Origin of the sequence: Fusibacter paucivorans (assembly GCF_018390735.1) — a bacterium.
Classification (GTDB): domain Bacteria; phylum Bacillota; class Clostridia; order Peptostreptococcales; family Acidaminobacteraceae; genus Fusibacter; species Fusibacter paucivorans.
Map to the genome: position 1 here is coordinate 230,685 of NZ_JAHBCL010000001.1, position 57,671 is coordinate 288,355.

Sequence of the window (57,671 nt, forward strand, 5' to 3'; positions counted from 1 at the left end):
TTATTACCTGTCATTTGTCAACTTTTTTCATCTGACGTATTCACTTGTTTCACAATCGCATTATAGGCCGCGGTTTCGCCTTCTTGCAGCTTTAAAAGCCGAATGTTCATCTCCTTGTCGGCTTTGAGCCACGACGACTGGTCATTGGGAATCGGCGATGTAAACATATGCCTTGGAATGTCTACCTCAATGAACGAATGATCTAGTTTTATGGTTATTGAATCGCCGGTACTGGCGAAAAGCTCCCCAATATCACTCCCTACGATCTGACTCGTATTGCTAGCCTTCATCACAGCGGCAAGTGCGGCGGCCGAACTGCTCGTGTTTTCTGAAATACAGACAAAGACCTTCCCATAATAAATGGGTTCTTGATGATAATTCTCTATCCACAGATTTTCCTGCTGCATCGCCGCATAGCTTTGTGTTTGATAGGTATCAACGGGAAAGTACATCATCAGCTGTCTGATAAAACCACTGTCGCCCCCACTGCACTCAGAAATATCGATCAACAGTACTTCATCCTTTTGGATCACATTGAAGCAGTCTTGAAGAATCATGCTGAGATGATCGGTTGTCATCGATTTAATTTTGAGAACATGGTAGCCATCACCTTCAATCAGTGATACCGGAGCGTCACCATGATATTTCCTTATATAAGCATCCAGTCCTGCATTTGTACAACTTACTGTCTGTTCAACCAATTGCCCGTCCTGCTTTTGGAAAACGAGCTTAAAAGAATCGTACACGCCAAAGTAAAGGTTGAGAAACACATCACTTAAAGCGTAGCGTTCAATAAAGGCTGCTCTGCCCCGCGAACTCGGAAAAATACCGCTTTCAAAATAGGTTTTGATGGGTGTATCGTTAATCGTCATTAATTTATCACCTATGGCGAGCGCCAGTTCATCATTTGGCTGATCAATATAGGCAATACCATCTATGTAGGCAACCGTAAATGGCAGCGCTTTATTGTAAAATTGGTAATAACTCTTAAAATGCGAATCACCTCCACCATGAACCAATTCACAGATCATTTGGTAGAATGTAAGCGCCTCTATTGTCGTTTCACTTTGTCCAGTTTCAGCACTCCTTTCACTGATTCTCGCTTCACTTGCTGCATGATTCTCTGTCTCAAATACGGCCTTGTTAAGTTCGGCAATTGATGCGGCAATATGGTAATGCACCGATTCGACATCGCCGACATAATAGTCGGTGATCGCCTGATCCAACTGCTTTAGATCCTCGATTGCGTCCATCTTATTTATACGGTAATCAATCACATTTAGGATATCGTCTTGCCATCTTCCCGCTAACTGCCTGCCATTCGGCAATGTCATCTCTCGCACGGCTGTCGGTACGCCATTATCCCACACAGCATCAATGGAGACTCCATTTTCCGCTGTAAAAACACCTTGGCCATTGGGGGTGAAAAAGGCCAAATCACCTTGATAACTGCCTGAGAGCGCTTCGTCCTGATAGTCAATGGTGTATGACATATCCGTCGTACTGCTTTTATGTATTTTCGTCCATGTATATGCACTCAGTAGCAAGATCAGTATCAGTAAGCTCGCCAGTACTCTTCGCTTCAATTGTTTCTCCATTCTATCTTTATATGGTATTCACAAATTTAGTGCTATTCTTTTATATCATACACTTTCTGTCATAAGCTTCCAAATATTATCTTAAATACCTGATTACTGATGCAGCTTATGATTTCGGCTCAAAATTCTTAAAATCAGGTTAAAACATCAAATTTTATGATGATGACCTCTGCAAAAAATTAAAGAGTGGGAATTGACAGAATTCCCACTCCAAAGAATTGCATTCATTTTTATAAATAAAGCTCTACATGCCGTATCCTGTACTATACCTATAGATTACGTGCTACTTCGTAAGCATCCCAAATGGCGTACATGATATTTTTCACTTTATTCGCATCACCAATCACATTTACATCCATTGATTCAAATGCCAGCGCTTGTGCCAACGTATTTTCAGAATTATAGCCAATGGCGATAATAACAGAATCTGCTTTGATGCTTTCTTCCTGATGGCTTGCGGTTTGAACAACAATACTGTCAGCTTCACCACGAATGACACTTGCGCTGCATTTGACATTGATCGCATTGAAAGCAATAAGATCATGCAACATATCGTGGTTGGCATGGCAAAGTGGCCCTCCTACACTGAGTATATCAGGCTGCATCTCAACAATGGTAACTTCTTTTCCCTGTTCTTTCAACCAAAGTGCCGTTTCACAGCCCACGAGACCGCCACCAATGATAACCACTGAATCTCCGGCATCTTTCTTTTGCAGCAATACATCTTCAGCACTGTATACTCTTTTGAAGCCATCCACAGTCAGTTGCTTAGGTGTTGATCCCGTCGCTACAATTACGGTTTCTGCCTCAAAATCGCGGATCGTCTCAATTGTAGCTTCCGTTTGACAGCGCACATCGACATTAAGTGCTTCAAGTTCCCTCACATACCATTTTACCAGTGCGTGATCATCTTCCTTAAATTCTGGTACACCCCCGGGCAACAAATTCCCGCCCAATTGTGCGTCTTTTTCAAGAAGTGTTACTTTGTGTCCACGAATCGCGGCAACCCTAGCTGCTTCGCACCCTGCAACACCACCGCCGACTATAAGAATGTGCTTTGCCGCCTCTGCTTTGCCAATACCGTAGTCATTTTCACGAGCACAGGCTGGATTTACGGCGCAAGAAACCGTTGCAAAGGTCTGAAGCCGGCCCATACAGCCTTCTTGACATGAGAGACACGGCCTTACGGAATCGAATGCGCCTGCTTTAATTTTATTTGGGATCGCCGCATCTGCCAACAATGGCCTCGCAAGACCAATCATGTCTGTTTTGCCTTCTATGATAGCGTCGGAAGCTAAATCAGGATTTTCCATTCTCCCCGCACTAATAATCGGAACATCTACGACACCTTTTAAAATCTCATTGTACGGCAGATACAAGCCTTTTTCCTGATACATAGGCGGATGACTCCAATACCACGAATCATAGGAACCTACATCGGCATTGAGTGCGTCATAACCAGCTGCTACCAACATTTTCGCCGCTTCGATTCCCTCTGGGATATCTCGTCCCACTTCTTCAAATACTTCGTTCGGAAGACCACCTTTGCACCAATCCTTAATAAAGCTCTTGATACTGTAGCGGAGGGAAACAGGGAAATCTTCACCGCAAGCTGCTTTAATTCCCTGAACAATTTCACAGGCAAAGCGCAGACGATTTTCTAGTGAACCGCCGTATTCGTCTGTACGCTGATTAAAAAATGAAATGGCAAATTGATCCAAAAGGTAACCTTCGTGAACAGCGTGTATCTCCACACCGTCAAAACCACCTTTTTTTGCAATCACTGCAGACTCAACAAATTTCTGTACATAAGTTTTTACTTCTTCCGTCGTCAGTGCGCGACAGGTAACACCTTTTAAAAAGCGATGAGGAATTTCAGAGGGTGCGACAGCTGTCTTCCCTACAATAGATGGAATACTAACACGACCAAAGCCTGAAGAAAGCTGCAGAAAAATTTTAGCCCCATAAGCGTGAATCCGCTCGTTCATCTCATTGGCTGTTGTGATGAAGTTAAGCGGATTCAGTGTTGGGCATGGCATTGATGGTAAGGCGCATTTTTCGATATCGTTTTCTACCATGGTAACACCTGTCATCAAGAGCCCGGTACCGCCCTTTGCGCGTTCTACGTAAAAATCCATACCGCGCTTGTTAAAACTGCCATCTGCATTACACATACCACCGGGGCCCATTGGTGCCAACACAAAACGATTTTTAATTTCAAGCGACCCAATTTTGATTGGATCAAACAGTATCTTGTGCCGATTGTTCATTTGTTCTCTCCTTTATCCTTATCATTTTGATGATACCTTTGATTCCATGATAAATCATAAAGTAACTTTACAAGCAAGCACAATGTTAAATTTTTATCGATATCCAAAGTTCAATAAATATTTTCAGCTCATCCTCTTCGCCTACTTCTACAAGCAAGATCTTGCCCCAAGCCATATCGCCAACGGTCAATCGCTTTTCTTTTGCGTAGGCGATCGCCTCTTCAAAAATCGTCTGAGACTCCCGTAATGTCGCCTTATCAACGGCGACAATTGTATGAAGACAAGATTTTGACGGCAGCAATCTCGTCATAAGCCCAACGGGAAGTTCCAATACTTTACGGCTGCTGTCGTCAATGAGATAGCCAAAATCACTCATACCTAGACTCCGGTGAAGCACTGCCAACTGTACTTTTGGCATGGCCTTAATCCAACTTTGCAACAGCTGTTGAGAAGTCCTATTCTTTGAGAGCCAACCTGAATCTTCATCGCAAATAACAAACATTTCCGGTGACATCGCAAGCTCACAGCTTCCAAATAAGTCATCTATTCTGCGAATACTGCTTAAATGTGACTCAATGGCATCTGCAAGCGATTGATAATAAGCCGCCATTTCCAACGCTTTATTTTTATAATGCGCCTCGCGCTCTTCAATCATAGCACGGCTGTTCTCCTTGCCAGCAAATTGCTTGACGACTGTCTTCATCGGGAAACCCATTGATCGGTATTTTTCATAAGAAATGAGCCGAAAGACGTCGACAATATCGTAAACTCGGTGCCCTTTGCTGTCTTTTTCCACTGAAATAAGATTCTCTTTTTCAAAATATCGAATGGCACTGGTCGTACAACCAATAAGCGCTGCCAAATCTGTAATACTATACAGGTACATGACGCCTCCTCTTGAACCTAAAGTAGCTTTAGCAATTCACACTATTGCGGCGTGAAATATTTCCATGTCAACAGCACGGATGTTCTTCTCAATAGATAATGTCCTCGACTTGCATATCACGTTAGCTTATACTGCTTTAATTCAAAGTGTTATTCAGAGAGAACTTTGCTGTCTGTTCAAAGCCTCTATATTCGTAATAAAAATGGCTCTCTACAATAAACAACTTAGAATGTCACCATAATAACCAAAAAATCAAATGGTTACAAGCGTATCTATTCTTCATGGCAGACTAAAGTTTGCTTATATTTCTTAACATTTATAAAACTATTTTATATCCTTTCTCTTTTACACCATGAAAGCGTATAATAACATTGCACTGTTTGAGTCTGTGATTTTGGCAGACGTAGGGGCGTCTAGGGATCATTTCACATACCACTTAAGCAGAAATTTCAAAGACAAAGAATCATGGAGGAAACATGAAAAGAAAATTATTGCTGGTCGTTTTAGCGATTTCAGCCTTTTTAATGATTGCGTGCGGTTCAAGCAACACACCTGCTGAGCAAAATGCCGACAATACGCCGGCAAATGCAACTGAGACGCCAGCAAATACAAACGAAACTGCTCAAAACGGCAGTAACATTACTGAACCTACCGATACATCACAGAATACCATTGATAACACATCTACAGATACAGCTCCGGAAGCGGCTGTAGAAACAACGCAGGAAACAGTTGTCGAAACAGACGCTGGCTGGCATTCTGATTACTACGATGCAGAAGCAATGAAAGACGTTACGCTGAACATGTATGGCGTTACGGACACAATTATCCCCGTTCTGGAACAATTTACAGCTGATACGGGTATCAAAGTTGAAAATCTCACCATGCAAAACGGCGAAATCCTTCAGCGATTAATCAACGAAAACACTGCCGGAACACCGATTGCTGACATTTGGTTTACCGGCGGCGCCGATACCTTTATCAGTGCGGCACAGCAAGGCCTCCTGCACGCCTATGATGCACCGGAAGGCGCTGTTCTTGACGACATCATGAAAGACCCCGACGGCTACTGGTACGGGACTTCTTTAACACTCGTCAACTGGGTCGTCAATACGGCACTTATTGACGAATACGGCATAAGAATGCCCGAAACATGGGACGACCTCATTCAAAGCGGATTAGAAGGCGAAATCTCCATGTCCGATCCCGCTTCATCGGGAACCGCTTATAATACGGTCAGTGCCATTTTACAAGTACGCGGCGAAAAAGAAGGCTGGATGTATCTCGACCAGTTAATCGGTCAGGTACCATACTTTACAGCACGCGGCAGCGACCCTGCCAATAACGTCCTCTCCGGTGAGGCCATCGTTGGGATCAATGCCAGCAACGGCGACCGAGAACTCGAAGAAAATAACGCCAATATCAAAATCGTCTATCCAAAAGACGGTACCGGCTGGTGGCCACAGCCCGTTGCCATCGTCGAAGGCACCAAAAAACTTGATGCTGCAAAAGTCTTTATTGACTGGATGATTTCAAAAAAAGGCATGCAAACACTAGCAGATGTACGCTATGCAGCCGTTGCCAGAGATGACATTTCCATTCCAGACGGCATCGTCGATATTAAAGATATTCAACTATTCCCTGTAGACTTTCAGGCAAATGCTGCCAACCGAGAATCTATTCTACTCGAATGGCAAAATCATCTGCCGCAATAATCTTTAGAATTTGAGGCGCCTATGCATTTTAGAACCCCTTCACCGCACAAGCTGATTTACGGGATCATCTTCCTCTTTCTGGTGTATTTTATATTACTGCCGGTCATCAGCATTGTGTTTTATGGGATTTCTTCCTCGGACAGCCTTTTCTTTACCACGAAAGGGTTCCAAAACAGCTTCATATATTTACGGCACAGCCTCAGCGTAGCCATAATCGTCACGATTATGGCTACTGTTTTAGGCCTGACCCTGTCGTTTACACTGCACCGCATGGCCTTCCCTGGCAAGGGTTTCCTCAGAGCGCTCGTTATGCTGCCGTTTATCAATCCGCCTTTTGTTGGCAGCATTGCCTACATCATGCTATTTGGCAAGCGCGGCCTCATTACACATAGGCTGCTGGGGCTTACGATTTCGCCTTTTGGCATGCGCGGCATTGCCACTGTTCAGGTTCTTGGTCTCACGGCGCTTGCCTATCTCCTGATTAGCAGTGCCATTCAGAAGACCAATGTTTCTCTGGAAGAAGCAGCGCGCACCATGGGTGCATCGGAAGGCAAAGTCCTGCTGACTGTGACACTGCCGCTGATGGCGCCTGAAATCGCCGGAACAGCCCTGCTCGTCTTTCTGGCCTCCATGTCTGACTTTAGTACACCGCTTATTATCGGCGGCAGCTATCAGACACTGGCATCAAACCTTTATATTCAGATCACGGGGCTCTACGACATGCAGTCTGCCGCATTGTCGGGCATCATTTTACTGCTGCCGTGTTTTATGGCCTTTTGGCTTCACAAATACCATCTGTCAAAACGATCGTACTTTTCAGATGATACGGCTTCTGATGCCATTGTCAGTAAAGCACTGCCAAAGAGCATGAAAGCCATTATGATTGGGCTCAGTGCACTTTATCTCATATTATTACTGGGACAGTACCTCTTTATCGTCCTCGGCGCTTTAACCAAACAATGGGGCTATGATTACACCTTTACGTTAGCACATTTTCAAAGCTTAAAGGGCACGCAGGTTAAACCTTTTATCAACTCGTTCAAGCTCGCGTCCGTCACCGCGCTTTTTGCTTCGGGCACAGGTGTTTTTCTCGCTTATCTGTTAAAGCTGCATCGTCCGAAATTTGCAACCGCAGCCGATCTATTCGCAACACTGCCTGCCGCTGTCCCCGGCATTCTCTTTGGCATCGGTTATCTCGTCACATTCCGATATCCGATTCTCGGCGTCGGCAAGTTTTGGCTGACACCTCTGCCAAGCATTGTTCTGCTTGGGACAAAAGCCATCGTCTATCTCATATGTATTGCACGTTTTATGAATATCGGTTTAAGAGCTGGCTATGCACTCTTGGAGCACGTTCATCCAGACATTGAGAACGCTTCGTATAATCTTGGCGCAGGACAGGCGCGTACTTTTTTCAGTATTATGATGCCGCAAATGAAAAGCGCTTTCTTTGCATCCTTTTTACGCAGTTTTTCTGACGGCATGGTCACACTGGGCGCGATTATATTACTTATTATCCCATCCAACAAAGTGGCTGTTCAACAGATTTTCACTGTTGTCAAGAGCAATGCCTCCGGCGATGCTGCGGCGATTGCACTGCTCTTATCCTTTATGACACTTATTTTTCTGGGATTTTACTATCTGCTTTTCAATTTTCGGGATGTCATTAAGCGATTAAAGGCGCCCTATAAAAAGGAAGTGAACCTATGAGCATCGACATCAAAGCCGTCACAAAAGACTATAACGGATTTAGCGCCTTAAAGGCCGTCGACATACACATTCAGAACGGTGAACTGCTTGCACTTTTGGGCCCTTCCGGCTGCGGTAAGACGACGCTGCTCAGAATCATTTCCGGCTTGCTGGAACCCTCCAGCGGTGAAATCTGGTTTGACGGTGTTGACGTGACAAAATGGGAAACGCAAAAGCGCCAAACGGCCATGGTCTTTCAAAACTATGCCCTCTTCCCGCATATGAGCGTCGAAGAAAATGTCGGCTACGGCCTTAAAATCAAACGTATGCCCAAAGCCGATATTCAAAAACGCATTGATGAAGTTTTAGAAATGGTCGAACTCAGCGGTATGAACGATCGAAGTATTCAGTCCCTCAGCGGCGGGCAGAAACAGCGTGCCGCTTTGGCAAGAGCGCTGATTACAGAACCAAAAATTCTGCTGTTTGATGAACCGCTCAGCAATCTGGATGAAAAGCTGCGGGTTGCCATGCGACAGGAAATACGCCGCATTCAGCAGCGTATCGGCATTACTTCTATCTACGTCACGCATGACCAAAGAGAAGCCATGGCTATCGCCGATAAAATCGCCGTCATGAACCACGGTGAAATTTTGCAGTATGATCGGCCTGAAACGGTTTACCACACGCCATCTAATGCCTTTACCGCTGATTTTATGGGACACGTGAATATTTTACAGCTATCACATTTATCACCGGCAACTGCTTTCTATCGTAAACTGATGCAGGCGCACGCATTCAGCGGAAAATCACATCTGCTGCTGCCGCCAAATGAGATTCTATTAACAGATGCCAGCACCGCCGCCGATATTACCAACACCATCTTTGCCACCGTGTCCAGTCGGGAACTGCTCGGGAATGTCGTTCGCTACCGCCTATCACTTGGTGAAACCGTCCTATACGCTGACTGTCTTTACCGAGTATCACTTTCACTTTATGAACTTGGGCAAACCGTTGCCATAGACTTTAGCCCAAATGGCATACATCTTTTTTAATGGAGATTTTTATGATTATCGATTTACACTTTCACACCAAACAGCATTCTCCTTGCAGTCAGATCGACTATGAGGAAGGGATTAAATACGCAAAGGCCATCGGTCTCGACGGAATCTGCATCACCGATCACGATACTTTTGCCAACCGAGATTTTGCAAAGGCGATGCAGGCGAAGTATGGTATTCTCGTTTTCGTCGGCACTGAAATTTTAACGCTGGAAGGCGATATTCTCTGTTTCGGCCTTGACGAAATACCTGCGGGCATGGTGTCAGCACAAGCCTTGATCGATCACGTCAATGCCGTTGGCGGCGCTTGCATTGCCGCACATCCATACCGCGAAAACATGCGCGGACTCGGCGATCACCTTTTCGAAGTTCACGGTCTTCACGCCGTCGAAACCCTTAATGGCAATACCAAAGATGCCAATAACCTCAAGGCATCCGCAACAGCGGATCAGATTAATTGTCCGCACTGCGGTGGCAGCGATGCCCATCGCATAAATCGTATTGGCATTTATGCCACGCAATTTCCCGATACAGTTGTAAGTGAGCAAGATCTCATCCGATGTATTAAAGAAGGTCAAATATCACCCGTCACCTATATCTCAGGAACATACCGTTAGGAACCTGAACCTATCCAAATAAATATCTATTCCCCCAAAAAAATAAAGCCGGCTGTCCGATGACACGCTTCCTGACTGTGTTGACCAGTATAGACCATTTCTTCTATCAACTGGCTAACATTTGGAATGCCTGTCATTCAGAACAGGTCGGCTCTTTATTTTATGTGTAAGCATCTAATCATTCTCATGCCTTTAAGTCTGTCGCCGCATAGAAATTTTGATTTATTCCACACAGAGATATCGCGCGCAGGCGACATCTTCAACCGCCAGCCCCAAAGCATCAAACAGCGTTACCTCTTCATCACTGGTTCTGCCCTCAATGCGTCCCAGCAAAAGCGCGCCAATCGAACCTCTAATATGTGTTTCATCAATAAGCCCTTCCGCTTTGGGAATAAGGTATTCACCGCATTCACGTTTCATCGCCTCAACTTGGTCTGCATAAAACTTCGATCTGGCGACGAGCTCACTGGTCACTTCCCGTGTCGTCGGACTGAACGTTCCCACGGCGTTAATATGTGTTCCCGGTTTCACCCATTGCGATTCTAAAAAAGGTGCCTGACTCGGCGTCAGTGTACAAATGATATCTGCATCTGCAACAGCTTCCTTTGCCGTCTTAGCAACATGAAATTCCAGCTGCGGATATTCTGAAGTCATTTCATCTATAAATGTCTTGGATCGCGCTTCTGAAAGATCATAGACATAAACCGTTTTGATCGACCTCACCTCACAAACTGCTCTAAGGTGTGACCGCGCCTGAGCACCGGCACCGATCAAAGCCAAAGTGTTGGCATCTTTCCTTGCAAGCAAGTCAGTTGCAACACCGGAAACAGCGCCCGTTCGAACTTCAGTAATTACTGTAGCATCAGCCATACCGACAAAAGCGCCGTGAACGGATTCAAATAGCATGACATAACCCATATGACTTGGGTAATTCGTTCCCATATTGGCATGAAATGCCGTCAGTATTTTCGCACCAAAATAATCCGTATTCCCCAGATAAGCGGGCATAAAACCAAAAGCCTCGCCATTTGGAAGTATTTCAACCGTTCTCAGCGGCTGCTGTGCCTCGCCAGTTTCTAATTGGCACAGTGCGTCGCGCATAATCGCCATGCACTTAGGGATGGTTAATTTTTCACGTACTGCTTCTGCGGTTACAATTTTCATCTCGCTTCTCCAATTCTTTTTCAAAGCCGTTATTGGACAATTAGATGCCCAAATCCTCATCAATTAAAAGCACTTCTGCTGCCGAGCCCATCATTGGCCCCCAAAGCGTCACCATGCCGTGGCACACTTTGTCAGGGCTGTTGCATTCGTAACACTTATCTGCTTTAATGGCGCATGGCGTCTTCATATTCATCTGCTGTGCCCGAATTGGCGCTGCGATATTTTTAGCACGCCAAACAGCTTCTTCATAGGTTGGCACAAGTTTATTGCGCCCGATGATAAAATAAACTTTTTTGTGCCCGAACAGCATTGATGCCACGCGGTTGCCCTTGCCGTCAATATTGACGATTTCTCCTGTTTCAGCCAGCGCATTTGCAGACGCCAAGTAAACATCCGTTGTCATTGCATTTTGGCGCGCTTCATCAGCGTCCTGCTCCCAGTGCCAATAAACCGTATTGTGTGCCTTTAACGCCGTATATGCATTAAGCGTTTTCACCGTTGCCGACCCGCCAATACCAACAGTTACACCATCAACCACACGGTTTAAATAGTCGACGGCCTCTGCACCGCTTGAAAATGTCTGCACGGCATAGCCCCTAACTTTAAGCTGTTTCTCCACTTCTGTAAAAATACCCATACTGCACTTCCTCACTTTCCTGCCCAATATGTCTAATAATCGAATATCATATACGCCTTTATTATATCAGTAAAACGAGACAATCTTGACAAAAAATCGCATCTAACCGCTGTCTTTACGGATGCAGTTCGAGTCCTTTGACAATTCTGTCAATCTGATTTTTCTTACCGTACAAACCGACACCCACAAGATTGAGCGCTTCTGTTTTGAACTCGGCCACCTTTGCACGGTTCGCCATGTCATTTTTTGTTTCAAAAAGTTCTTCCGTATAAATCACAGACTGAATTTCCTTTGTGAATGATTTTATCAAGATTTCTTTCATTTTTCCCGCAGTTGCTGTGTACAGAATAATTGGCTGCCTGCACATCGGCAAATAGGTGATGCCGTCACCGTCTTGATAAGGCTCGCCAATGATAGGCTGTGTGCCGCCAATCCCCGTTGCTAAAAACGCCGTAACATTTAACTTTTGCCACATTGCCAAATTTTCTTCAATAATCATAACCACTTTTGTATCGTATTTCATTGCCGCCTCCTCAAGTCCTATTAATGCTGTTCAAGTCATTAAAAGCGCTGTGTTTTTATGGCTAATTATAACCGCCTGACAGCGGCTGTCTAGTAAAATATTGCGCCACTGCGGCATTTACACGTTTTTGAATTGTTAACTTACTGGTTTATTAACTTACTAGTTTATTGACTTATTGACTTATTGGTTTATTGGCTTATTGGCTTATTGTTTTTAGGCATTTGGTTTTTTAGACAAACATTAAGTTTACATTAAGCACCTTACACATCACCATCGCATCCGCAATAATGTACTAGCATTTTAACTAACAAATAGTATACAATAGTGCCAAATACACTTTTGCTTTTATTATCTTTTATTGTGATGCCTCTCCGCTCGTATGCTGCATATGGTTGTTATATCCACGGACGCATTGCAAGACACCTTTTGGGAGGTGATGAGTATGAATCAGTTTGTCTACAAACAAGCTTCCGGCATTACGGCACTTTCGGCCAGCTTTCATGAATTTTCCTATAAAAAACATGCTCATGATGAATATGCACTGGGCGTTACACTAGACGGCATTCAGAAGTTTTCTTCCAGAGGCAGCATTCATGCATCATGTCCGCACGGTGTAATGCTCTTTCATCCCGGTTTTGTCCATGACGGCTGGGCACATGAGCATCAAAGGCTGGACTACGTTATGATTTATGTCGATGAATCCAAAATGAAAGCAATCCTAGATACAAATGAACCCCATTATTTTAAGGATTCAGTTGTATACGACAAAACACTTGAGCGGCTGGTTTATAATACTGCCTTTACCATTTTAAATGATTGTGATCCTGCATTCTGTGATGATGCATTTACCCTGCTTGGCGCCCACTTGGGCGGTTTGATGACGGATGCAAAAATCAACCGCGAGCATCAGCGTATCCAAAAGATCAAATGGATACTTCGAAATACCGAAGGTGAACCACTGCGGCTTGATGACGTTGCCACAGCCGTTGGCATGTCCAAGTATCAAATGATTCGCATTTTTAAAGCAGCCGTCGGTCTATCACCTTATCAGTACTATTTAAGCTGTAAACTATCACGCGCTAAAAAACTGATCGAAGAAACAAAAGAAGTCTACACGGCAGTCACTGCAGAACACTTTGTCGATCTCTCACATCTGAATAAGCACTTTAAAAACACTTATGGCGTCACCGCCAACACTTATGCAAAATCGCTGATCTGATCGTTATCGGAAAAGCGATTTTCTTACATTTATGATCACATGATACATGATAAAATTGGTACTGCGTATTTGCCAAAAATAAGCGGTTAGCCCCATGCTCATCTCGTTAATTGACTGTCAAAACGGGTAATGGATTAGCATGGAGGTGAATACATGCGAAAATCAGTGTTAACAGGATTTGTATGCTTATTGATGTTCACATTATCAGCATGCGGCAATACCGATTCAAATACAGACCGGCCAGAAAACAGTCCATCAAACAGCACAGGGAGCGCCACTGAAAACAGTACGGCTGAATCAACCGCGGAAAGCGCTCAGAGCATTGAAGTCAATGGCATTATCTTTGAAGACCTCAATGAAAATCAGATTTTTGATGCGGATGAAATCGGCTTATCGGGCATTGACATCATATATAGCGGCAGCATCGTTACATCCTCAGATGACGGCACTTTTCTCATTGAAGCAGCGGCACCCATTGCGATCCAAATAGACATTGGCACACTGCCGGCAGGCTATCATTTAACCACACAAAATGACACGCAAACGGTTTCCGATGCAGATGGTTTTGAGCCTATCGGTTATGCCCCTGCATCCGGCAGTGAAGCACTGTCCATTGATACACTTTTGAATGCAAATCACGACGCTATTCAAAGCTATGCCTTTGATCTTTACATGAACACGAACGGCATGGAAGCAGGCAGCCTCCATTATGCCGCCAATGCGACAAATTTTGTAGCAGAGGATGATAACATGATTACCTATTATCTAGGCGACAGCGGCAAAATAGGCGTCTATACCAAGGCTTCCAATCAGCTTATGGTCACACCTGCCACGGAGACCATGGAAATGGTAACACCATTTACCGCAGTAGAACAGCTTGAACCCGATGCAATTGACGCCATGCACTATAAAGGAACCGAAACCTTTGACGGTAAAACCGTGCATATTTTCAAAAGTGAAATTCCCGGCTTTACCACTGAGCTTTACATCTGGGATACCTATGGGCTGGTGGTGCAAATGTCAACAGAGGCAAACGGCAATTCAGCCGTAATGGCATTTAGAAATCTCATCATCAATGACGTTGACGATAGTGTCTTTGCGTTTCCTGCTGGTGCAGAGATCATTGACTTGACAAACCTAGGTGGCTAATCACAGTGTTTTTTTACCGGCGTTAATGACTGCATAAAACTTCATGCAATATAAAAAAGAGCAGAGATTCCATGAATCTCTGCCCTTTTCATATTACATTCTTTCCATTGCTATTCTTTTCATTGTTATTTATTTCATTGTTATTATTTCACGTTCATTAGCTTCGTATACCAATGCGTTTTATACTTCACTTGTTTGCACGTAAGATCATTACGCAAATCACAGTTAACACTCATGCATAACCACTTTCCACTACAGCTCCCTGTTCTCCAGTTCTGCATTGATCTCTTCTTGAACGGCAATGGCAACGGCTTCGTTGAGAAAATGTTCTTCTTCCACTTCACGGAGCCTTCGCCGGACGGCCTCTTCAACCTCATACTCCTGCTGAAGCCCCAGCTTCAGCGAATAGACCAATATTATGAGAATAATGGCAAATGGCAATCCCGTCATCACCGATGCCGTTTGAAGTGCCGTCAGTCCGCCGCCCATGAGCAGTGCCGCCGCAACAACCCCTTCCATGACAGCCCAGAAGACTCTTTGTGGAATAGGTGAATCCAGTTTACCGCCTGAGGTAAGGTGATCAACGACTAACGAGCCCGAATCCGAAGAAGTTACAAAGAACACCGTTACGAGAATAATCCCGATAATGGAGAGAAAACGGGTTGCAGGCAGATGTTCGAGCATTGCAAACAAAGCAATTGCCACATCCTGTGAGACGGCACCTGCAATATCGCCAATCTGATTCATCTGTAAATAAATCGCTGTTCCGCCAAAAACGCTCATCCAGAAAAAAGACAAAAGTGTTGGAATCAGCATAACCCCAAGGATAAATTCTCTCACAGTACGTCCCTTGGAAATCCTTGCGATAAACATGCCGACAAATGGTGACCAAGAGATCCACCAAGCCCAGTAAAAAATAGTCCATGCACCCTGCCAATTCGTATTTCGGAATGTCTCAGTCCAGAGACTCATTTCAATAATATTGGATAAATAAGCACCAATATTTTGTGTAAACCCACTTAAGATAAAAACGGTAGGTCCAACAATTAAAATGATCAACATAAAAATTGCGGCTAGTCCCATATTGAGCTCACTTAACCGCTTAACGCCGCCATCGAGTCCCATAACGACAGAAGTCGTTGCCATACCTGTAATAACAGCAATGAGAACCACTTGTATGCCAAGGCTCATTTTAATGCCAAACAGGAAATTAAGACCTGCATTTACCTGTGATACGCCTAATCCCAATGAAGTCGCCAAACCTGTAAGCGTTGCTAAAACAGATAATACATCAATGACGTTACCCCAAAACCCATAAATCTTATTGCCGATCAAAGGGTAAAAAACTGATCTAATCGTAAGCGGCAAGCCATTATTGTAGGCAAAAAAGGCGAGGCCTAAGCCCACGATTGAATAAATTGCCCACGGGTGAATACCCCAGTGGAAAAAGGTCGTCACCATAGCCGCCTGTGCTGCTGCCGGTGATCCTGCGGCGATATTGCCAAACATTGGTGATGGTGATAAGAAATGGCTAACCGGTTCCCCGACGCTCCAAAAGAGCAGTCCAATCCCCATGCCGGCACTGAGCAGCATAGCATACCAGCCAAATTTACTAAATTCAGGCTGAGCGTCGTTGCCGCCGATTTTAATATTGCCGTAACTGCCAAAGGCAAAATAGAGTGCCGCGATGATAAAGATATTTGCCGCCATGACAAAAAACCAGCCGGCATTTTTAGTAATGTTTTGCATTAAATTCGTAAATAATGTCTGTGCTGACTCTGGATAAAGCAATGTCAGCACAATAAAAACAACCATTATAATGGCAGAGGCAAAGGTCACTTGGGGATGTACATCAAACCCATAACCTGACCAGTTGTTTTCACCGGGTTCCTGTTTCCCCGCATCATCAAACAATGATGCCGTTGGTCTAATTTGAAGTCCCTTAAACTGCTTTCTATTTTTGATTGCTTTTTTTCTTGCTTCGGTCTCAGCTTTTTTTAGTTTTTTAGCCAATTCCCGCTTTGATTCAAGTCTTCTTTTTCTTTCATCTTCCAATATGTCTTCACTTCCTTTTCTACTGCAACACTAATAGTTTAAATGTTTAACAATCATTTTGTCAAATCTGCAAGTAAAAAACGCATTTATGCCACAGCTCTTTTCATACTCATCATAAAAAAATAAAACCCCTTTGCACCATAAAACACGTAAAATCACATGCTTTATCTAACATACGCGATCGTCGTAATGCAAAAGGGTTTTCTTTATATGCAATTTCCTCAACAAAGGTAATTGTATCATTGCCTTCAGTTGAGCCTTTGCTACAATATGTGTGTTCCCATCTTATGAAAATAATACCTATTGTCGTAAAGGATTAAAATTTGAATGATGCAATTTCTTTGGCGAAGTACTCGGGTTAAAATGCTTAACTTCGCTTCAATGCCAATCACTGCGCACTTCGTTTAACGTTTAAAATATTGGTTCAGAAGATTCGTGAGCATCTCTTGATGATGCGGTTCCAACGTCGTAAGTGGTGCTCTACACGGTCCTGAACTCAAATCCCCGCCTAAAATGTTAAGCGCTGACTTCACCGGTATTGGGTTAACATCGCAGAAGAGCGCATTAATCAGCGGCAGGCAGTCAAGTTGAAGCGCTAAGCTCCCTTGATGATTGCCTTCTAAGTACAAAGCGACCATATCGTGCATCTCCTTTGGTATAACATTTGCAGCAACAGAGATGACGCCCACTCCTCCCAGTGACAGCAATGGTAATACTTGATCGTCATTGCCGGAGTAAATATCCAGTTTGCCGGCACATTTCTGTGCGAGCTCAGCAACCTGTGCAATATTGCCGCTCGCCTCTTTAATCGCGACGATATTATCAATTTCTGAAAGTTTTAATGCCGTATCAGGCAAAATGTTCATCCCCGTTCTGCTCGGTACATTATAAAGAATAATTGGAATGCTCACAGATTCAGCAATCACCTTATAGTGCTCATAAAGCCCTTTCTGGCTGGTTTTATTGTAGTATGGTGTTACATGTAAGAGCCCATCCGCACCGACGGCCTCAGCTCTTTGTGAAAGGCTGATCCCATGTCTCGTATCATTGCTGCCGGTTCCTGCGATAACAGGGACGCGCTTATTCGTATATTTTACAGCTGCCGCAATACAGTCAATTTGCTCATCATCGGTCAGTGTCGATGCTTCACCGGTTGTACCGCAGATGATTATCGCATCTGTACCGTTTTCAATTTGGAATTGAATAAGTGATTCCAATCGGTCGTAATCAACAGTTAAATCTTCTTTAAACGGTGTAACGATGGCCACACCAGAGCCTTTAAAAAGTGCCATTTTATTCTCCTCTTCATTTGTGATCGGTTGTTGTTTCTTTGTTTCATGCACAAAAAAACAGCCAGAGAGAGTACTAGCTGTGGACGAATCATCATTATTTAAATAAATCATCAGTAGCACTCCATATGCTTTTTCAGCCTATGACAGTTGGCTTGCTGTTAACAGACCAACCAGATTGTAATGACGTGGGCATTACGCACTTCGGCACCTTTGCCTTTCTGCGCTTCTCAAATGTACCCACATACATCAAAACGCTTACTTATCATTGGTGCACCTCTACCTTTATTGAGTTATCTACTATACTAACGGTTCATTGTATGAATGTCAATACCTATCACCAAATGTTTACACGAGGCGGTTGTATCTCTTAGCAATACATTATTGAAGCATTCTAAGGGTTTAATAAACGCAAAAAAACAAGTGTCTTCCCAATCACTTTAAGGTGAAACACTTGTCGTTTATGAATAAGAAAATGACACCATTCAAATTTTATTGTCGTTTCCTTAAGTCAATGACATCAATAAGTCAATGACATCAATTATTTTTCTAATTCTATCCCATACTTATGAATTTTTTTATACAGCAGACTCCTGTGAATCCCCAACTTTTCTGAAGCTTCCATGCAGTTCCAGTTGCAATTCCTCAAATATTCTTTAATAATAGAGCTTTCATACTCTTCTACCATGTTCTTCAAAAGATGGTTATCGAGGCCATTTGATTTTTGCACGTTGTGTTTAGTGACCATTTTCGAGGGCAGATCAGTCAATTGAATGACAAAATCATCACAGGTTGCGTAAGCACTCTTAATGACATTGTTCAATTCCCGTATATTGCCGGGCCAAGCATAGTGTTGTAAACAGACTCTGGCTTCTTCTGTGATCGTTACAATGGACTTGTATTCGTTATTGAGCATCGAGAGAAAATAACTGGAAAATAAGTCGATATCTTCGGGTCTGTTTCTCAGCGGAATCATCTCGATATTTATCACGTTGAGCCGATAATACAAATCCTCTCTGAACTTGCCCTGCTTCACCATTTCGATTAAATTGCGCCGCGTCGCAGCAATAACCCTGACGTCAATGGGAATCGGCGATTTACCGCCAATTTTATCGACCTCATTTTCCTGCAAAACCCGTAGCAGTTTTACCTGCATGTTTATGGGCATATCGCCGATTTCATCTAGAAAAATCGTTCCACCGTCCGCCTGAATAAACTTGCCGTCTTTTCCGCCCTTAATAGCACCTGAAAATGAGCCCTCTTCATAGCCAAATAATTCAGATTCTAAAAGTTCATAGGGAATGGCACCACAGTTGATACTTACCATTGGCTTGTCACGGCGAGCACTGTTGTAGTGAATGGAACAGGCAAAGACTTCTTTCCCCGTTCCGGACTCTCCGGTAATCAATACGGGGAAAGCATTTTTCGATGCTTTGTAGGCCGTTTTTTTCATTTCAAGAAATTTGCTGTTTCTGCCGACAATTTCATCAAAGCTAAATTTCTTATTGTTGATCTTATTGTACTCTTCTTTAAAGAATTCAAGTTCCATGTATTCCTTCATTAGTTTTTTTGCAGAGTCGAGCGTATTAAATCGAAATTTCACCTGCGCAACACCGGCAACCACTTCTTCATCTTCATCCAGAACACAGGAGCGGCTGACGAGCAGAAAATCATTGTCTTTGTCCTTGGTCTCACCTTCTACAAACTTATGAATTACACCTTCTTCATTATAAACGTTTTTAACGATATCAATCATCTTGGAATTGGAAATAATGTTCGTAATGCAGCCGCCAATTGCCTGACTTTTATTAATACCCAGAAAGTCACAGTACTGGTCATTGATATCTGTTACAACACCGTCTTTATCGACGACGATAAACCCGTCATCCGTCATATTGAGTATTTGATTAAATATGTATTTATATCTCGCATCCCAATCCATTTTCCCAGCCCCAAATAAAATTTTAAAGCAGGCAAATACATTAAGTATCTGCCTACTTTATCAGTATATCAATTGGCTGAGAAAACTTCAAGACCAGTCATTTCAAGGCTGTACAGCCTTTTTTAGATCATAAGTAACTTTTAGGATACGTCATTTTACAGTTCAAATGCTTTCAATTTATCCACTTCTTCCATCATTGCAGGAATCACTTCCTTAAGGTCACCGACAATACCATAATCGCAAACTTTAAAAATAGGTGCTTCTGGATCTGTATTTATCGCAATGATGTAATCGGAATCACTCATGCCGGCAAGATGCTGTATCGCGCCAGAAATACCGCATGCGATATAGACAACCGGTCTTACTGTCGTACCTGTTTGTCCGACCTGATGCATATGATCGATCCAGCCGCAGTCCACGCATGCTCTGGATGACCCCACTTCGCCGCCCAATTTGTCGGCGAGTGCTTTGATGAGATCAAATCCTTCCGGTCCTTTGATCCCTCGACCGCCAGAGACAATAATTTTCGCATCCGTCAAATTGATACGCTTTTTACCGCTTGGTATCATTTCAACGACTTTAGCCACAATATCTTCATCTTTTAAAGTTGGAGAAATCTTTTCAACCACACCGACAGCGTTGGCCTCGTGAACAGCTTTTTTCATGACACCCGGTCTTACCGTTGCCATTTGCGGTCGGTTTATTGGACAGATAATCGTCGCCATGAGATTACCGCCAAATGCGGGTCTGGTTTGCAGCAGTTTCCCGTCACTTGGATCTATCTCCAGTTTTGTACAGTCGGCAACGAGGCCGGTTCCTATTTTGGCAGCAAGCCTTGGCCCGATATCTCTGCCGATAGAAGTCGCACCGACCAGCACAATTTCAGGTTTTTTCTCAAGAATCAATTCGGCAATCGCCTTTGAATACCCATCTGTTGAGAATGTCTCAAGGAGGGGTGAATTGATGTAATAAACTTTATCAACACCATAATATAAAAGTTTCTCAACTTCTGCTTCAATGTTATGCCCTGCTATGACAACCATTACTTGATTAGCCGTTCCCTCGACGAGCTTTTTGGCCTCACCGATTAATTCCGTTGTCACCGGATGAATCTTGCCTTCTCTTTGTTCACCAATCACCCATATATCTTTGTAATCACTGAGATTGATTGCCTGATTTACTTTTCGCCTCATCAATGTTCCGCCTCCTAAATTAACTTCAGATCTGATAGTTTGCCAATGAGTTTTGCCGCTTTTTCTTTGCCGTTCAGGCCATCAATCATCTCATTTGTTTTGGATTTCGTCGGGACAAAGGATTTATACACATTTGTTGTCGATCCTTTTAAACCGATTTGGGTCGCATCAATGGTTAGGTCGTCAATGCCCCACACCTTAATATTGTCACTGCCGGGTGAATAAGCGTTGAGAATGCCTTTGACCGTTGGGTATCTCGGAACATTTAATTCCTTGATTGCGGTTAGTAATACTGGCATTTTACTCTCGATAACGTAGTCTCCGGTCTCCGTGTACCGCGTCACAATGGCTTTGCCATCTTTGAAATCAATTTTTTTAGCATAGGTCACTTGCGGTATATTCAAGAATTCTGCAATTTCTGGTCCTACTTGCGCCGTGTCGCCGTCAATAGCTTGTCTGCCGCACAGAATTACATCGTAAGATCCAACTTTTTCAATAGCTGCTGCCAGCACAGTTGCTGTCGCCCATGTGTCTGAACCGCCGAAAGCTCGGTCGCTTAAGAGAATGGCTTCATCAGCACCCATTGCAAGCGCTTCCTTTAATGCATTCTTTGCCTGAGGCGGTCCCATGCTGAGCACGGTAACCGTGCAGTCATGTGCCGCTTTAATGCGAAGTGCTTCCTCAAGTGCATTTTTGTCATCGGGATTAATAATGCTCGGAACACCATCTCTGATCAGGGTTCCCGTCTCCTGGTTGATTCGAACTTCATTGGTGTCTGGTACCTGTTTTAAACATACGATAATTTTCATGTCTCCTCCTAGCTCAATACAGATCTCGATATGACAAGTTTATGAATTTCAGAAGTACCTTCATAAATTTCTGTGATTTTCGCATCCCTGTACATTCTTTCCAGTGGATAGTCTTGCATATAGCCATAGCCACCGTGGATCTGCAGCGCCAGATTGGTCACAAATCTCGCTGTCTCTGATGCATTCAGCTTCGCCATTGCCGCTTCTTTTGTATGCGGCTGCCCAGTTTCTTTTAAGTAAGCTGCATAGTAAACAAGCCATTTTGCCGCTTCTACTTTTGTCGCCATATCCGAGATATACCATGTGAGCCCTTGCAGTGCCGTTAGGGGCTTGCCAAATTGAACGCGCGTTTTCATGTACTTGACGCTCTCTTCCAGCGCACCTTCGGCAATACCCAGTGCCTGTGCCGCAACGCCGATTCTCGCACCATCCAGTGCCACCATGGCCATCCCAAACCCCTTGCCTTCCTTGCCAACCAAGTTTTCTTTTGGCACTCTGCAATTGTCAAAGATGAGTTCGACTGTTTCTGAACCGTGAATGCCCATTTTTTCTTCAATTTTACCAATGGTAAAACCAGGCGTTCCCTTTTCGACGACGATACACGAGAGACCTTTAAGCCCCTTTGAAGGATCGGTGAGTGCAAAGACTGCCACAAACTGTGCCTGTCCACCACCTGATATAAAACACTTTGTCCCATTTAAAACGTATTCATCGCCATCTAATACAGCGGTTGTCTTTGCCGCGCCGGCATCAGAACCCGCGTTTGGCTCTGTCAGGGCAAAAGCGCCTAAGCAGCCGCCACTTGCAACCTGAGGCAAGTATTTTTCCTTTTGTGCTTCTGTTCCGTATTTTTGAATGACTTGTGCAAAGATTGTGTGAATTGAGAGAATGGCTGCTGTTGCCGCACACTTCTTCGCCAATTCCGATACGATGATGACCTTTTCTGTATCGCCGCCGCCTGCACCGCCATACGCTTCAGGCGTTCCAATCCCAGTAAACATCACTTCTGTCATCTTCTCAAATGTCTCTCTAGGAAATCGTCCCGTCTTATCAATTTCGGCTGCAATTGGTGCCACTTCGTTTTCTGCGAACGATCTTGCCACCTTCTTTAGCATTTCCTGTGCTTCTGATAATTTAAAATCCATTGCCGCTCTCCTTCTGATAATCTAACTGCTCAAGATATCGTTAACCGATTAGCCTATTTTTTAGGCATCATGACTGCTTCGCCGGCCAATACCACTTCACCTCGCTGGTTTGTACAAGTTGCTTTTAAAACCACACGATTTTTTTCTTCCAATTTGGCAATGACTTCAACTTCTGCGTGGATCGTATCACCAATCATAACAGGTCTAACGAATTTAGAATTTTGGCTGATATAGAGGCAGCCTTCACCGGGCAGCTTCATCCCAACAACAGTTGAAATTAAACCGGCTGTTAAAGCACCATGTGCGATTCGTACACCAAATCGATTTTCTTTTGCACGCTCTGCATTGATGTGTGCGACGTTGAAATCCCCTGTTGCACCTGCAAAGCTATAGATATCAAACTCAGAAATTGTCTTTTCTATAAATGCTTTGTCGCCAATTGACATTTCTGCCAGTGTAAAACCGTCCATTGATGGGTCTCTAAATAAAGTCATATGATTTGCTCCTTTCACAATGCAAATACACGTGTATTTGCGCCATTATCTGTTTGTTCGGCAGTTGTCACAACAGTGTGTATACTTCTGTGATTTGCCTTAGCCACTTTGTTTCGCGACATTTTTAGCATGTGTTTGATGGTCATCTATTCCACCCATTTTTGTCTCAATATTGAGAAACGTGTCTCTGTTTTGAGAATTTTCCCGAAACCCGTTGGAATTGTTAATTTTCTGCTTAACAAAATCGGATTTTATGATCCCTGCCATCAATATTTGTTTCAAATTTGATAATGTTAGTGCTTTCTATAAAACACATTACATTTTTCAGGAAACTGTCGTTATGCGGTCAGAGCGTTTATTTTGCAAGAAGTCAAATGCCGCGATCAGTTCAACCTCTAAGCTATCATTTATCTTGCACCTTTCCAGCAGAACTACTTTATTGATAAGGTCAATTGAAAACACATCCTCCATTTAGGCGTTATGCTTGTTACCACAAGCTCTCTGGCAATTCTCAACCCTATATGCCCAGTCATTATTGCGTTTCCCAAAATTAAGCTTTTACACTTGGCGTCTTTTGTACAGTCTTATCACCACATAATACTTTGCGCGTTGATATGCTGCTATCTTTCTTGATATTTGCAGGCAGCCCATAAGATTATCCAAGTGTTGCTTCCCCAAACCTCCTTTTCATTATTTTTGGCACATTTAAACATTATGCAAAATCCTTGCCAATTATTTAACACAATGGTGCAGCTGATATGGCGTCCCCTCTCTTTTGCTGTAATCCGCTGTCATTCACAATGGCACTGATAGGCTCAGAATAAATTACGCCAAAATAAAAAATCCTCAAAGAGGATTTAAGAATCGTGCGAATAATCACAATGATAATCTTTTAGCAATGTACAGAACAGTTTGACAGCAGGTTCGATTTCATGCTTTCTGAGTGCTGAAAAACTCATCCGGCATTGATTGTAAAGCGGTTCGTTTGGATAACACAAGCGGCCTGTTAAAAAAGTGAGATTATGTGGATGGCAATATGATTTTAAGAATATATCTGTGTTTAAATAAGTCGGCAGTGACAACCAGAGATTGACGCCGCCATCCGGTAATTGCCATTTTAAGTAGTCAGGCGCATCATTTTGAAGCGTTTTATACACCAATGCCCACTTCTCCTTAATGAGGGTTCTCAGTTTTTCTGTTGTCTGCTCCAGCAAACCGGTTGATACAATTTCAGCCAATAACCTTTGAGTCAAAAGCGGGCTCCCCAAATCCGCATTGGCTTTTGCCGCAACCAGCCGATTGTATATGGTCCCCTGTGCGATTACTGCACCAACTCTAAAGCCCGGACCGACTAATTTACTAAAGCCCTTTACAAGAATCACATGACCATCGTGATCATAAGACTTTAATAATCCAACCGAATGTCTACGGTCCATCAATTCACACCAAGGATCATCCTCTACAATAATCATATGCGCGTTTCGTGCCGTTTCGAGAATAATTTCACGCTTCGCAGCCGATGTGACAATACCGGTAGGATTATTGAGATTTGGCGTTAAATAAAGCATTTTGGGATGATGCTTTTCAACAATTTGCTCAAAGAGATTGATGTCAATGCCATCTGTTTCCATTGGAATGGCACAAATAGTGCACCCTTGATTCTGAAAGGCATCAATTGCACCCGGAAAAGTCGGCGTCTCCATTAGAACTGTATCTCCCGGTTTGATAAACGTTCTTGCAATCATATTGAGCGCCTGTTGGCTGCCGCTCGTCATCATCACGTCCGATGCTTTAATCTGCAAATTGCCCATACGCTGCAAATAGTTGGCAACAGCTCTTCTAGTCAAATTGTCACCACTTACCGGACTGTATTGAAACAAGATGTCCGGGTTCTCCCTTACAATCTTTTCGAGTACTCGCCTAATCTGTTGATGCGGATAATCTTCCCAATGCATCAGCGACGTAAACATATTGTAACCCTTTGTAAGATGTTCCACTGAAAACTCTGCCGCAAATTGTGTCCGTCTCAAATTGTCATCAATAGTCAGCATCCAATCATAGCAGTTTACTCGTCGATTCTCACTCGAGTTTTCAGATATCGACATCATCGAAACGTAAGTGCCACTTCCCTGTACAATATCAACCAACTGCTCGTCAGCCAGTTTTTTATAGGCTCTCGTCACCGTCAGCGGGCTCACCGAAAGCGCCAGTGCCAGCGCTCTGACTGTCGGCAGTTTTTCACCTTTTTGAAACTGCTCAGAGAGTATTTGTTCCCGATAATAGGCGACAATTTCATTTTGAACACCCTTTCCTTTACTCACTGTAATTTTCATGCGCTCGCTCCTCGTGTAAACCTTCTAATTGCCATTCCAAATGACAACTGCTTCAATGCAGCTACAATGCTGTGAACACCTTTTTCAAAATAACGATCTACTGCACTAAGCATAATCATTATTATTGTTCCCGTCAATTGATATACTATTCATTTGATTGATATACTATCAATCTGTTACACTTCACACAATTGTATTACATAGCATACGGCTATCAAACGGCGAATCTGGCAAGATTTGCATCTGAAAACACCATGAAAAAGGAGGCATTACATGATTCCATTGAATTTTAAAAAAATTGACGCCTTTACAGACGGTTCGTCCTCTGGCAATCCAGCAGGTTATGTCTTTCTAGAAGAATCCCAGATTCTTTCTGACAGCGAAATGCAAAAAATGGGGACAGAATTAAAGGGCTTTGTCAACGAAGTGGGGTTTGTCACTCCATATGCAGACGGCTTCAAACTGAAATACTATTCTTCCGAATGCGAAGTAGCCTTTTGCGGTCATGCGACAATTGCCATTATGTACGATTTATTGGCAAGCAATCCGTCACTTCACGGTCAGCGGGTGATCAATCTCTACATCAACGCCGGCAAGCTCAGTGCCTTCAATCATCTCGACACACTTAACGCCGTATACATTATGGCACCGGAGCCTCAGTACTTAGAGACTTCTGTAACTGCCGCATCTATCAGCGATGCACTGGGCATTAATATCAGCGCACTTGACAACCGATACCCTATCCAAGCCATAAACGGCGGTTTGAAAACCCTGATCGTCCCAGTCAAGACACTGGCGAACTGCCTTAGCATTTGGCCGGACGAATCCTCTTTAAAGCAGTATTGTCTCGTAAATGACATCGATATTATCCTCATTTTTACTGAAGAAACTTATGACGAACACGCTCATTTTCGCACACGTGTCTTTGCACCAAAATTCGGCTATTTAGAAGATCCCGCAACCGGTTCAGGTAATTCAGCATTTGGCTATTATTTATATGCACTCGGACAGCACCGAGATGATTTGATCATTGAGCAAAGCGCCAATAAAACAAATGCTAATATTGTCAAACTTAAAACCTATGAGGATGAAAAAATGACGCGAATGCTGTTTGGCGGCTGCGCAACAACACGTATCGACGGTAAGTATCATCTTCATCGCTAGGGCAAAACGATCTATTCGTAACCGGTCAGCCATTTTATGCTATCGTTAATCGCTTAGCAAATCGGATATGTCTTGCTTAATGGCGCTCATTAAGCCCCCTCTGTACGAAGTGCTGTTCTAGGCTACAGCTGTATCAGCGGCGATCATGATGGGGGATGATTAAACGCGTTTAAATCCGAATTTCAAAATGCGTGTATTCGCCGAGCTCTGATTCGATACGAACTTCTCCACCAAGTGCATCGACAATACTTTTAACGATAGAGAGTCCCAATCCCATACCAGAATTTTGGCGCGCTGTATCAACCCGATAAAAGGGTTCCCATATTTTTTGCAGCGATTCCGGCGCCATGCCAATACCGTTGTCTTTAACGGAAAGACAAACAGTCCGTTTTTCTTTCTGGAGCACAATTTCAATTTCACCGTATTCATCAGTGTATTTAAAAGCATTGTCCACCAAATTATAAACAAGACGATTAAGCCATATTTCTTCAATTGGCAAATAACACTCCTCCTGACAAAGCGATGTGTGAATGACAATGTGCTTTGCATTATATTGAAAGTGCTTAATTGTCTGATGGATGGCATCTTGCATACTCGACTGAAATTTATCATTCACAAAGTGATCACTAGAGGTATAAATCGAGAGACTGTTAATCATATAAGTCAAATCTTCCAGCGATGACTTAATGATTTGAAGTGATTGTTCTTTTTTGAGTTCACTGTCAAAATCACTGCTCAAGAGCAGATCAGTATTTAGGCTAATAGTGGCTATAGGCAGTTTTAAATCATGTGTGACACCGCGCAGTCGATCAACTTTGACCATCTGCTCACGAGACAACAATTGTCGAAATTGAAAAAAACGCTCCACAATAAGATAACCCGCTATTGCCAAAAGAAACAGTTCTTGATAAAAGAGCTTAAAAACACTGAATTCAATATTAAGTGATGCTGCGCATAGGAGAATCGCTAACAGGGTCTGACCTTTCAAAGCCTTTTCTCCGCCGCCCTTATAATAGTTATAAAGTGACAAAAGCCAGTAGAAACCCGCAACATATTTCAATAAAGACAACTTTATCAATATGCCGATTGTTGAAAGAATCAAAAGGCAATAAACTTGTCTGCGCTTTTTAATCAAGCTGTCAGATGCCATGTATATAACGGGCAGAAGCAGCATAATACCTATATTAAAATGCACGAGCATTACAATGGCAACCATTGACAATAGCCGTGTAAAACGCTGCCGTCGAAAACCGATGAAATGAAAAGCCGCACCGACAATCAACATCATAGATGCAAAGATCCGAACGCTCTGCTTAAGCACGATCAGTTGGTTGACCTTCGAAAAGTCCCCTGCAAAAACAGTTGTCAAATCAAGGCTATTGGCGATATATGCCGTTATGTCCGTATAGAAGTCAACGCGATGATTCTAATAAAAGTCAGGCGTAATGGCGTAAAAGAGATAATCCGTCCCTTGATAGGCCGGATAATCACGCGATTCATTCTGAGCAATCAGCGACCGATTAGCATAGAGCCACGTGCGCTTAGGATAACCAAACTGTACAAAAGTAATCGGTGTATCATTTTCCGCATAGAGTTGAACTTCTCCCGAAAACCAGTGGAGCATGGTAACCCTTCGCAAGTCAATATCTTCATCGTTGATAAAGTTCCCCGCCTCTACGTGATTGACGATAGCGCGTGATATTTTATACTGTGCAAAATCTAAGAAATTTGCTAGCAGGACCACGATGATTATCAGCCCAAATACTTTCTTTTTCATTTAATCACCACGAGTGCATAACCCTTCCCATAGACATTTTCAATGAAGACGTTATTGGTTTCCAATGATTCAATGCTCTTGCGCAGCCTCGAAATCGACGTATGAATTCTAAAGTTTTCGATGTTGACAGTTGATTCCAGCGATGCGATATCTTTTTTATATAAAATGCTGTCAGATTTGTATTTATCATAGAGCAGTTTTAGAAGTACTGCTTGAGAGTGCGGCAGTTGTATTTCGCCAAAGTCAGAGGAAAGTGTTAATTTTTCGAGATCAAGCACCAAATCGCCAATTTGATAGATGAGCTTTTCCTTATCCTGCCGCGATGCAATCGCCTTTAACTTATAAGAAAGTTCAAACAAGGTCACAGGCTTCGTCATATAATCGTCCGCACCGCATTCATAAGCCATGCGTTTGGTTTCTTCCTGACCAAGTGCTGATACCATAATAACAATGGCATTTGAATGACGTTTGATATAGGGAATCAAGTCATAACCATTGCCATCCGGCAGCATAATGTCTAAAATTGCAACGGCTATGCGTTGCGTCTTCACCACTTTTTTCGCACTTTCAATATCATATGCAGTCACAATATCAAATGAAGTCTCTAAGGCATTTTCATAGGTGTCCATCAATTTTTGGTTATCTTCAACAATCAGCACTTTCATGCACTGCCTCCTCAATATAATAATCTGCAACAGAACAGTACGACGATTTGGCAATGAGCGCTTTCCCATGTGCCTGAGCAAAAGCACTTATAAATTGCCGCAATGTTTCATCCTCTCCAATATCATCTTCAAGTTCCGTATCGAGCAACAGCAATGAAACGGGGAAATATTTCAACTGAACTTCCTTTTTCAAATCGCGTCCAAAATCTTTAATGACAAAATGGATAAATTCCGGAATCTCCAAATTGGCATCCACATAGAGAAATGCCTCCATTGATACAGCAAAATACAGTGCATGACGACCTTTATTCAAATGTGAAACCCATTCTAAAAATCCCTTGCTTTCAACTGTCTCATCAAATATTTCCATAAGGTACGCTCTGGCTTCACGTTTGTCTTCATTTAAAAGTTTTTTCAGCATTGCCGTGTTCAGCGAAGTACCCAAGTCCATTTTTTCAATATATCTCAACAGCGTTTGATACTGCATTCCTTCAACATTCGGCACCACATAACGCCATTGTAGAATACCGTCGCTGTCGACAACATGCACACATTTAGCCGCAATATCTCCGCTCTTAATCAAGCGCTTAATCTGTTCTTCACGCGCCAGTCGATTCTTATAAATGTCTTGCTGTTTTGCACTGTAATAGTAGACGTTCTTTTTTGTCCTAGCAGCTTCTATTCCTGAAAGCAGTTGTGACAGCAATATTTCTACAGTATCCTTAGCAGTATAATCGACATAGCTCATGGCAACGTTATATGGGAGCATCAAATCGGCCAAATAGATTTTATTGCGTGCCATTTCATGTATGTCCTCAAATGATTTTGGATCTGCTGCTTTGACCAGGTACATACTGGATGTCACATAAAAAACTTCATCCGGCGATTTTAATGCTTTTCTGAGTCCCTCTGCAAAGTTTCGCATATATTTTTCATAGCGCTTCTTACCGTAATGGCTTCTAAGCCGATTGGCATCCGCCACTTCAACCAAGCCTAAATAGCCTTCTGTTTTTCTGAGCTTTCGTTCCAGCCACTTGAGATTCCCCATCCGATACGGATTGTCAAAAAATAATTTTTTTATAATGCGCTTACTTATGCGATCTATTCCGAACAGCAAAATTGCAACCCCGGATAATGCAAATACGATTTTTAAATTCGTCGAAACACGTCCGACGTCATTGTTCTGCTCCTGGATGATCTTATCAACATCTATAATGGCGAGACATTTGTTTAAGATATCCATACAGGTGGCCTGACCACTGACGAAGTAGTTAGATTTTGTAAAAAAATCACCGCGTTCAATAAAGGAACGTCTAAGCGAACTCATATCATAGTAATCTTTTGGTAGTACCAGATAGTCAATACGATCATTTTTTAAAGCACTTTCCGCACTTGATACGCTTTCAAATACAACCACGTCAATAGGAGGCATTTCATCTTTCAACTGGCTGAACAAATTGGGGACCCCCAAAACACCAATGCGTTTTGACGCCAGCTCATAGATTTCTCGAAATGCCCTTTTGTCTGCACTGCCAATGGCAATTAATTCATTTTCAAAAGCGGTCGTCGATTGATATGTCTGCGATGGTATATTGTCAATATAAAAGTCGATATCTTCTCTCAGCCGCAAATTCTTTAGGCTGTCAACGGTATAATAGACATTTGTATTCGAGATAAAAGCGATCTTATCAATAATGGTCGGCAGTATCCCTCGAAGGTTGTAAGTCTCACCTGTATAATATAAAAAATATTCTTCTGGAATACCAACATGAAGTGATGGATGTTCTGTCAAAAATACCTGCTCTTCATCTGAAAATACAATTTGCGTTCGCTCAACTTCAAAGCCGATCAGGTCTGCAACCGCCATATCCCATTTTTTTGACTTTAGATAATCAACTTCTTTGGATAATATACTGTAAAGAATGGGATACTGATCGCTGACACCAACGTGATTTGTACCTTTCGAAATACTCTCTATTTCAAAATAATGGAGACTGCCAATGTTCTCTTCAAAGCTCTTTGAAGTGAGGAAACCATCAATAATACCTTCTTCAAAAGCTTCTCTTGTTTTCTGCACATTATCAAAAGCTACAAGCGTATAGGGAATATTCGGAAAATCAGACGCAAAAGCCTCAGCGAGTGCATTGCCTTTCTCAATACCGATGACCTTGCCGTTTAGGTCACTAAAAGTTGTAATTGGCGACGTTTCAGACGAGTAAATACCGCAGGGAATTGGTGCAAAGGAATCTGTGAAGTGCGTATATGTTAAGCGTTCCGGCGTTATATTCATGTTCATAACAATGGGGAGTGTTCCTTCTTTAAGCATTCCTAGCGTTTGCTGCCAAGGCGCCTCGTACAGTTGAAGCTTTAAACCCGTGTCTGCCTCAATTTGTGCACAGAGCTTTTCACTAAAACGCTGTTCTTTATCAGTTGGAAAATACCCTACTTCAAAAATGGTATTTTGGTGTGCCGCCATATAATTTTTTTCTTCATCGGATAAATAAAGCGGCCAGTTAATAACATTAATATAAACGATATAGCCCAAAACGACTATAAAACCTAACAGCATTGAAAGTATTGTGCGCCTTTTCATGTCATTATTCCCCCAGAGCTCATTATAACATGAATACACCGATAAACCGCTTTTCAGCTTCGTTATTTTGCCGTTTAAGCATCTGCAAAAGCGGATACAATTTAAATCTTACGATTTGAAGAAGTGACATCCTTCAAATTTTAATCAATAAAAACGCCTGCTTGTCACAGGCGTCTCTCAATAACTGATATGATCTTGAATGCTTTAGGATGCTTTAGAATGCTTTAAAATGCTTTATTCAGATTCACAAATCTGTCTTAATGACTTTTGCCGGAACACCCGCTACGATCGTCCTTGCCGGAACATCCTTCGTCACCACGGAACCCGCAGCGATAATCGCACCATCTCCAACGGTAATACCGGGGACAATGGTGACTTGTGCACCAATCCAGACATCTTTGCCAATCACAATAGGTCCGGGAAGCATATCTTTTCGATTTTCAGGAGCCTGTACATGATTGAGTGTTGCCATGACTACTTTTGGTCCGATGAGCGTGCCGTCGCCAATAGTAATGCCGGCGTGATCTTGAAAATGGCAATCCGAGTTAATGAAGACATTTTTACCAACGCTGATCTGAACACCGCATTCTGTATGGAACGGCGGATGCAAGCCAAATGTATCGTCCACAGGTTTTTGAATAAGCTTAAAAAATAATTGTCTCAGCTCCTGTGGCGGATGGTATTTACCATTGATTTCAGCTGTAATCTTAAAAGCCTCCTGCGCAAGATAATGCATCATTTCATGATAACCTGATCCGCTTTTGATCGTATTACCGCTTTTGATATGATCGAATAATAAACTGGTATCCATTGAGAACCACCTTTCATGTTCAGCATGCTCTCAATCCGTTACTTTATATCCCTTTGAGAACATGCGTCATTTACTGTTTCCCGCCAATACTTTTTGCCAATACCGCAAGATGGTTCTATTTTATCGCATCAACCCGACTTTAGATCAATACCCTTTTTATTTTTTTATTGCCGTTTAGAATTTCTTTGTTTTTAATCTCTTTGAAACAAATCTCTTGTGTATACTTTTTCAGCTGCATCAAGCAGCTCTGCCGTCATACGATTGGCGACGATGCAATCAGCCATCTCCTTAAACACCTCTAAATCCTGTATCACCTTTGAATTAAAGAATGCATCTGCTTCTAAAACCGGTTCGTAGACAATGATCTCAATGCCCTTTGCCTTAAGGCGTTTCATAACACCTTGTATCGCCGACTGTCTAAAATTATCGGAATCCGTCTTCATTGTCAGCCGATAAATCCCAACCACTTTTGGATTTCGCCTTAAAATCATCTCAGCAATATGATCTTTCCGCGTGCGATTGGCATCGACGATGGCAGACATTAAATTTTGCGGCACATCTGCATAATTGGCGAGCAGCTGCTTTGTATCTTTGGGCAGGCAATAACCGCCATAACCAAAGGACGGGTTGTTGTAATGGTTGCCAATGCGGTCATCCATTCCAACGCCTTTGATGATCTGCATGGTATCAAGACCTCTCATTTCTGCATAGGAATCGAGTTCGTTAAAATAAGCGACGCGCAGTGCCAAATACGTATTGGCAAAGAGTTTAATGGATTCCGCCTCCATGGCATTGGTATAGAGTACGGAAACATCTGCTTTTTCAGCCCCCTGAACAAAGAGTGCCGCAATCGACGCCGCACGTTCTGACTGCTCGCCGATAATAATGCGAGACGGGTGCAAGTTATCATATAGCGCCTTGCCCTCTCTTAAAAATTCAGGCGAAAAAATGATATTATCCGTTTCGAACATCGTCTTTACCTTCTTGGTATAGCCCACGGGTACTGTGGACTTTATCACCATTACCGCATTTGGGTTAAAGGACAAAACACTTGCAATAACCGCTTCCACAGAGCGGGTGTTAAAGTAGTTTCTCTCCGAATCATAATTGGTTGGCGTTGCAATAATCACGACGTCGGCATCACGATATGCTGCATAATGATCTTTCGTCGCTTTAAGATTCAGCGGCTTTTCTTTTAAATAAAAGGTGATTTCCTCATCAATAATCGGCGATTCCCTTCGATTGACCATCTCAACGCGTTCATCTAAAATATCGACTGCCGTCACCACATTATGCTGTGCCAGCAATATTGCATTTGAAAGGCCAACATAGCCAAGTCCTGCCACTGCAATTTTCATCGTCTTCTCCTTTTATTCGTAAAATGATTACAGCCCAATTTGCGATTGCATCACTTTTCTTCATTCCTTTGGCGTCCCATTAGCAATTGCTTCGACCGTTTAATATACACATACAAACTGCCTGATCTTTTCTCTTTTACCGCAATATCATTATTTCAGCAGAATCAAATGCTGCGTGAATGACGATTCGTAAAAGGCCATCCTGCCATTCAAATGCTATTCGCATACCATTGAGGGCCACCTCGCGCGGACATTCCCGAAGATAGACGACAATGTGCGAATCTCTCGGGTGCTTGGCGCGGAAACATTTGAATATCACACGCGATTCATTGATGATTACATCGGAAATCAGTTGACGGCTTCCTGCAACGTGCATTGACACATCACCAATAACGGCGGCATCTGCAACAACAGGCGCTATAATCTGATAAAAAAACTTGCGTCGCGCCATGATATACGTCATCGATGTCTCAGCATCGGTTAAATAGCCGCATCTTTTAAAATAATCATAGACGTAATAGGTCATCGTTTCTGTGGTTGTAGATGCTTCTGTTGCAACTGTGGCGATTGTAGCTGCGGCGGTCATCATCTCATTTACGGCAACCTCCAGTGTTGCTTTTCGGCCAAATGGATGCACATTAAAGAGAAGCAAATAATAAATGGAATAGCCGTTTCTTTCTAAATCACGCAAATCTTTCTTAGATGCATCAGGATGCACACCTGCATAGGGCACACCTGCATAGGACAATTCTGAATAACTGTAGACGGCAACGCCGCGATCATTTTGAAGCAGTCTTGGATTGTACAGAAAGCATTTGTCCAGCGGTTGACACGGCACATCGGGTTTGACGATTTCGCCGTCGCTTAGCGCAACGCGTCGTATCAGCTCGATATTTTCACTGCCGATTTTATCGCCAAGTCCAATAGGGCCGCAAGACAGCCCAAGCCAAATGAATTCAAATTTTGCATAGCTTGAAAAGGGATGCATATGACTGCTGCCCGACAGCCGATTATCGTAAAAAGGATATTTCCCCAGCGCATGAATAAATGGACTCGCATAGAGATGCCACCACCAGCGATTGGTCCCCTCAATAAAAAAACTAGCCGAATCCGAGGTGCTTCGAATCGTGGTAACACTCTGCATGGCCACGCTGTTTAACGTCATGTGCGGCTGCGTCATACAGAGTTGAAGTGTCAAATGTCCGGTTGCATTATCCGATGATTCTATGGTGCGACAGGCTTCATCAAGACCGCTAAAGTAACCTTCCGATATCGCCAGATCGCGAAATGCCCGATGATGATCATTCATGTATTGAAGCCAATCGTGAATCACAAAACTCAGCCGCCATTTCGGATGGGCAAAAATCTCTAAAAACAGTTTTTTGGAGGCAGCTCTCGTCTTCGGAACGGCAAAAGTGTCGAGCACAAAATCACCGGGACGCGCCTCAACATAGATGGAATCGTTTGCGAGTTGCTTAAAATGACAGCCCAACGGCGTTCTCAAAATTGACTGGACGTGACTGATTCGCGCTTCATCAAAGAGCTTCAGCCGCTTATATTTTTGGAAAAACGGCAGCATCGCGTTAAAATTCTTACTGAGCGTTGATTCCTTTGGTGCCCAGTCTACAATGCCCGCCGTGTAATGATCTCCCTCTTTTTGATACCACCACGAATCCAGTTGATAGCTGCCAAAGGCGATACCAATTCGATCATGATGTGCTCTCAGTGCTGTAAGCGTTGCTTCATAGGAGGTCTTCCGATGCGTGTGATACCAGTAAGAGGCACCTGCATTAGTCCAATAGCTCAAATGCGTCAGCAGGACATCGGCATCTTTTGGTATAACAGATGTCCGATGCCGCACGCGGAGTATATCTCCCCATCGCGCAAGCGTACGATTGACACCACGTCCCAGTACCAGCACCGTTTGGTATTCCGTATCTTTTTCAATCATTTTAACAGCTCTTGGCAGGCCGCACTTGATCTCAGGCGGAAAGCTGTTGATACTCACCGTTCCATGCAATAGATGATTGAGTGGGGACAGTACAATTGTTTCAAACTGGCCATTTGTCACCATCAGCGGCGAGTGCTTGCCATCGCGCATCGGCTGCACAACCCGTCCCTGCCACATGAGCGGGTAGTTAAACGGCACCTGTCTTTTATAACTCAGCATCGCGCAGTCATCTGCCCAGATATCGCCTTCAAAATTCGGAAAGGCAATGTAGGGATGTTCAAAGATGGACTTTTTATTCTTTCCTTTGATTTTATAGTGATTGAGGATTTCGAAGATGATAAAATCCGAATACATTCTCACAATACCGGTAAATTGGCGCTTTTCATTTGCAGGACTCTGGTATAAAATTCGGTATTCGGTATATGATCCATATTCATTCGTCCCTTCAAGCTGTTTCACTTTTTGAGGTGTGGCCTCATACTTGCCAATGCGTGCCTTGATCCTGTTCCCAAGCATGTATTTGTTAAAAAAGTGTATTTCAAAATACCCCTTTGATTGATGGTATAAAAGATGGTAGTCCGCCATTTAATCGTCCTCCGCACTATTTAGCCTAGAACCACTGATTTCAAAATGACCGACTGGGAAGTCGACAATTCCATAGAAGGATTGTTCGTCTAGGAAACGAAGATCAATCTCAATGTGTACGATATCGATGTGCCACTGGAATACGATTTGCGATGCCTGCGTCATAACGGTTTCCAACTGCCACGATCGTTTCAGCCACTTCAATACTGCTGTATATCGTTTTTTATCTTTTACCTTTACGATCTCAAGCTGTGGCTTGAATCCCACTAAAAAAGGAAGCTTCACCTTATAAATACCTGCAAAGGACAATTATGCAATCTCCTTTCCAAGTATTGTCGAAGGTTCCGCTTCCCGATGTGATATGATAATCGAATCAAATAGTGCTATAAGCTGTTCAAAGACGCTTTGCCAGCTCCTCGCTTTCACAAGCTGCATGCCCCTTAACGCAAACGTCTTTCGAATCGCCGGCTGCATCATGTTCGAAAGATAATGATTAAAACTTTGTGAATCTCGAGGTTTTGCCAAATAACCGCTTTCATTGTGAACAATCAAATTTTTCACACCGCCTTCATTCACCCCCAGAACCGGCAAACCTGACGCATAAGCTTCCAGTACCACATTGCCAAACGTCTCAAACGATGACGGAAAGACAAAAGCATCTGCCGACGCATAGATTTCAGCGAGTGCTTCATCTTTTTTGTATCCTGTAAAAATTACATTCTCCGGCATCTCTTGTTTCAGATGATTCATCATTGGGCCTTCTCCTGTGATGACGAGCAATACCTCATCTCGATACTGTGCATTAAGATAACGCATTCCCTCAATCAATAAAAACAGATCTTTTTCATAGGAAAGCCGTCCAACATAGAGCAGCACCGTTTTGCCGTCAGCCTGCCATGCAGCACGTAGCGCATCACTTCGTTTTTTAGGTGAAAACAGCGCTTCATCAATGCCGCGGCTGAACAGTGCAACACGCTTAATCCCTTTACCAAGCAGTTGTGTCTTCGTCTCAAGTGAAGGCGTCACGGTCAATTGCGCTTCATTGTGAAACCACAAGAGGTACTTTTCCAGTGATTTTTCCAAAAACCACAGATTATAGGCTTTTAAGATGGTGCCGAAGTTGGTTGAATAGTTGGAGACAACGGGAATATTATGTTTTTTGCCGTACATTAAACCCGTCAGTCCCATATTGAATTCTGTCATTAGAAAGATAATATCGGGCTGAAAATCAGCGAGTTTTTTGGTAAGCTTGCCCATATTGGGGAGTGTAAAACGACATTCAGGGTAGAGAAAAAATGGGGCGGAGAAAAAGCTTTCAATATGATAAGGCGTTGATTCCATACCATTTTGTTCCGGCGTTATGAAGAGGTGTTCGTGTCCGTTCGCTCTTAAAAAATCGCCAAATCGGCTCAGTGTATTGGTAACACCATTAACTTGCGGAAGGAATGTATCCGTAAAAATCGCGATGCGCATCATAGACCTCCTCTGTTTTTTCAATCATCAATTCACCCATCAACTGCTTAATAGTGCTAAACGCAAAGGCTATATCCGTTTGATATGTTTCTGGATGCTGTTTGTAAAAGGCAATCCTATCCATCAAATGGCACTTGACGGTTTCAGGCGAATACCCTAGAAACAGCGTGTCCCCGTTTTCGAGCCATGCCTCAACAATTGATAAACTCCGATCATTCTTAATTTGTGCCTGTATTGCAAAGTGCAGCTTGAATTCATAAAAGAGATGCGCCATAATATTTGCTTTAATATAAGGCTGCTTTGCATGGTATTTACAAAAGTAGTCACATAGAAAATGACATGAAATACCAAGCGCCAATGACCGTTCTCGCCTTGTCAGAGCAGTATTCTGTGCTGTCAGCATGTTTTCATAAAAAACAGTAAATGTCTCCTCAAAATGGTGCTTAAGATTCGCCATTTTTGAAATATCCGGTTTAATATTGCCATAGATAAAGGCAAATCGATCAATTTTAAATGACGGTCGTCGCTTCTTCATTTGTTTTATATAGTATTGGCCGATCTTTATATGTGTAAAAACCACCATCTTTAGCACCCCCTTTTTCATAAAAATAACATTTCTATGTTAAAGAATGTGCAGAGAATTGTAAGCGTCTGATTAAATCAAAGCAAAATATAAACGTTGATCTCTTTTTGTCGTTAACCCTTCATTCTGCTTGATCATTAAAAAAAGCCAAGCATCTAGATGCTTAGCTTTTAATCGAGATTGAAATTTAACGATTAATGTGCAGGAGACCCGTCTCAAAATGTGATTCTTGCTCAATATTATAATCGTTAACGCCGCTTGAGGCATTACGACAATACCTCAACACTTTTTTAATGACTATTTGATGCAATGCTATTGTGTCACATTCTCCAAAAGCACTTTGTTCGCTTCAAAGCCTTCCTGACAAAGTGTTTTGTATTCATCTCCCGAGATATAGGATGCCGGCAATTGCAGTTTGACCATTAGATCTTGGAACTCCTGATCTTCAAATGCCTTTGCAAAAGCTTCTCTCAAAATTTTTAAGTTTTCTTCTGAAATACCTGCTGGCGCACCCAGTCCAACATAGGATTGTATCGATGCATCTTCATAACCCAGTTCCTCTAAAGTCTCAACATCCGGTGCCTCATCCCATCGTTTTGAACTCGCAGATGCCAACAGTTTCAGCTCTCCGGTTTCAAGAAACGGCACAACACTTGAAATAATGCCCACGGTTGCTTCAACGTGACCGCCCAATACCGCCGTCACCGCATCACTACCCGAGCTAAACGGTACGTAATTAAAGATGACATCTTCTTTTTCCGCTATTTTTTGCATCGCAAACGGCTGCGGATAACCGGATGCACTGAAAGCCATACCACCATTTTCCCGTGCCGCATTTACCAAATCTTCTATGGTATTATAAGGTGAGTCACTCTTGACGGCAATACCATAACGGTATTCACCATAACCCATGATAAAATCAAAATCATCAATGGTATACGGCACCGTCATTTGGTACGGCAAGATCGCCAGTGGCGAGTAAGTCAGCGTGCCAATGGTATAGCCGTCATTTTTACTGTTTTGAACTTCAATAACCCCGGTACTGCCGCTGCCGCCGGATTTGTTTTCAATGGTCACCGGTACCCCAAGCGACGCTTCTGCTGCTTTTGCCAATGCCCTTGCACTGAGGTCTGTAGACCCGCCGCCACCGTAATTGACAACGAGCGTGATGGCTTCAGCGGGAAATTTTTCCTCTGTCTTTGTCTGTGTACAGCCGCTGAAAAGTACCAATGTCATACAACAAACCAATAACAATGCCATAAACTTCTTCATCATAACCTTTTCTCCTTCATCATTTTTATAGTTACTACCGTGCGTCGGCAATATGATAAATCTGTGCTTGCTGCTGATTTTACAAAATCGCTTGCTGTTTTTCTCTTTGACGCTCTTTGCGCTTCCTGTTTAAAATATTGTAAACGGAATACAGCGTAATCAGCCAGAAGACCCAAGTAATTGGTGTTGAAAAAAAGATACTCAATTGATTATTTGAAATGAGCAACGCCTGCCTGAGGTTGAGCTCAAATATTGGCGAGAGAATAAATCCGATCATCATCGTCGCCGGTGAAAAATCAAATTTCACCATGATATAGCCAATGATAGCAAACATCATCATAATCCATATGTCAAAAATACTTTGATTGAGTGCGTAAACGCCAACGATACAAAACATGAGTACCACCGGATAAATGATCGTCGTCTCCAGTCGTGCGATCCTTGAAAATCCCTTATGGGTCAGCATAACAATGATAAACAGCACGATATTTGACAGAATAAGCCCCGCATAGATGCTGTAAACCAATTCGGGAGCTTCTCTAAAGATAAGCGGTCCCGGCGTTAACCCTTGGATCATAAAAGCGCCTATGAGAATTGCAGCAACCGTATCCCCAGGGACACCAAGGGCGAGCAGCGGTATTAAATTCGCACCGCAAACCGCATTATTCGCCGTTTCTGCAGCGGCAATCCCCTCTAGTGATCCCTCCCCAAAAAGATCTGGATTTTTCGAATTTCGCTTGGCCATATCATAGCCGATATATGCCGCCAACGTTGGGCCAAGGCCCGGAAGAGAACCAATACCGCATCCAATTAAAGCAGACCGCATCATGCTCTTAAAACTCTGCTTCATCTCTGAAAATGACAGGCGATCATCTTCTCGGCAGGTTGGCGGCGGCAAATGTGCACTGACTCGCCCCATTGATACGGATTCAATTTGTCTAAATATTTCAGATACGGCTAACGATCCAATGAGCATGACGACAAGGCTAAGGCCGCTTCCCAAGTAGGGAATCCCAAACGTAAACCTCGGAACTGAATAAATGGGGTCGAGCCCCACCATACCAAAGAGAAGTCCTAAAATACCGCCAATCAATCCTTTGATCACAGATTTCCCTGCCGCAGAGGCAATAATCGTCAGTGAAAAGATCATGAGCACTGTATATTCCCCCGGACCAAATTTTAGTGCATACCTTGCAATAGGCTCAGCAATGATAATGAGGACAATTGAGCTGAATAGGCAGCCAAATATAGAACTCGTAATCGCCATTTTAATGGCTTTGCCGGCCTTGCCCTGTAGCGCGAGTTTAAAACCGTCTGCCGCTGTTGCCGCGGATGCAGGTGTTCCCGGCGTCGCAAGCAGGATGGCCGACAGACTCCCGCCAAAGATACCGCCGTTGTATGCACCGAGAAGCATTACCAGCGATTGAACGGGTGTAATATAAAATGTCAATGGAATAATAAGCGCAATTGCCATTGTCGATGTCAATCCGGGAATCGCACCCATGATAAGCCCTAATGCAACACCGCCTATTAAGAATATTAAATTGTGAATATTGAGAACAATATCACCAAACCCCTGTAACAATAATAAAAACAAACGATCCCTCCCTTACATACCATCGTCATATTCTTTATGGCAAATGTATTTGCATGAGCTTTGTAAAGAAAATCATAATCCCCAGCGGTACGAGAACAGATACCCCAATCAATTTTATACGATTTCTTTGACCAAAAGCATACATAAGTGCCGCCAATGATGCCACAGTCGTTATCATATAACCGATATGGGAAACGACAACCGTGTAAACAATCAATACTCCTAAAGAGAAAAAGACCAGTTTCATTTCAGAAAGTGCTACCTTATAAACTTTCTGATTGGCTTTATGCCGATTTAAGTGCCCAGTAACGCTCAGTGCAATCGACAGCACAAACATGATAATCGCCAAAATTTTAGGCAGTGTCTGCGGCTCTACAGGCACTTTTTTAACATGCCCGATCTGAGATGGGATTACCCAGAAATATAACAAAAGCGTCAAGAGACCAATAACGATACCACCGTACTTTTCAACGCTGCTCTCTTTAATTTCCAATTTTAATCCCCCCTTAATATATATTCTCAAATGCGACGGACATGCCCATGCCGCCTGCAATACAAATGGTTGCCAATCCAAAGGCACTGTCTCTGCGCTTCATTTCATGAATCAACGTCGTCACAATACGGCCACCTGAACAGCCCAGCGGATGCCCCAGCGCAATGGCGCCGCCATTGACATTGACAATTTTCTCATCAAACCCAAGTCTGTCAATGCAGGCAATGGTCTGTGCAGCAAACGCTTCGTTGATTTCGACTAATGACATATGTTTGAGACCAATGCCTCTGGGTTTCAGCATTGCCATTAATTTTTCTGTCGATGCCACAGGACCGATCCCCATCATTCTCGGGTCAACACCTGCCGCAGCACCTGCCAAGATCTTCACTAACGGCTTTAAGCCCAGTGTTTTCGCTCGTTCCGCTGACATCATCACCAATGCCACGGCACCATCATTCCTGCCAGATGCGTTTCCGGCAGTCACCGTTCCCTCTGGCATAATGGTGCGAAGTTTTGAAAGTTTTTCCAAACTGGTATCCCGCCGTGGAAATTCATCGGTGTCAAAGAGCAGCGGCTCTCCTTTTTTCTGCCGAATGACAATTGGTAAAATCTCATCCAAAAATCGGCCTGAATCAATGGCCGCAGTAGCTTTCTGCTGACTTTGAAGTGCAAATAAGTCTTGTGCCGCTCTGGAGATATCATATTGTTTTGCCACATTTTCAGCCGTCTCAATCATATTGAAGACGCCGAACTTATCTGCCGGTTGAGATCGTGGCTGACTCTCAACATTAGGATCCAACAGCATGGTATTGCCACTTCCAAGGCCATAACGTGCATTTCGGATATAAAATGGCGCCGTACTCATGCTTTCAACCCCTGCTGCGATTACAATATCAGATAATCCCGTCTGTATCTGCATCATAGCATTTAAAATAGCCTGCATGCCGGAGGCACACTGTCTATGAACCGTATAAGCCGGCATATCAATAGGGAGATCTGACATCAACGATGCCACTCTGGCAATATTGGGTGCATCGGTTGACTGCTTAGCCTGTCCACAGATCACTTCATCAATTTCTGATTTATGGATCCCCGTCGCTTTAACCACACCGTCAATAACAATACTCGTCAGGGCTTCAGCCGACATACCGCCAAGCGTTCCACCCAGTTTGCCAATTGGCGTTCTCAACGCTTCTACGACGACAACCTCTCTCATACGCTTTCACCTCCTTATAATGATCTAAATCTGCTCATCCATCAGCGATTTCGTTGCTTTTAATACTTTTAGCAGCATTTTATCGCGTTTCTTTTGAACGTCCTCAGCAGATCGTCCTTGATAATCATAAAATCCTTTGCCTGTTTTGACGCCAAGTTCGCCGCGTTCAACTTTGTCAAAGAGACAAGGTGGTCTCTCAGGCATTTCAGGCATTACGTAACTGCCGTTGATAATATTGTTGGCACTGATGTCCAATCCTGTAAAATCGTAACGCTGTACCAGCCCCAAAACCATGCCTCTCAGCATAAAACTCGACTTAACCGCCAGATCAATTTGTTCCGGCGTACAGTAACCATTATCGAGCAGATAAAAAATCTCTGTATTCAAAATAATTTGGAAGCGATTAATCATATAACCCGGCAAAAATTTTTCGAGCTTCACAGGAACTTTCTCGCATTTGGTTAAAAGCGACATGACCGTGTTCAGCGTCTCCTCCGATGTCTGTTCATTCACTGCCACTTCTACCAGCGGTACAATATGCGGCGGTGCAAAGAAATGCGCGGCAGCCATTGATCGAAGCCTTCTCTCAGGCATTAGTGAAAAGGGATTGAGTGCCGATGCGTTGGATACGATAATAACATCTGGCGAAAGCAGTGCATCCATTTCCCGATAAACCAATTGTTTAATCTCCGGTTTCTCGGAAACGGATTCGATGACGAATTGTGCGTCCGCGACTGCTGCCGCCATTGTATCGACAATGGCAATACGGTCAAGCACAGCTGTGACTGCTTCGGCTGCTAAATACCCTTCTTCAACAAATGTTTCCAGATTGACGCGGATCATCTTTTTAGCATTTTGGCGCTTTTCAGTATCAATATCAAAGAGTACAACTTCATATGCGTGCATTGCAAACACTTGTGCAATCCCCGGCCCCATTGTGCCGGCGCCAATAATAGCAATTTTCTTAATCATTTCAAGTTTCATATATGCAGTCCTTTGTTTTATTGGGGCGCCTTCGCAAGCCTAAAATCTGTCTCGCTTCCTCAGCGGTCGCAATCTCACGCCCTGCCAGTTTAGCGATTTTAACAGCTCTTGTCACAAGCTGTGCATTGGTTGCCAAAACACCTTTTTCTAAAAAAATATTATCTTCTAACCCCACTCTGAGCCCGTTGCATCCCTCCGCAAGTCCTGCGAGCAGCATTGGCAGATGACTTTTGCCAATCCCGGTTATCGACCACGTCGAATTAGGCTGAAGTTTAGGCAGCAAATAGGCGAGACTTTCAACATTCCCGGGCATACCGCCCGAAACCCCCAAGACGAACTGGTAATGCAGCGGTGGTTTTAAATCGCCTTTACGTACATAATAATTGACATTTTGAATCATGCCGCCGTCAAAGATTTCTATTTCGGGTTTGACGGCCAGTGTCTGTGTGAGCGTTCCCAGCGTCTCTAAAAATTTCGGCGAATTTAGAAAGACATAACTGTTCGCCCAGTTCATAGAGCCGGGATCAAATGAACACATTTCCGGCTTGAGAACAGGTAAATGCGCCAATCGCATTTCATCTGAAAAGGCGCTGCCGGATGTAGTAAGATTCAGAACGACATCGAGTTGTTCCTTTTCAAGTGCTGCTTCTACTTTCTCTACAACTGTTACAAAGCGCTCTGTCGACATTGTATTCTTGCCTGCATCATCCCGCACGTGAATATGTGCAATCGCCGCACCAGCCTTCGCTACCCTGACGACATCTTCGGCAATTTCATCCGGTGTAATGGGCACATAAGGCGTTTGTGCTTTTGTCGTTCCCGCACCGCACAGCGCCGCAGTGATTATAAGCTTTTCCATGCAAACCTCTCTTTCCATCATTTTTCTTGCACTTTACTATAAAGCAATTATCGCGCCAAAATAAAGACTGCCGTATCCGAAATGCCTAAGCGCTGTATTTTAGGCGTTTCTACTAAAAAACAGCAAGCATCTCCACCGATATTTAAGTTTTTTTTTAGGTTGTTTATTAGGTTTTCAGGTGATATGATAATATTGAAATGCGCTCCAACGATCGGTCTCAGTCGCATTTGAACAGAACATGAGTCGACTATAAATGAGATTTAAAACAAGATTTGAATAAATTTTGAAAGCCTTTGAAAGCAGTCTAAACAGAGTATAAATGCGGCATCAAGAGGTTTAAAAGGGTATTTAGAGACTTTTAGACATTTTTAATGAAGGGAGTCTGAACAATGAGCAAAAATATTCTCGTCGTATCAACACGAAAAAAGGCAGCACTTTTTATTAAGGAAACGTTGCATTATGTCATCGGCGACGATATCAACATCATCGTCTATTACTTCACCATGGACAATGAGCCCTACCTGCTAAAGCAGCTTAAAAGACCGCTCGATGTCATCGTCGCTTCCGGCGAAGTCTCTTATGAACGGATTAGTCATTACAACCACCACGTGAAGACCTTTATCGCCATGCGGGATGTTTCTGAACCGGAATACTTTGACAAAGTGTTTCTCATTCCGAAAGGTAAGCGCGTACTTGTCGCCAATGAGACTGAAAAGGGCACTTATGAGACAATCCAAGCACTCGAATCCCTTGGAATCACCCATTTAACCTACGTCCCCTACTGGCTGAACTGCGATGTAGACTATTCGGACATTGATATTGCCATCAGCCCCGGTATGCTCGACATCTGCCCGCCTGAAATTAAGGAAAAAATAGATATCGGCATGCGTCAGCTCGCCATCTCGTTCTTCATCGAACTCCTAACCCATTTGGCATTCGACTTAAACCTGCTCGAAAAGTACCTCTATAAACAGAAACAGCTCCTGATTTCTACGTATCAAAAACTGAGTGTTGAATACCTAAGAGCCGAACGGCTTAAAGATTCACTGCAAACCATCATTAACGAATTAGATGAAGCTATTATCGGCGTCAACCAGCAGCATCGCATCACCGAATTTAACAAGACCGCTGAAAGACTGCTTCATTTGAGAAAAGAACAAGTTTTGCACCGAACACTCCAAGATGTTTTCAAGACCAAAGAGCCTATTGGCACATTCCTGTCAAAGCACAACAACATCGTCCTCCTACAAGATAAACAGATCTTCATTAATTTTGTCTCGACGACCAGCGACAATATTTCAGGCGGCATCTATATTCTGAGAGAGGTTAAGAAACTGCAAGAAAGCGAGGAACACGTTCGCCGCATTCTCTACAAAAAAAATTACGCTTACAGCGCAAGGTATCATTTCGAAGAGATTGTCGCCAGGAATTCGGAAATGATGAGCATTATTCAAAATGCTCAATTTCTGTCAAAAGCCGATTCGACCATTTTAATTACCGGCGAAAGCGGTACGGGTAAAGAAGTACTGGCACAGTCTATTCACAACGCTTCTCCACGTCGAAATCAACCTTTTATCGCCGTTAACTTTGCGGCGATGAACGACAACCTCATTGAAAGCGAGCTGTTCGGATATGAAGAGGGGGCTTTTACCGGCGCCAAAAAAACCGGTAAAAAAGGGCTTTTTGAATTGGCACACAACGGCACGATCTTTTTAGATGAAATCGGCGATTCTTCGTTATGGGTTCAGTCTAGACTGCTTCGCGTATTGGAAGAAAAAGAAATCATGCGACTGGGTGACACGAAAATCATTCCCGTTGATGTCAGGGTTATTGTTGCAACCAATAAAAATTTATTATCACTGATTAAAGACGGTAAATTCCGTGAAGATTTATACTATCGGCTTAATGTTTTTAAGGTACACATCCCACCGCTCAGAGAGCGAAAGGAAGACATACAGCCCCTCATCCGCGCCATTATGAGAAACTACCAGTTCGAAAAAACCTTTTCAGAACAAGCTGAACAGCTGGTCATGGCCTATCACTGGCCGGGCAACATTCGTGAGCTGCGCAATATGGTGGAATATGTCGCCGTCAAAACGCAAGGCGATACCATTGATCTAACCGATCTCCCCTATGACTTGCTGCATTCAAAAAACATTTCGTCAGAAATTGCTTTTCGCACCGATGAAATCACGAAACTCCTGCTTCAATCGTTTGACCCATTTGTTATTCGATTCGTCTTGAGGATCGCCTCGGAAAATCTGCATGCACCGACAAAAATCGGTCGTTCTCGTATTAAACTGTTGCTGGCAGGTCACGACATCACCATCAGTGATTCTAATTTAAAGACACTTTTGAAATATCTAAGTGAATACGGCCTCGTCTCTATTGGCAAGACTAAACAAGGCATGGTGATCACACCTGCCGGCGAAACTTTTCTCGCAAAATTCTAAAATTTAATAGGCAAACAAAAAAATCAGCACAGTCACATGCTGATTTTTTTGAAAAAGTTGGGGGAAACAATTTGGTATATGGTATACCAAAATGGTTATAAACATAATAGAATTATTTAAAATTTTAAATCATTCTATTACGTTTGTAAAATTACATTAAGTTTAGAGACACGCGTTTGCCTTATTTCCGATTGGTAAAGTTTGAAATCGCTTCACCTGTTTTGATCATATGCGTTTCCATTGCCTTTTTAGCATCTTCTAGGTTTCTGCTCTCGATCGCCTTTACAATCGCCTTATGTTCAATCAGCGTCGCTTTTTTTCGCGCGCCCTTCGCTAAAACTTTTAATCCCAAAAATCGAATAATGTCATTAATGTTCTTCAAGAGATTTAAAAGAACTTCATTTTTGCTCAACAGCGATATTTTGTTATGCAAACTTCGATCGAGATTCATAAATTCTATGGTATCATCGTTTTTCAGTGCCGTCTCTTGTAGCTGTACAATATCATTGAGCTCTTTAATGTCAGTATCTGTTGCATTTAAAATGGCATCTTCAATCGCCAGTACCTCTAAGGCACGCCTTACTTTTTGCACATTCGTGAAATATTCTATTTCAAATGTTCTGACTACGGCACCTTTGTAAACTTCGTAAACCACCCAACCATCACGATGAAGGAGTTGAAGCGCTTCGCGAATCGGTGTTCGGCTAATTCCCAAGACATCCGACAGACGCCTCTCATTCAATATTTCTCCTTGCGAATATACACCTGTAATGATATCTTCTTTAATCTGTTCATACACCTTGTACTTGTAAGTCGTCTGTTTTTCAATCATTGCCTCACTCCATTCCGATACAATTGCAAAAGACTGCATATTGATATACTTATTATGACACAAAAATATATTTAAGTTCAATATTGGGTTTGCAGTATTAAAATACCACAAACCCATTTGTTTAAAATAATCCCGGTAAAAACAGGACTATTTGCGGTATATAGGTGATGAGCATCAACACCAGCAGCAACACAAACAACATTGGCAGCAAGTCTGAAAATTGATCCTTCAGTGAAATTTTTGCAATTGACCCCGATACGAATAGGCAAACACCTAGAGGCGGCGTACACATACCAATGGTCAAATTTACAGCCATAATGATCCCAAAATGTACTAGGTCGATCCCAAAACTACTTGCCAACGGCAGAAAAAGCGGTGTAAAAATAACGATGGCACTGGTCGTATCAATAAACGTCCCCGCAATTAATAAGATGATGTTGATAACCAACAGCAACAGAATTTTATTGCCGATATTATCACTCAAAAATGCGCCTACTTGCTGAGGAATATTGTTAACTGTAATGACCCACGTAAACAATGATGCAAATGCTACAACCACCAGAACCTGTCCCGTAGATTTTGCTGCATCTACCAAAGCTTGCCACACATCCGCAACAGAAAGCTCTCTATAAATGAACATGCCTATCACGAGTGCGTAAAAGACCGCAATTGTCCCCGATTCAGTCGGTGTAAAGACGCCGCTTAAAATTCCGCCAATAATGATAATCGGCATTAACAGTGCTAAAAATGCATCTTTCCCTGCATGTGCCAGTTCTTTAAAAGATGCCTTTTGCGAACGGCCTATATAATTGCGCTTCTTCCCAACAATGTAGCCATGTATCATAAGGCCTAAACCCATGAGCAATCCCGGTATAAAACCGCCTATAAATAATTTTGCAACGCTGACATTTGCCATAACACCATAGATCAGCAATGGAATGCTTGGCGGAATAATAGGTCCAATAGATCCTCCACATGCTAACAAAGGTGCTGCATACGTTTTATCATAGCCCTTTTCGGCCATAACAGGAATCATAATGCCTCCAATCGCAGCCGTTGCCGCAATGGCAGACCCAGTTATCGCCGCAAAAAACATGCAAGCTGAAATACTTACCATCGCCAGTCCACTCGGCAAATGCCCCATAAGCAAATCAGCAAAATTAACGATTCGTTTTGACATTCCACCTTTCAACATCAAGCCGCCGGATAATATAAACAGTGGGATTGCTGTTAAAGCAATACTGTCTGCGCCTGTAAACATCCTTTGGACGACTACCAGCATAGGGAAACCCGCCGTATAGATTTGAGCAATTGAGACGATCCCAAGCGAAAAGGCTATTGGAAAGCCAAGTAAAAAGATAATAAATAGTGAGAGTATAATTAACATGACGCTTTTCCTCCCATCACTTCCTTATTTGGCCGAAGCGTTAAATATATATTTTGTATTTGAAAATAAAGCATCAATACAGCACTCGATGGTAATGCTAAATAATAATAAGACATCGGAATTGACAAATATGGCGCGCTTTGACTACTGCCTGAAATCATAAACACAGTGCCATAGTAGATCAAAAATGCAAAGAAAAAGCATAAAATCACATTAATGACGAGTTCCATCCACTTTCGAATTTTTGGTGAAACCATCGTAAGCATAATATCAATATTTAAATGCTCGCGTTCGCGAACACAATAGGCACCACCCCAAAAAACCAAATAGACGAAGCACAGCCTTATGATATCCTGTCCCCAAGCAATCGGTGTTTTTAAGATAAATCTCGAAATGACTTGATAAAAGGTAACAACCGATAAAAGCAAAGTGCTGCTCCCCATGATTGCTTTTATTAGCAATACAATCATCTGATCAATTTTTCTAATCATACATCCTCCAATAAGAGAGGGTTGCCCCTCTCTTTACAACCTCAAAACTTTTGGCGTATCTATTTGTTGTTCAAGATGAGTTCTACGATCTCGGGATCGACCAGTTCCTTTACTTCATCTTGTAAATACAACCCTTCGGTCGCAGTTTTAAAGCTTTCCTTTTCCGGTTCTGTTACAATCATGCCGCTTTCTTTGAGCTGTGCCAAATAATCACTTTCTTTACTGTCTACTGCCGCTCTCTGCTCTGGAATTGCTTTTTGAGCAGCATTCTCAATCGCAGTTTTTTGGGCTTCAGTCAAACCGTCAAAGAATGATTTATTCATAATCATACTGACAGCGGCATAGGTATGACCATCCAGTGTCAAATACTTTTGAACTTCATTAAACTTTGATGTGGCAATTGTTGCTATTGGGTTTTCTTGGCCATCAACCATCCCTTGCTGCAATGCCGTATAGAGTTCATTGAACGATACCGGTACTGCGAATGCCTCTAATCTATCCATCAGTGCAAACCAAATCGGCGCTTCCTGTACACGAACAGAAAGATCCTTCATATCTTCAGCCGTCTTGATTTCCCTTACATTATTCGTAAAGTGTCTAAAGCCCAATTCACCAAATCCTAAGTGAACAAACCCCGCCTCAGACATTTCATCTGCGATGGCTTCTTGAAGGACATTATCTAAAATTTGGTATGCTTGTTCCTTATCGTCAAATAAGTAGGGAATTGATAGCACTTGAAGATCCGGTACCCATGCCGGCAATGCACCATCTGACGTGACAATCGTCATTTGAATGGTACCGAGCTTGACTCCCTCAGCTGCTTCACGTTCACCGCCGAGCGCACCATTTGGGTAAATTTCGACATTGAAGCTGTCATCGCTTTCTTCCAGTGCTTCTTTGAAATATTGTGCGAGTAATGTCGATTGATGATCTTCATTGCCAACGACTGCAATTTTAACGGTCACCGGTTCTGTCGCGCTCGTCTCATCGCTAGCTGCATTCTCTGCCTGTCCTGCTTGAGATCCCTCAGCTGCTTTTTCTGCCCCACATCCTGTAAAGACACTTAAAACCATTGTTACGATTACCAATAATGCCATTATTTTTTTCAACATTAGCGTTCTACCTCCGGAATAATATCGATATCATACACCAACTCAATTTTTCGTTTTAAGACGTCATCAATCATTTCGCATTTGAAGACGTCGCCATAGACAAAACCATTAATCAGCGGTACTGTTCCCGAATAAATAATACTGTTCTGAATATTGCCAACCCTCTCATTAATTTCATTTAATATTTTGTCAGCCGGCAGGATATCTGCGAGGGTTCCGTCTTGATACATCACTTCTTTACCGTCAACAGACTGGTAAGACACGAGTCTAATCTGATCCCAGTGATCTTTTAACTCTTCAAAAGGCCAAATAGTTTTACTGATTGGCTTCGGACAAACTTGTTTTGATTTCGGAACGCTAACAGATTCAAGCCCCCTGTCCGTATGATCGCTACCCAGTCCTATATAGAGGACCCCTTCTATTAAAACCATGACATATTCAACTTCACCTGAAGTTTGAGCACCCGAAAACTTAATCGTTTCTGCCTGTGTCAAACATTCGTGAGAACATTCAAAAATAGTAGGAATTCGTTTTGGAGCAGGTACATTCAACTGTTCCTCTAACTCTTTGATATGTTCCATCGTCTTCTCGATATTTCTGCCTGCATAACCAATAACCAATAATTCGTTAAAATCAACTTGCTGAATTTTTTTTTCGGCATTTACTGCCTCAATTTCAAAATGAATCGTTCCCATACATACTCCCTATCCTAGTTGATATAATTCTGTTCTTCTGTCCTTAAAGACGTGGATGGTATTTCTAATTTCTTGAATGGTCTCAATATTTAAGATACCTTCAATCGTACATGCTTCATCGCCGCCTTCACAGATAAGATTTCCCCACGGATCAATCATTAAAGAATGTCCGCCGTACTGTGTCTCGCCTGCAACACCGCATGAATTCACCGCTACAACATAAATTTGATTTTCAATCGCTCTAGCCTTGCAAAGCGTCATCCAGTGTTCCAAGCGAACCCGAGGCCACTGCGCTACAATAAAAAGCACCTCTATGCCATCTAAAGCCAGCGTTCTAACCAATTCTAAAAATCTCAGATCATAACAGATCACAATCCCGCATTTGACATTATCCAAGTTGAATGTACAGATGTGACCGCCTTTTTCATAATACTTATCTTCGTCCATATAAGAAAATAGATGTGTTTTGTCATAATTGGCGATGACATTCCCCTCTCTATCAAATATATAGCTCGAATTAAAGCATTTCCCATCCCTAAAATCCGATACTGAACCTGCAATAATATGTTTATGGTACTTTTTAGCAAGTCTCGAGAATAGTGCTTTTGTTTTCTGTCCGTTTTGATCACAGTATTTTTCAAGATTATCTTTTGGGAAAAAACCTGTATTCCAAGTTTCAGGCAAAACAATCACATCACAATCACCTTTTGAAGCTTCTTCAACTAATTGCTCTGCTTGAAGATAATTTTGTTCCGGTTCTTCAAATATCATATTCATTTGTATCGCGGAAACTTTCATTTGGCCTCCTTTTACCTATATGATTTTTTTGACCAAGCGCTTTTGGGCATTTCGGTATTTGGTATACCACATACCAATAATAATCAATTCCCTTATCGTTGTCAATAAACATCGGCAAAATTTTATTTATATCACGACTGACTTATTCAGCTATACGCAGAAATGGCATTATTCAAATTTTATTTTCGTCACTATAATCTATATTATTTTCATGAGATGAAAATTTATATATGGTGGTGAATACTCTACGAAAGGTAATGATGCAATTTCCGTATAAAAAAATGCCGGTACCAATGTACCGACATTTCTAAAATATCTATTGAAATTACTTGTTCAATTTCTATTTCTTGATCTCTTTAAAAGCTTCCGTTTGGCTTTTAATACCTTTCTCTGCAGCAAAGCGCTCAATGCTTGATGCACCGAAAAAGCCATCAATGCCCTTTGTCTTTGCAATAACGTATGCAGCATCTTCCGGTTCCGCAATTGGCCCACCATGGCAAATAACCAGAATATCCGGATTAACTTTACGTCCTGCTTCAATAATGGCTTCAATTTTTACGATACATTCATCCAGTGTCAGCGCTGTTTGTGCACCGATCGAGCCCTTAGTCGTCAGTCCCATGTGTGCAACCAATATGTCTGCACCTGCTTCCGCCATGGCTTTTGCTTGTTCAGGGTCGAAAACATACGGCGTTGTCAAGAGGTCGAGTTCATGTGCCTTTCGAATCATGTCAACTTCGAGATCGTAGCCCATCCCCGTTTCCTCTAAGTTTTGTCTAAAGACGCCATCGATGAGGCCGACTGTCGGAAAGTTTTGAACACCGCTGAATCCCATATCTTTCAGCTGTTTCAAAAAGACATCCATCACCCTAAATGGATCAGTCCCGCAAACACCTGCCAAAACCGGCGTATCCTGAACCACCGGCAGCACTTCCGATGCCATGTCCACAACAATGGCATTGGCGTCGCCATAAGCCATCAACCCTGCCAAAGAACCGCGACCAGCCATTCTATAGCGGCCTGAATTATAGATAATCAGCATATCTGCGCCGCCTTTTTCACTGCTCTTTGCAGTGATCCCCGTACCTGCGCCGACGCCAACCAGGATATTCCCCTCTGCGATGTGTCTACGGTACATTGCCATTATTTCAAGTCTCGTCATCTTATTCATGTGAATTGCCTCCTGTTCTTCACTTTTATAAAACGAATTTTCGTTTTTAGCTTTTCTCACTTTTATAAAGCCTAGCGTTTACGCTGACTAATTTTGGCTGTGAATAGTTGTGCACTGCGCAAGCTTTAAACTTAATTTGCCTTTAAACTTAATTTGCATATCTGGTAAGATGGTATTAAATGCTCGGACGCCTATTCGTGCTATGAATCACCTTGTCGATTGGCCGCTTAATGGGCTTGCTTCGCCATTAGATCAATGAGTCTTTGTGCGGCTGTCTCTGCAAATACTTGATCATTAATGTGATTTTGCATTTCTTCAAGTGTCACAATATCGCGGTTGACATTCTTTCGAATGGTATCAAAGAGCGCTTTATCTTCTTCCGGTCCATAGAAAGCCTGTTCAGGGGCATCAATCATGGAAACCCCTTTCAGCGGCAGCATCAGCACCGTGTCGCCGCTCGCCATATTGAGTTTTTCTGCAATGATCTTGCCAAGCTGTTCGTTCTCAGTCACTGTGGTTCTCATTAGCGTTACGGTTGGATTATGTTTATAGAGATTGCGGTCTGCAAATTGCTTTGGCACGGTATCGTAAGGACCGAAGTTTACCATATCCAGCGCGCCTACGGATACAACCTGCGGAATGCCTTTCTTGCCGGCTGCTTCAAGTCGATTCGGGCCTGCGTTTAAAACGCCGCCGACCAATTCATCACACCATTCCGTCGTTGTGAGGTCGAGAACCCCTTCAATAAAGCCGCCTTCGATGAGTGACTCCATTGATTTACCACCCGTTCCCGTCGCATGAAAAGTCAGCACTTCATAACCGCGGTCTTCAAGGTATTTCCGCGCAAATTCCACACATGGCGTCGTAACACCAAACATGGTTGCCGCAACGAGCGGTTTCTTTTCGACTGTCTCCTTATTTTCGAATTTCACCATCCCGGCTATGGCAAACGCTGCATTCGCAAAGATCTTTGTGGAAATTGAATTGAGCCCCGATACATCTACCACCGACGGCATCATCACAATATCGCTAGTGCCAACATAATGTGCCGTATTGCCTGAGGCAACCGTTGAAACCATCAGTTTTGGCACACCGATGGGCAGCTCGCGCATCGCAGGCGTAACCAGCGCCGTCCCGCCGGAGCCGCCAAGCGAGAGAATTGCATCAAACTTACCTTCTTTATAGAGTTCAGGCACTAGTTTCGCCATGCCCTTTGACAGTATTTCCGTTGCATAAGCGCGATCTTTTTTCGCTGCAATTGCTTCGATTGATTCACCTACTGCACTTGCCACCGCTGCGTTTGATACATCCGGTTCAAACGTCGGTTCAAATACCCCAGTATGGATCGTATATGTTTTTAAACCCAGTCCTTCGATTAATGCCTTTACATAAGCATACTCCTGACCTTTCGAATCAAATGTTCCCGCTATTGCTACAGTCTTCATCTCAGCACCTCCAATACCAACGCAACGCAAGAATAAACCTCTGCGATTAACGTTGTTCATATATGTACAAAAAACAGTACAATCAACTACATGTTAATTGTACTGTTCTCTGCACAAGAAGTAAATGTTTCTATGTCCTTAGGTCATGTGTTTATGTCTACTTCTAAATTGTGTCGGCGACTGACCTGAATATTTTTTAAACATTTTGCTGAACTGCGCATAATCCTGATAACCGACGAGATTTGCCACGGTGACCATTGCAATTTCATCATTGGCTTTAATAATCTCCATTGCCTTGTTCATTCGGTACTGCACCAAATAAGTGGGAAAACTGCACCCAACTTCTTTTTTAAACAAATTACTCAAATGACTTCTGGAGATATAGGCCACTTTTGCCAGATCCACAAAGGAGATTTTCTGCATATAATGTTCTGCGACGTATTTTTTCACAAACTGCACATAGTCATAGTGCTTTGTAATCCCTTCGAGCATTTTTGCCATTAAATCATCTTCACTGAAATTGCCGGTGTTTTTGAATGCACGCGTGATGTTGGTTATCGATTTTTCCGAGGGAATGCGTTCAAATGAAGAACCGCCAATATAGCCGACTAGTTCTGTGTTGCTATACATGTACTGGACATCCACAGGGGTTTTCACAGGACCGCCGTAAATCATTTTGATAACATCCGGCCTTATGGCATTGCAAACGTTAAAGATACGCTGCGCTTTGACTTTAGCCGCTTCCAGCGAGAGCACTTTTTTTGCACCAAGCATGCCGCCGGCTGTAAAGCCAAGATGCGCACAGATAATATCCGCCCCGGCATTCAGCATATCGCGCGCCTGCTGCTCATTAAAAACAAAGGCAACGGTAAAGAGATCCTTTTCATGAGCAATTCGAATGGCTTCAACTTCCAGTGCATAAGAATATCCCGTTTCTTCAAGCGCTTCCCGGTATTGTCCGTCAATAAGGCCCACTGTGGGAAAATTGTTGATGCCTTCAAACCCGATCTGTTTAATGCTTTCAATATAAGGTGTCAATTCAATGGTTGGATCGGTGGCATTTAATCCGAAAAAAACGGGAATATTTTTAATAACGGGCTTAATTTCTCTGGCGCCAAACGACATGACCATTTCGTTGCTGTTGCAAAACGGCAGAAATCCAGCTGTAGAGCTTCTGCCCATCTGACGAAACTTACCCGCATTTAAGACGAGCAAGAAGTCTGCACCACCCTGTTCTGCATACTTCGCCGTGATTCCCGCGCCTGAGGCGACGCCGATGATATGATTGCCAAGCTTTAACTGTCTATGAAAGTTTTCAAGCACGTCTTTACGCGTCAGCATGCTGTTCTCCCGTCTTTAAGTATTTTGTGCATCAAACACCCCATCAATATGGATGGGTCGATGAATACAGTATCCTTGTATGTACTTACTACATCGTTATTCTATCAGGGAATGGACCGTACTGTAAATGTATGTCCGCAAATTATGGTCTAAAACTAGCGGTTACCTTCTCTTTACTTTCATTGTACATACCGCTATACTGAAAATGTTAATGTATTGATTAAATCATAAATATTGATTGTATAAGGAGAATTAAGTGTTCCGACTCTGGGGAAAAATAATGAAGCGCAATCATATTGTCAGTAGCAAGGTTTTTGAAATAGACCATGCCGACCTGAGCTTTGATGCAAAGATGGAACAAGCACTTGATGCACTATGCTACCATTTCGATATCCAAAGACCCATGTGGTTTGAAGAAAACCGCCACCATTTGACGCTTACGGGAAAAACAGAATTTAAAAACCGACATTTTATCGAAAGTATTGATTTTGACAGCTTTGTCATTGAACTCATCGAAAACGAATAGCCTATACGCCAATAAACCTCAATAGAACCTATTCGTATACCAATAGATGTGCTAATCGCGAAATAAACCTCACTTCGCGTTTCACAATTGAATACGGGGGAATCACCATGCATGATATCTACGACCAATTTCGAGATATTCTACGCAATGAATATGTCGATATCGAACTGACAAAGAAAAGACTTATCGCGCTAGAGGAGACAACACTTGCCGCAGGCGCCCAATTTGAACATTTCAGACTGGCGTGTCTGAAC

Annotated in this window: 49 protein-coding genes and 1 riboswitch (1 of these 50 only partly in view); of the genes, 10 read left to right on the forward strand and 39 right to left on the reverse strand. The window is 42.9% G+C overall.

Annotated elements, in window-relative coordinates:
- Positions 1 to 17: 17 nt before the first annotated feature.
- From KHM83_RS00960 to KHM83_RS00970, 3 genes are all read right to left on the reverse strand, one after another.
- Complete coding sequence (locus KHM83_RS00960; protein WP_213235021.1) at positions 18 to 1,586, reverse strand: S41 family peptidase; 1,569 nt, start codon at positions 1,584 to 1,586, stop codon at positions 18 to 20.
- 281 nt (positions 1,587 to 1,867) lie between these two features.
- A complete protein-coding gene (locus KHM83_RS00965) occupies positions 1,868 to 3,868 on the reverse strand; it encodes an FAD-dependent oxidoreductase (protein ID WP_213235022.1) in 2,001 nt (666 codons plus the stop codon).
- 85 nt (positions 3,869 to 3,953) lie between these two features.
- The gene (locus KHM83_RS00970; protein WP_213235023.1) at positions 3,954 to 4,754 is read right to left on the reverse strand and encodes a MerR family transcriptional regulator; all 801 of its coding nucleotides are present in this window, start codon (positions 4,752 to 4,754) and stop codon (positions 3,954 to 3,956) included.
- 476 nt (positions 4,755 to 5,230) lie between these two features.
- Here KHM83_RS00970 and KHM83_RS00975 point away from each other — a divergent pair, with 476 nt between their 5' ends.
- From KHM83_RS00975 to KHM83_RS00990, 4 genes are read left to right on the forward strand one after another with little or no spacing between them, the layout of a single operon-like run.
- Positions 5,231 to 6,469 carry an ABC transporter substrate-binding protein gene (locus KHM83_RS00975; RefSeq protein WP_213235024.1) on the forward strand — a complete coding sequence of 413 codons (1,239 nt, stop codon included), beginning with the start codon at positions 5,231 to 5,233 and terminating at the stop codon, positions 6,467 to 6,469.
- A gap of 21 nt (positions 6,470 to 6,490) precedes the next feature.
- A complete protein-coding gene (locus KHM83_RS00980; RefSeq protein WP_213235025.1) occupies positions 6,491 to 8,179 on the forward strand; it encodes an ABC transporter permease in 1,689 nt (562 codons plus the stop codon).
- Positions 8,176 to 9,210 (forward strand): ABC transporter ATP-binding protein, encoded by a 1,035-nt coding sequence (locus KHM83_RS00985; RefSeq protein ID WP_213235026.1) that lies wholly within the window; start codon positions 8,176 to 8,178, stop codon positions 9,208 to 9,210. Before KHM83_RS00980 ends, KHM83_RS00985 begins: the two co-directional genes overlap by 4 nt.
- An 11-nt stretch (positions 9,211 to 9,221) precedes the next feature.
- A complete protein-coding gene (locus KHM83_RS00990; protein WP_213235027.1) occupies positions 9,222 to 9,833 on the forward strand; it encodes a PHP domain-containing protein in 612 nt (203 codons plus the stop codon).
- Between the two features lie 222 nt (positions 9,834 to 10,055).
- Here the strand turns inward: KHM83_RS00990 and KHM83_RS00995 are convergent, their stop codons facing one another.
- The 3 genes from KHM83_RS00995 to KHM83_RS01005 form a co-directional block, all read right to left on the reverse strand.
- Positions 10,056 to 10,997: an ornithine cyclodeaminase family protein gene (locus KHM83_RS00995; RefSeq protein ID WP_213235028.1), complete on the reverse strand. Its 942-nt coding sequence runs from the start codon at positions 10,995 to 10,997 to the stop codon at positions 10,056 to 10,058.
- A gap of 40 nt (positions 10,998 to 11,037) precedes the next feature.
- Positions 11,038 to 11,634: a lactate utilization protein gene (locus KHM83_RS01000; protein WP_213235029.1), complete on the reverse strand. Its 597-nt coding sequence runs from the start codon at positions 11,632 to 11,634 to the stop codon at positions 11,038 to 11,040.
- A 115-nt stretch (positions 11,635 to 11,749) separates the two neighbouring features.
- The gene (locus KHM83_RS01005) at positions 11,750 to 12,157 is read right to left on the reverse strand and encodes a DUF2000 domain-containing protein (RefSeq protein ID WP_213235030.1); all 408 of its coding nucleotides are present in this window, start codon (positions 12,155 to 12,157) and stop codon (positions 11,750 to 11,752) included.
- A gap of 442 nt (positions 12,158 to 12,599) precedes the next feature.
- Here KHM83_RS01005 and KHM83_RS01010 point away from each other — a divergent pair, with 442 nt between their 5' ends.
- Together KHM83_RS01010 and KHM83_RS01015 are read left to right on the forward strand one after the other, a co-directional pair.
- Positions 12,600 to 13,376: an AraC family transcriptional regulator gene (locus KHM83_RS01010; RefSeq protein ID WP_213235031.1), complete on the forward strand. Its 777-nt coding sequence runs from the start codon at positions 12,600 to 12,602 to the stop codon at positions 13,374 to 13,376.
- A gap of 153 nt (positions 13,377 to 13,529) precedes the next feature.
- Positions 13,530 to 14,525 carry a LolA family protein gene (locus KHM83_RS01015; protein ID WP_213235032.1) on the forward strand — a complete coding sequence of 332 codons (996 nt, stop codon included), beginning with the start codon at positions 13,530 to 13,532 and terminating at the stop codon, positions 14,523 to 14,525.
- Between the two features lie 252 nt (positions 14,526 to 14,777).
- Here the strand turns inward: KHM83_RS01015 and KHM83_RS01020 are convergent, their stop codons facing one another.
- The 8 genes from KHM83_RS01020 to KHM83_RS01055 all read right to left on the reverse strand — a co-directional run bounded on the left by KHM83_RS01020 (position 14,778) and on the right by KHM83_RS01055 (position 25,785).
- On the reverse strand, positions 14,778 to 16,580 hold the full coding sequence (locus KHM83_RS01020) for a BCCT family transporter (protein WP_213235033.1): 1,803 nt from the start codon (positions 16,578 to 16,580) through the stop codon (positions 14,778 to 14,780).
- A 404-nt stretch (positions 16,581 to 16,984) separates the two neighbouring features.
- Positions 16,985 to 17,872, reverse strand: a complete 888-nt coding sequence (gene dapA / locus KHM83_RS01025; protein WP_213235034.1) for a 4-hydroxy-tetrahydrodipicolinate synthase — start codon at positions 17,870 to 17,872, stop codon at positions 16,985 to 16,987.
- A 106-nt stretch (positions 17,873 to 17,978) separates the two neighbouring features.
- A riboswitch (Lysine riboswitch) is annotated at positions 17,979 to 18,159 on the reverse strand.
- 251 nt (positions 18,160 to 18,410) lie between these two features.
- A complete protein-coding gene (locus KHM83_RS01030; RefSeq protein WP_213235035.1) occupies positions 18,411 to 19,811 on the reverse strand; it encodes a sigma-54 interaction domain-containing protein in 1,401 nt (466 codons plus the stop codon).
- Between the two features lie 155 nt (positions 19,812 to 19,966).
- Positions 19,967 to 21,004, reverse strand: coding sequence for an electron transfer flavoprotein subunit alpha/FixB family protein (locus tag KHM83_RS01035; RefSeq protein WP_213235036.1), 1,038 nt, complete (start codon positions 21,002 to 21,004; stop codon positions 19,967 to 19,969).
- Between the two features lie 14 nt (positions 21,005 to 21,018).
- Complete coding sequence (locus KHM83_RS01040) at positions 21,019 to 21,813, reverse strand: electron transfer flavoprotein subunit beta/FixA family protein (RefSeq protein ID WP_213235037.1); 795 nt, start codon at positions 21,811 to 21,813, stop codon at positions 21,019 to 21,021.
- Between the two features lie 8 nt (positions 21,814 to 21,821).
- Entirely contained in the window at positions 21,822 to 22,958 is a 1,137-nt protein-coding gene (acrC, locus tag KHM83_RS01045; RefSeq protein ID WP_213235038.1) for an acryloyl-CoA reductase, read from the reverse strand.
- 53 nt (positions 22,959 to 23,011) lie between these two features.
- Positions 23,012 to 23,428: a MaoC family dehydratase gene (locus tag KHM83_RS01050; RefSeq protein WP_213235089.1), complete on the reverse strand. Its 417-nt coding sequence runs from the start codon at positions 23,426 to 23,428 to the stop codon at positions 23,012 to 23,014.
- Between the two features lie 881 nt (positions 23,429 to 24,309).
- On the reverse strand, positions 24,310 to 25,785 hold the full coding sequence (locus tag KHM83_RS01055; RefSeq protein WP_213235039.1) for an aminotransferase-like domain-containing protein: 1,476 nt from the start codon (positions 25,783 to 25,785) through the stop codon (positions 24,310 to 24,312).
- 273 nt (positions 25,786 to 26,058) lie between these two features.
- Between KHM83_RS01055 and KHM83_RS01060 the strand changes: the two genes are divergently transcribed.
- Positions 26,059 to 26,949, forward strand: a complete 891-nt coding sequence (locus KHM83_RS01060; RefSeq protein ID WP_213235040.1) for a PhzF family phenazine biosynthesis protein — start codon at positions 26,059 to 26,061, stop codon at positions 26,947 to 26,949.
- A 169-nt stretch (positions 26,950 to 27,118) separates the two neighbouring features.
- On the opposite strand, the gene KHM83_RS19915 is transcribed toward KHM83_RS01060, so the two are convergent.
- The 16 genes from KHM83_RS19915 to KHM83_RS01140 all read right to left on the reverse strand — a co-directional run bounded on the left by KHM83_RS19915 (position 27,119) and on the right by KHM83_RS01140 (position 45,166).
- Entirely contained in the window at positions 27,119 to 28,270 is a 1,152-nt protein-coding gene (locus KHM83_RS19915; RefSeq protein ID WP_213235041.1) for a sensor histidine kinase, read from the reverse strand.
- A 105-nt stretch (positions 28,271 to 28,375) separates the two neighbouring features.
- Positions 28,376 to 28,726: a hypothetical protein gene (locus KHM83_RS01070; RefSeq protein ID WP_213235042.1), complete on the reverse strand. Its 351-nt coding sequence runs from the start codon at positions 28,724 to 28,726 to the stop codon at positions 28,376 to 28,378.
- Positions 28,723 to 29,391 carry a response regulator transcription factor gene (locus tag KHM83_RS01075; RefSeq protein ID WP_213235043.1) on the reverse strand — a complete coding sequence of 223 codons (669 nt, stop codon included), beginning with the start codon at positions 29,389 to 29,391 and terminating at the stop codon, positions 28,723 to 28,725. The genes KHM83_RS01070 and KHM83_RS01075 overlap by 4 nt, the downstream gene beginning before the upstream one ends.
- Positions 29,372 to 31,984, reverse strand: a complete 2,613-nt coding sequence (locus KHM83_RS01080; RefSeq protein WP_213235044.1) for a transporter substrate-binding domain-containing protein — start codon at positions 31,982 to 31,984, stop codon at positions 29,372 to 29,374. The genes KHM83_RS01075 and KHM83_RS01080 overlap by 20 nt, the downstream gene beginning before the upstream one ends.
- A gap of 244 nt (positions 31,985 to 32,228) precedes the next feature.
- The gene (locus tag KHM83_RS01085; protein ID WP_213235045.1) at positions 32,229 to 32,795 is read right to left on the reverse strand and encodes a DapH/DapD/GlmU-related protein; all 567 of its coding nucleotides are present in this window, start codon (positions 32,793 to 32,795) and stop codon (positions 32,229 to 32,231) included.
- Between the two features lie 191 nt (positions 32,796 to 32,986).
- Positions 32,987 to 34,153 (reverse strand): nucleotide sugar dehydrogenase, encoded by a 1,167-nt coding sequence (locus KHM83_RS01090; protein ID WP_213235046.1) that lies wholly within the window; start codon positions 34,151 to 34,153, stop codon positions 32,987 to 32,989.
- 136 nt (positions 34,154 to 34,289) lie between these two features.
- Positions 34,290 to 36,689 carry a hypothetical protein gene (locus tag KHM83_RS01095; RefSeq protein WP_213235047.1) on the reverse strand — a complete coding sequence of 800 codons (2,400 nt, stop codon included), beginning with the start codon at positions 36,687 to 36,689 and terminating at the stop codon, positions 34,290 to 34,292.
- On the reverse strand, positions 36,690 to 36,998 hold the full coding sequence (locus tag KHM83_RS01100) for a hypothetical protein (protein ID WP_213235048.1): 309 nt from the start codon (positions 36,996 to 36,998) through the stop codon (positions 36,690 to 36,692).
- On the reverse strand, positions 36,999 to 38,162 hold the full coding sequence (locus tag KHM83_RS01105) for a glycosyltransferase family 4 protein (RefSeq protein WP_213235049.1): 1,164 nt from the start codon (positions 38,160 to 38,162) through the stop codon (positions 36,999 to 37,001).
- The gene (locus KHM83_RS01110) at positions 38,119 to 38,745 is read right to left on the reverse strand and encodes a zinc dependent phospholipase C family protein (RefSeq protein WP_213235050.1); all 627 of its coding nucleotides are present in this window, start codon (positions 38,743 to 38,745) and stop codon (positions 38,119 to 38,121) included. The genes KHM83_RS01105 and KHM83_RS01110 overlap by 44 nt, the downstream gene beginning before the upstream one ends.
- Before the next feature lie 312 nt (positions 38,746 to 39,057).
- Positions 39,058 to 40,020 carry a tripartite tricarboxylate transporter substrate binding protein gene (locus tag KHM83_RS01115; protein ID WP_213235051.1) on the reverse strand — a complete coding sequence of 321 codons (963 nt, stop codon included), beginning with the start codon at positions 40,018 to 40,020 and terminating at the stop codon, positions 39,058 to 39,060.
- 76 nt (positions 40,021 to 40,096) lie between these two features.
- On the reverse strand, positions 40,097 to 41,614 hold the full coding sequence (locus KHM83_RS01120; RefSeq protein WP_213235052.1) for a tripartite tricarboxylate transporter permease: 1,518 nt from the start codon (positions 41,612 to 41,614) through the stop codon (positions 40,097 to 40,099).
- A gap of 34 nt (positions 41,615 to 41,648) precedes the next feature.
- Positions 41,649 to 42,107, reverse strand: a complete 459-nt coding sequence (locus KHM83_RS01125) for a tripartite tricarboxylate transporter TctB family protein (protein WP_213235053.1) — start codon at positions 42,105 to 42,107, stop codon at positions 41,649 to 41,651.
- A gap of 13 nt (positions 42,108 to 42,120) precedes the next feature.
- A complete protein-coding gene (locus KHM83_RS01130; protein ID WP_213235054.1) occupies positions 42,121 to 43,323 on the reverse strand; it encodes a thiolase family protein in 1,203 nt (400 codons plus the stop codon).
- Between the two features lie 24 nt (positions 43,324 to 43,347).
- Positions 43,348 to 44,307, reverse strand: a complete 960-nt coding sequence (locus KHM83_RS01135; protein ID WP_213235055.1) for a 3-hydroxyacyl-CoA dehydrogenase family protein — start codon at positions 44,305 to 44,307, stop codon at positions 43,348 to 43,350.
- A complete protein-coding gene (locus KHM83_RS01140; protein ID WP_213235056.1) occupies positions 44,297 to 45,166 on the reverse strand; it encodes a beta-keto acid cleavage family enzyme in 870 nt (289 codons plus the stop codon). Before KHM83_RS01140 ends, KHM83_RS01135 begins: the two co-directional genes overlap by 11 nt.
- A gap of 389 nt (positions 45,167 to 45,555) precedes the next feature.
- Between KHM83_RS01140 and KHM83_RS01145 the strand changes: the two genes are divergently transcribed.
- Positions 45,556 to 47,619 (forward strand): sigma-54 interaction domain-containing protein, encoded by a 2,064-nt coding sequence (locus tag KHM83_RS01145; protein WP_213235057.1) that lies wholly within the window; start codon positions 45,556 to 45,558, stop codon positions 47,617 to 47,619.
- Positions 47,620 to 47,800: 181 nt separating this feature from the next.
- On the opposite strand, the gene KHM83_RS01150 is transcribed toward KHM83_RS01145, so the two are convergent.
- The 9 genes from KHM83_RS01150 to KHM83_RS01190 all read right to left on the reverse strand — a co-directional run bounded on the left by KHM83_RS01150 (position 47,801) and on the right by KHM83_RS01190 (position 56,891).
- Positions 47,801 to 48,451, reverse strand: a complete 651-nt coding sequence (locus KHM83_RS01150) for a GntR family transcriptional regulator (RefSeq protein WP_213235058.1) — start codon at positions 48,449 to 48,451, stop codon at positions 47,801 to 47,803.
- A gap of 121 nt (positions 48,452 to 48,572) precedes the next feature.
- Complete coding sequence (locus KHM83_RS01155; RefSeq protein WP_213235059.1) at positions 48,573 to 49,838, reverse strand: TRAP transporter large permease; 1,266 nt, start codon at positions 49,836 to 49,838, stop codon at positions 48,573 to 48,575.
- Positions 49,832 to 50,329 (reverse strand): TRAP transporter small permease, encoded by a 498-nt coding sequence (locus tag KHM83_RS01160; protein WP_213235060.1) that lies wholly within the window; start codon positions 50,327 to 50,329, stop codon positions 49,832 to 49,834. Before KHM83_RS01160 ends, KHM83_RS01155 begins: the two co-directional genes overlap by 7 nt.
- A gap of 59 nt (positions 50,330 to 50,388) precedes the next feature.
- Positions 50,389 to 51,441 (reverse strand): TRAP transporter substrate-binding protein DctP, encoded by a 1,053-nt coding sequence (gene dctP / locus KHM83_RS01165; protein WP_213235061.1) that lies wholly within the window; start codon positions 51,439 to 51,441, stop codon positions 50,389 to 50,391.
- Complete coding sequence (locus tag KHM83_RS01170) at positions 51,441 to 52,136, reverse strand: DUF2848 family protein (RefSeq protein ID WP_213235062.1); 696 nt, start codon at positions 52,134 to 52,136, stop codon at positions 51,441 to 51,443. Before KHM83_RS01170 ends, dctP begins: the two co-directional genes overlap by 1 nt.
- Positions 52,137 to 52,145: 9 nt before the next feature.
- Complete coding sequence (locus KHM83_RS01175; protein WP_213235063.1) at positions 52,146 to 52,934, reverse strand: carbon-nitrogen family hydrolase; 789 nt, start codon at positions 52,932 to 52,934, stop codon at positions 52,146 to 52,148.
- Between the two features lie 340 nt (positions 52,935 to 53,274).
- Positions 53,275 to 54,105: a phosphoenolpyruvate hydrolase family protein gene (locus KHM83_RS01180; protein ID WP_213235064.1), complete on the reverse strand. Its 831-nt coding sequence runs from the start codon at positions 54,103 to 54,105 to the stop codon at positions 53,275 to 53,277.
- Positions 54,106 to 54,332: 227 nt separating this feature from the next.
- Positions 54,333 to 55,550: a Tm-1-like ATP-binding domain-containing protein gene (locus KHM83_RS01185; protein ID WP_213235065.1), complete on the reverse strand. Its 1,218-nt coding sequence runs from the start codon at positions 55,548 to 55,550 to the stop codon at positions 54,333 to 54,335.
- A gap of 138 nt (positions 55,551 to 55,688) precedes the next feature.
- A complete protein-coding gene (locus KHM83_RS01190) occupies positions 55,689 to 56,891 on the reverse strand; it encodes a phosphoenolpyruvate hydrolase family protein (RefSeq protein ID WP_213235066.1) in 1,203 nt (400 codons plus the stop codon).
- A 280-nt stretch (positions 56,892 to 57,171) separates the two neighbouring features.
- Between KHM83_RS01190 and KHM83_RS01195 the strand changes: the two genes are divergently transcribed.
- Together KHM83_RS01195 and KHM83_RS01200 are read left to right on the forward strand one after the other, a co-directional pair.
- The gene (locus KHM83_RS01195) at positions 57,172 to 57,417 is read left to right on the forward strand and encodes a hypothetical protein (RefSeq protein WP_213235067.1); all 246 of its coding nucleotides are present in this window, start codon (positions 57,172 to 57,174) and stop codon (positions 57,415 to 57,417) included.
- Positions 57,418 to 57,524: 107 nt separating this feature from the next.
- Positions 57,525 to 57,671, forward strand: partial view of a tetratricopeptide repeat-containing diguanylate cyclase gene (locus KHM83_RS01200; RefSeq protein WP_213235068.1) — the 5' portion only. The gene runs 1,371 nt beyond the window's last position; only the first 147 of its 1,518 coding nucleotides appear in the window; the start codon lies at positions 57,525 to 57,527; its stop codon lies off the right edge, out of view.

Excerpts from the sequence above, each read along its gene's own strand:
- KHM83_RS00965 (WP_213235022.1), bottom strand. The coding sequence starts at position 3,868 with ATGAACAATCGGCACAAGATACTGTTTGATCCAATCAAAATTGGGTCG.
- KHM83_RS00970 (WP_213235023.1), bottom strand. The coding sequence starts at position 4,754 with ATGTACCTGTATAGTATTACAGATTTGGCAGCGCTTATTGGTTGTACG.
- KHM83_RS00975 (WP_213235024.1), top strand. The coding sequence starts at position 5,231 with ATGAAAAGAAAATTATTGCTGGTCGTTTTAGCGATTTCAGCCTTTTTA.
- KHM83_RS00980 (WP_213235025.1), top strand. The coding sequence starts at position 6,491 with ATGCATTTTAGAACCCCTTCACCGCACAAGCTGATTTACGGGATCATC.
- KHM83_RS00985 (WP_213235026.1), top strand. The coding sequence starts at position 8,176 with ATGAGCATCGACATCAAAGCCGTCACAAAAGACTATAACGGATTTAGC.
- KHM83_RS00990 (WP_213235027.1), top strand. The coding sequence starts at position 9,222 with ATGATTATCGATTTACACTTTCACACCAAACAGCATTCTCCTTGCAGT.
- KHM83_RS00995 (WP_213235028.1), bottom strand. The coding sequence starts at position 10,997 with ATGAAAATTGTAACCGCAGAAGCAGTACGTGAAAAATTAACCATCCCT.
- KHM83_RS01000 (WP_213235029.1), bottom strand. The coding sequence starts at position 11,634 with ATGGGTATTTTTACAGAAGTGGAGAAACAGCTTAAAGTTAGGGGCTAT.
- KHM83_RS01005 (WP_213235030.1), bottom strand. The coding sequence starts at position 12,157 with ATGAAATACGATACAAAAGTGGTTATGATTATTGAAGAAAATTTGGCA.
- KHM83_RS01010 (WP_213235031.1), top strand. The coding sequence starts at position 12,600 with ATGAATCAGTTTGTCTACAAACAAGCTTCCGGCATTACGGCACTTTCG.
- KHM83_RS01015 (WP_213235032.1), top strand. The coding sequence starts at position 13,530 with ATGCGAAAATCAGTGTTAACAGGATTTGTATGCTTATTGATGTTCACA.
- dapA (WP_213235034.1), bottom strand. The coding sequence starts at position 17,872 with ATGGCACTTTTTAAAGGCTCTGGTGTGGCCATCGTTACACCGTTTAAA.
- KHM83_RS01030 (WP_213235035.1), bottom strand. The coding sequence starts at position 19,811 with ATGGATTGGGATGCGAGATATAAATACATATTTAATCAAATACTCAAT.
- KHM83_RS01035 (WP_213235036.1), bottom strand. The coding sequence starts at position 21,004 with ATGAGGCGAAAAGTAAATCAGGCAATCAATCTCAGTGATTACAAAGAT.
- KHM83_RS01040 (WP_213235037.1), bottom strand. The coding sequence starts at position 21,813 with ATGAAAATTATCGTATGTTTAAAACAGGTACCAGACACCAATGAAGTT.
- acrC (WP_213235038.1), bottom strand. The coding sequence starts at position 22,958 with ATGGATTTTAAATTATCAGAAGCACAGGAAATGCTAAAGAAGGTGGCA.
- KHM83_RS01050 (WP_213235089.1), bottom strand. The coding sequence starts at position 23,428 with ATGGACGGTTTTACACTGGCAGAAATGTCAATTGGCGACAAAGCATTT.
- KHM83_RS01055 (WP_213235039.1), bottom strand. The coding sequence starts at position 25,785 with ATGAAAATTACAGTGAGTAAAGGAAAGGGTGTTCAAAATGAAATTGTC.
- KHM83_RS01060 (WP_213235040.1), top strand. The coding sequence starts at position 26,059 with ATGATTCCATTGAATTTTAAAAAAATTGACGCCTTTACAGACGGTTCG.
- KHM83_RS01070 (WP_213235042.1), bottom strand. The coding sequence starts at position 28,726 with ATGAAAAAGAAAGTATTTGGGCTGATAATCATCGTGGTCCTGCTAGCA.
- KHM83_RS01075 (WP_213235043.1), bottom strand. The coding sequence starts at position 29,391 with ATGAAAGTGCTGATTGTTGAAGATAACCAAAAATTGATGGACACCTAT.
- KHM83_RS01080 (WP_213235044.1), bottom strand. The coding sequence starts at position 31,984 with ATGAAAAGGCGCACAATACTTTCAATGCTGTTAGGTTTTATAGTCGTT.
- KHM83_RS01085 (WP_213235045.1), bottom strand. The coding sequence starts at position 32,795 with ATGGATACCAGTTTATTATTCGATCATATCAAAAGCGGTAATACGATC.
- KHM83_RS01090 (WP_213235046.1), bottom strand. The coding sequence starts at position 34,153 with ATGAAAATTGCAGTGGCAGGACTTGGCTATGTTGGCCTTTCAAATGCA.
- KHM83_RS01095 (WP_213235047.1), bottom strand. The coding sequence starts at position 36,689 with ATGGCGGACTACCATCTTTTATACCATCAATCAAAGGGGTATTTTGAA.
- KHM83_RS01105 (WP_213235049.1), bottom strand. The coding sequence starts at position 38,162 with ATGCGCATCGCGATTTTTACGGATACATTCCTTCCGCAAGTTAATGGT.
- KHM83_RS01110 (WP_213235050.1), bottom strand. The coding sequence starts at position 38,745 with ATGGTGGTTTTTACACATATAAAGATCGGCCAATACTATATAAAACAA.
- KHM83_RS01115 (WP_213235051.1), bottom strand. The coding sequence starts at position 40,020 with ATGATGAAGAAGTTTATGGCATTGTTATTGGTTTGTTGTATGACATTG.
- KHM83_RS01130 (WP_213235054.1), bottom strand. The coding sequence starts at position 43,323 with ATGAGAGAGGTTGTCGTCGTAGAAGCGTTGAGAACGCCAATTGGCAAA.
- KHM83_RS01135 (WP_213235055.1), bottom strand. The coding sequence starts at position 44,307 with ATGAAACTTGAAATGATTAAGAAAATTGCTATTATTGGCGCCGGCACA.
- KHM83_RS01140 (WP_213235056.1), bottom strand. The coding sequence starts at position 45,166 with ATGGAAAAGCTTATAATCACTGCGGCGCTGTGCGGTGCGGGAACGACA.
- KHM83_RS01145 (WP_213235057.1), top strand. The coding sequence starts at position 45,556 with ATGAGCAAAAATATTCTCGTCGTATCAACACGAAAAAAGGCAGCACTT.
- KHM83_RS01150 (WP_213235058.1), bottom strand. The coding sequence starts at position 48,451 with ATGATTGAAAAACAGACGACTTACAAGTACAAGGTGTATGAACAGATT.
- KHM83_RS01155 (WP_213235059.1), bottom strand. The coding sequence starts at position 49,838 with ATGTTAATTATACTCTCACTATTTATTATCTTTTTACTTGGCTTTCCA.
- KHM83_RS01160 (WP_213235060.1), bottom strand. The coding sequence starts at position 50,329 with ATGATTAGAAAAATTGATCAGATGATTGTATTGCTAATAAAAGCAATC.
- dctP (WP_213235061.1), bottom strand. The coding sequence starts at position 51,441 with ATGTTGAAAAAAATAATGGCATTATTGGTAATCGTAACAATGGTTTTA.
- KHM83_RS01170 (WP_213235062.1), bottom strand. The coding sequence starts at position 52,136 with ATGGGAACGATTCATTTTGAAATTGAGGCAGTAAATGCCGAAAAAAAA.
- KHM83_RS01175 (WP_213235063.1), bottom strand. The coding sequence starts at position 52,934 with ATGAAAGTTTCCGCGATACAAATGAATATGATATTTGAAGAACCGGAA.
- KHM83_RS01180 (WP_213235064.1), bottom strand. The coding sequence starts at position 54,105 with ATGAATAAGATGACGAGACTTGAAATAATGGCAATGTACCGTAGACAC.
- KHM83_RS01185 (WP_213235065.1), bottom strand. The coding sequence starts at position 55,550 with ATGAAGACTGTAGCAATAGCGGGAACATTTGATTCGAAAGGTCAGGAG.
- KHM83_RS01190 (WP_213235066.1), bottom strand. The coding sequence starts at position 56,891 with ATGCTGACGCGTAAAGACGTGCTTGAAAACTTTCATAGACAGTTAAAG.
- KHM83_RS01195 (WP_213235067.1), top strand. The coding sequence starts at position 57,172 with ATGAAGCGCAATCATATTGTCAGTAGCAAGGTTTTTGAAATAGACCAT.